This is a genomic window from Fischerella muscicola PCC 7414 (genome assembly GCF_000317205.1).
Classification (GTDB): Bacteria; Cyanobacteriota; Cyanobacteriia; order Cyanobacteriales; family Nostocaceae; genus Fischerella; species Fischerella muscicola.
Genome location: NZ_AJLK01000058.1, coordinates 1 through 57,671, shown reverse-complemented (window position 1 = coordinate 57,671; position 57,671 = coordinate 1). Strand labels below are relative to the sequence as shown.

Annotated in this window: 45 protein-coding genes, 2 pseudogenes and 1 CRISPR repeat array (1 of these 48 running past the window's edge); of the genes and pseudogenes, 20 read left to right on the top strand and 27 right to left on the bottom strand. The window is 40.9% G+C overall.

The genetic code is table 11. The annotated features are described in order from the left end of the window. Positions 1-566 carry the 5' portion of an SAM hydrolase/SAM-dependent halogenase family protein gene (locus UYI_RS0108295; RefSeq protein ID WP_016866213.1) on the bottom strand. 226 nt of this gene lie to the left of the window's left edge, so 566 of the gene's 792 nt are visible here — the first part of the coding sequence; its start codon is at positions 564-566; the stop codon falls past the left edge of the window. Between the two features lie 321 nt (positions 567-887). Between UYI_RS0108295 and UYI_RS0108290 the strand changes: the two genes are divergently transcribed. Then, positions 888-1,595, top strand: a complete 708-nt coding sequence (locus UYI_RS0108290) for a serine/threonine-protein kinase (RefSeq protein WP_016866212.1) — start codon at positions 888-890, stop codon at positions 1,593-1,595. 302 nt (positions 1,596-1,897) lie between these two features. Here UYI_RS0108290 and UYI_RS0108285 read toward each other — a convergent pair whose 3' ends face one another. Both UYI_RS0108285 and UYI_RS0108280 read right to left on the bottom strand, forming a co-directional pair. Further along, positions 1,898-2,503, bottom strand: coding sequence for a class I SAM-dependent methyltransferase (locus tag UYI_RS0108285; protein WP_016866211.1), 606 nt, complete (start codon positions 2,501-2,503; stop codon positions 1,898-1,900). 41 nt (positions 2,504-2,544) lie between these two features. Continuing rightward, entirely contained in the window at positions 2,545-2,892 is a 348-nt protein-coding gene (locus UYI_RS0108280; protein WP_016866210.1) for a hypothetical protein, read from the bottom strand. Between the two features lie 218 nt (positions 2,893-3,110). Here UYI_RS0108280 and UYI_RS0108275 point away from each other — a divergent pair, with 218 nt between their 5' ends. The 5 genes and pseudogenes from UYI_RS0108275 (at position 3,111) to UYI_RS0108260 (ending at position 5,893) form a co-directional block, all read left to right on the top strand. Beyond that, positions 3,111-4,619: a UbiD family decarboxylase gene (locus tag UYI_RS0108275; protein ID WP_016866209.1), complete on the top strand. Its 1,509-nt coding sequence runs from the start codon at positions 3,111-3,113 to the stop codon at positions 4,617-4,619. Between the two features lie 4 nt (positions 4,620-4,623). Continuing rightward, positions 4,624-5,196, top strand: a complete 573-nt coding sequence (locus tag UYI_RS0108270; protein ID WP_016866208.1) for an SH3 domain-containing protein — start codon at positions 4,624-4,626, stop codon at positions 5,194-5,196. Positions 5,197-5,260: 64 nt separating this feature from the next. Further along, a complete protein-coding gene (locus UYI_RS40165) occupies positions 5,261-5,329 on the top strand; it encodes a DUF4058 family protein (RefSeq protein WP_146007629.1) in 69 nt (22 codons plus the stop codon). Then, a pseudogene (locus UYI_RS0108265) lies at positions 5,322-5,603 on the top strand (DUF4058 family protein); the annotation flags it as partial. The gene UYI_RS40165 and the pseudogene UYI_RS0108265, both read left to right, overlap by 8 nt. Continuing rightward, positions 5,603-5,893, top strand: a complete 291-nt coding sequence (locus UYI_RS0108260) for a hypothetical protein (RefSeq protein WP_016866206.1) — start codon at positions 5,603-5,605, stop codon at positions 5,891-5,893. The pseudogene UYI_RS0108265 and the gene UYI_RS0108260, both read left to right, overlap by 1 nt. Positions 5,894-6,192: 299 nt before the next feature. Here UYI_RS0108260 and UYI_RS0108255 read toward each other — a convergent pair whose 3' ends face one another. The 3 genes from UYI_RS0108255 to UYI_RS0108240 form a co-directional block, all read right to left on the bottom strand. Continuing rightward, entirely contained in the window at positions 6,193-7,695 is a 1,503-nt protein-coding gene (locus UYI_RS0108255) for a CIA30 family protein (protein WP_016866205.1), read from the bottom strand. Positions 7,696-7,705: 10 nt separating this feature from the next. After that, a complete protein-coding gene (locus UYI_RS0108250) occupies positions 7,706-7,975 on the bottom strand; it encodes a Ycf66 family protein (protein WP_016866204.1) in 270 nt (89 codons plus the stop codon). Positions 7,976-8,172: 197 nt separating this feature from the next. Continuing rightward, positions 8,173-9,480, bottom strand: a complete 1,308-nt coding sequence (locus UYI_RS0108240; RefSeq protein WP_016866202.1) for a protein kinase domain-containing protein — start codon at positions 9,478-9,480, stop codon at positions 8,173-8,175. A 183-nt stretch (positions 9,481-9,663) separates the two neighbouring features. On the opposite strand from UYI_RS0108240, the gene UYI_RS0108230 reads away from it, so the two are divergent. After that, positions 9,664-10,548, top strand: a complete 885-nt coding sequence (locus tag UYI_RS0108230; RefSeq protein ID WP_016866200.1) for an alpha/beta fold hydrolase — start codon at positions 9,664-9,666, stop codon at positions 10,546-10,548. A 228-nt stretch (positions 10,549-10,776) separates the two neighbouring features. Here the strand turns inward: UYI_RS0108230 and UYI_RS0108225 are convergent, their stop codons facing one another. The 5 genes from UYI_RS0108225 to UYI_RS38800 all read right to left on the bottom strand — a co-directional run bounded on the left by UYI_RS0108225 (position 10,777) and on the right by UYI_RS38800 (position 15,585). Then, positions 10,777-11,541 (bottom strand): Uma2 family endonuclease, encoded by a 765-nt coding sequence (locus UYI_RS0108225; RefSeq protein ID WP_016866199.1) that lies wholly within the window; start codon positions 11,539-11,541, stop codon positions 10,777-10,779. An 81-nt stretch (positions 11,542-11,622) separates the two neighbouring features. Beyond that, positions 11,623-11,988, bottom strand: a complete 366-nt coding sequence (gene psb28, locus UYI_RS0108220; protein WP_016866198.1) for a photosystem II reaction center protein Psb28 — start codon at positions 11,986-11,988, stop codon at positions 11,623-11,625. Positions 11,989-11,994: 6 nt separating this feature from the next. Beyond that, positions 11,995-13,587 carry a class A beta-lactamase gene (locus UYI_RS0108215; protein WP_016866197.1) on the bottom strand — a complete coding sequence of 531 codons (1,593 nt, stop codon included), beginning with the start codon at positions 13,585-13,587 and terminating at the stop codon, positions 11,995-11,997. 666 nt (positions 13,588-14,253) lie between these two features. After that, positions 14,254-15,042 (bottom strand): RNA methyltransferase, encoded by a 789-nt coding sequence (locus tag UYI_RS0108210; protein ID WP_016866196.1) that lies wholly within the window; start codon positions 15,040-15,042, stop codon positions 14,254-14,256. Positions 15,043-15,273: 231 nt separating this feature from the next. Then, complete coding sequence (locus tag UYI_RS38800) at positions 15,274-15,585, bottom strand: hypothetical protein (RefSeq protein WP_016866195.1); 312 nt, start codon at positions 15,583-15,585, stop codon at positions 15,274-15,276. Between the two features lie 323 nt (positions 15,586-15,908). On the opposite strand from UYI_RS38800, the gene UYI_RS36650 reads away from it, so the two are divergent. Further along, on the top strand, positions 15,909-16,307 hold the full coding sequence (locus UYI_RS36650) for a hypothetical protein (RefSeq protein WP_146007628.1): 399 nt from the start codon (positions 15,909-15,911) through the stop codon (positions 16,305-16,307). 128 nt (positions 16,308-16,435) lie between these two features. Here UYI_RS36650 and UYI_RS0108200 read toward each other — a convergent pair whose 3' ends face one another. After that, on the bottom strand, positions 16,436-17,146 hold the full coding sequence (locus UYI_RS0108200) for a diacylglycerol/polyprenol kinase family protein (RefSeq protein ID WP_026085823.1): 711 nt from the start codon (positions 17,144-17,146) through the stop codon (positions 16,436-16,438). A 56-nt stretch (positions 17,147-17,202) separates the two neighbouring features. Between UYI_RS0108200 and yidD the strand changes: the two genes are divergently transcribed. Both yidD and UYI_RS0108190 read left to right on the top strand, forming a co-directional pair. Next, entirely contained in the window at positions 17,203-17,424 is a 222-nt protein-coding gene (gene yidD, locus UYI_RS0108195) for a membrane protein insertion efficiency factor YidD (RefSeq protein WP_026085822.1), read from the top strand. A 1,075-nt stretch (positions 17,425-18,499) separates the two neighbouring features. Next, positions 18,500-20,692 carry a lytic transglycosylase domain-containing protein gene (locus tag UYI_RS0108190; protein WP_016866192.1) on the top strand — a complete coding sequence of 731 codons (2,193 nt, stop codon included), beginning with the start codon at positions 18,500-18,502 and terminating at the stop codon, positions 20,690-20,692. 75 nt (positions 20,693-20,767) lie between these two features. Here UYI_RS0108190 and UYI_RS0108185 read toward each other — a convergent pair whose 3' ends face one another. From UYI_RS0108185 to UYI_RS32215, 9 genes and pseudogenes are all read right to left on the bottom strand, one after another. Then, positions 20,768-22,546 (bottom strand): glycosyltransferase family 2 protein, encoded by a 1,779-nt coding sequence (locus UYI_RS0108185; protein ID WP_016866191.1) that lies wholly within the window; start codon positions 22,544-22,546, stop codon positions 20,768-20,770. Between the two features lie 33 nt (positions 22,547-22,579). After that, positions 22,580-23,875, bottom strand: coding sequence for a glycosyltransferase (locus tag UYI_RS0108180; protein ID WP_016866190.1), 1,296 nt, complete (start codon positions 23,873-23,875; stop codon positions 22,580-22,582). Between the two features lie 264 nt (positions 23,876-24,139). After that, positions 24,140-25,105: a GDP-mannose 4,6-dehydratase gene (locus UYI_RS0108175; protein ID WP_016866189.1), complete on the bottom strand. Its 966-nt coding sequence runs from the start codon at positions 25,103-25,105 to the stop codon at positions 24,140-24,142. A 265-nt stretch (positions 25,106-25,370) separates the two neighbouring features. Beyond that, the gene (locus UYI_RS34110; RefSeq protein WP_016866188.1) at positions 25,371-26,564 is read right to left on the bottom strand and encodes a glycosyltransferase family 4 protein; all 1,194 of its coding nucleotides are present in this window, start codon (positions 26,562-26,564) and stop codon (positions 25,371-25,373) included. Further along, on the bottom strand, positions 26,561-27,652 hold the full coding sequence (locus UYI_RS0108165; protein WP_016866187.1) for a glycosyltransferase family 4 protein: 1,092 nt from the start codon (positions 27,650-27,652) through the stop codon (positions 26,561-26,563). Before UYI_RS0108165 ends, UYI_RS34110 begins: the two co-directional genes overlap by 4 nt. Positions 27,653-27,684: 32 nt before the next feature. Next, the gene (locus UYI_RS0108160; RefSeq protein ID WP_016866186.1) at positions 27,685-29,064 is read right to left on the bottom strand and encodes a methyltransferase domain-containing protein; all 1,380 of its coding nucleotides are present in this window, start codon (positions 29,062-29,064) and stop codon (positions 27,685-27,687) included. Between the two features lie 6 nt (positions 29,065-29,070). Next, the gene (locus UYI_RS32220) at positions 29,071-30,393 is read right to left on the bottom strand and encodes an ABC transporter ATP-binding protein (RefSeq protein ID WP_016866185.1); all 1,323 of its coding nucleotides are present in this window, start codon (positions 30,391-30,393) and stop codon (positions 29,071-29,073) included. A 99-nt stretch (positions 30,394-30,492) separates the two neighbouring features. Continuing rightward, positions 30,493-31,338, bottom strand: a complete 846-nt coding sequence (locus tag UYI_RS0108150) for an ABC transporter permease (protein WP_016866184.1) — start codon at positions 31,336-31,338, stop codon at positions 30,493-30,495. 180 nt (positions 31,339-31,518) lie between these two features. Next, positions 31,519-32,288, bottom strand: a pseudogene (locus UYI_RS32215) (Uma2 family endonuclease). Positions 32,289-32,415: 127 nt separating this feature from the next. Between UYI_RS32215 and UYI_RS36645 the strand changes: the two are divergent. The 5 genes from UYI_RS36645 to UYI_RS0108125 all read left to right on the top strand — a co-directional run bounded on the left by UYI_RS36645 (position 32,416) and on the right by UYI_RS0108125 (position 35,572). Then, entirely contained in the window at positions 32,416-32,580 is a 165-nt protein-coding gene (locus UYI_RS36645) for a hypothetical protein (protein WP_157226315.1), read from the top strand. Between the two features lie 28 nt (positions 32,581-32,608). Next, positions 32,609-32,803 carry a cytochrome b6f subunit PetP gene (gene petP, locus UYI_RS0108140; RefSeq protein WP_016866183.1) on the top strand — a complete coding sequence of 65 codons (195 nt, stop codon included), beginning with the start codon at positions 32,609-32,611 and terminating at the stop codon, positions 32,801-32,803. Between the two features lie 112 nt (positions 32,804-32,915). After that, positions 32,916-34,016, top strand: a complete 1,101-nt coding sequence (locus UYI_RS0108135) for a Get3/ArsA fold putative tail anchor-mediating ATPase NosAFP (RefSeq protein WP_016866182.1) — start codon at positions 32,916-32,918, stop codon at positions 34,014-34,016. A 99-nt stretch (positions 34,017-34,115) separates the two neighbouring features. Continuing rightward, positions 34,116-35,132 (top strand): chlorophyll synthase ChlG, encoded by a 1,017-nt coding sequence (gene chlG / locus UYI_RS0108130; protein WP_026085821.1) that lies wholly within the window; start codon positions 34,116-34,118, stop codon positions 35,130-35,132. A 152-nt stretch (positions 35,133-35,284) separates the two neighbouring features. After that, entirely contained in the window at positions 35,285-35,572 is a 288-nt protein-coding gene (locus UYI_RS0108125) for a hypothetical protein (RefSeq protein WP_016866180.1), read from the top strand. 433 nt (positions 35,573-36,005) lie between these two features. Here the strand turns inward: UYI_RS0108125 and UYI_RS0108115 are convergent, their stop codons facing one another. Beyond that, positions 36,006-36,965, bottom strand: a complete 960-nt coding sequence (locus UYI_RS0108115; RefSeq protein ID WP_016866178.1) for an MDR/zinc-dependent alcohol dehydrogenase-like family protein — start codon at positions 36,963-36,965, stop codon at positions 36,006-36,008. Positions 36,966-37,002: 37 nt separating this feature from the next. Between UYI_RS0108115 and UYI_RS0108110 the strand changes: the two genes are divergently transcribed. Continuing rightward, positions 37,003-38,025 carry a ChaN family lipoprotein gene (locus UYI_RS0108110; RefSeq protein ID WP_016866177.1) on the top strand — a complete coding sequence of 341 codons (1,023 nt, stop codon included), beginning with the start codon at positions 37,003-37,005 and terminating at the stop codon, positions 38,023-38,025. Between the two features lie 729 nt (positions 38,026-38,754). Further along, positions 38,755-43,898: direct repeats of the CRISPR family, unit length 37 nt; unit sequence GTTTCAATCCCTGATAGGGATTTTAGTTGATTTCAAC. A gap of 287 nt (positions 43,899-44,185) precedes the next feature. Here the strand turns inward: UYI_RS0108110 and UYI_RS0108105 are convergent. The 3 genes from UYI_RS0108105 to tnpB form a co-directional block, all read right to left on the bottom strand. Continuing rightward, positions 44,186-44,992, bottom strand: coding sequence for an inositol monophosphatase family protein (locus UYI_RS0108105; RefSeq protein ID WP_016866176.1), 807 nt, complete (start codon positions 44,990-44,992; stop codon positions 44,186-44,188). 161 nt (positions 44,993-45,153) lie between these two features. Then, complete coding sequence (locus UYI_RS0108095) at positions 45,154-46,590, bottom strand: BCD family MFS transporter (protein WP_016866174.1); 1,437 nt, start codon at positions 46,588-46,590, stop codon at positions 45,154-45,156. Positions 46,591-46,655: 65 nt separating this feature from the next. Further along, positions 46,656-47,834, bottom strand: coding sequence for an IS200/IS605 family element RNA-guided endonuclease TnpB (gene tnpB, locus UYI_RS0108090; protein WP_016866173.1), 1,179 nt, complete (start codon positions 47,832-47,834; stop codon positions 46,656-46,658). A 218-nt stretch (positions 47,835-48,052) separates the two neighbouring features. Between tnpB and UYI_RS0108085 the strand changes: the two genes are divergently transcribed. Further along, entirely contained in the window at positions 48,053-49,003 is a 951-nt protein-coding gene (locus UYI_RS0108085; RefSeq protein WP_016866172.1) for an aldo/keto reductase, read from the top strand. A gap of 112 nt (positions 49,004-49,115) precedes the next feature. Here UYI_RS0108085 and UYI_RS0108080 read toward each other — a convergent pair whose 3' ends face one another. Both UYI_RS0108080 and rimO read right to left on the bottom strand, forming a co-directional pair. Further along, the gene (locus tag UYI_RS0108080; protein WP_026085820.1) at positions 49,116-50,666 is read right to left on the bottom strand and encodes a DEAD/DEAH box helicase; all 1,551 of its coding nucleotides are present in this window, start codon (positions 50,664-50,666) and stop codon (positions 49,116-49,118) included. A 173-nt stretch (positions 50,667-50,839) separates the two neighbouring features. Continuing rightward, positions 50,840-52,159, bottom strand: coding sequence for a 30S ribosomal protein S12 methylthiotransferase RimO (gene rimO, locus UYI_RS0108075; protein ID WP_016866170.1), 1,320 nt, complete (start codon positions 52,157-52,159; stop codon positions 50,840-50,842). A 979-nt stretch (positions 52,160-53,138) separates the two neighbouring features. On the opposite strand from rimO, the gene btpA reads away from it, so the two are divergent. The 3 genes from btpA to UYI_RS0108060 all read left to right on the top strand — a co-directional run bounded on the left by btpA (position 53,139) and on the right by UYI_RS0108060 (position 57,471). Beyond that, on the top strand, positions 53,139-53,987 hold the full coding sequence (gene btpA / locus UYI_RS0108070; protein WP_026085819.1) for a photosystem I biogenesis protein BtpA: 849 nt from the start codon (positions 53,139-53,141) through the stop codon (positions 53,985-53,987). A gap of 119 nt (positions 53,988-54,106) precedes the next feature. Then, positions 54,107-55,096 carry a vitamin K epoxide reductase family protein gene (locus tag UYI_RS0108065; RefSeq protein WP_016866168.1) on the top strand — a complete coding sequence of 330 codons (990 nt, stop codon included), beginning with the start codon at positions 54,107-54,109 and terminating at the stop codon, positions 55,094-55,096. Positions 55,097-55,269: 173 nt separating this feature from the next. Then, entirely contained in the window at positions 55,270-57,471 is a 2,202-nt protein-coding gene (locus UYI_RS0108060; protein ID WP_026085818.1) for a CHASE2 domain-containing protein, read from the top strand. Positions 57,472-57,671 lie beyond the last annotated feature (200 nt).

Here is a 57,671-nt window from a genome sequence, read left to right as displayed (position 1 = left end):
CTTTCAGGCTCCAAATCCACTGTATGCGCTGCAATAGTAGTTTTGATATTGCCGTAACCATCAATCCAGGCAATGCGATCGCTTGGTACATCCGGAATTTGCTCAGGCTGTAGGCTGTCTCCTAAAATACTAAAATCTTCACTCGCGATCGCCGCCGCCGCAGGCGGAAACACATCCCGTGAGCGAAATTGTGAGCCACCACGAGAAACATTGACCGTTCGCAAGACCTTACTATGATGTTTGATAAATGACAAAGTATAGCCCGCATTTACACCCACTACTTTGACACCATTAGATAATAAAGCATAGGTTAATCCCTCACCCTCATTGTCCCGGCGGGCTTCTGGATCATCTTGGCGAGGAGCGCAGTTGTGATAAATCAGGCGATCGCTCTGCCCAGGGTTCAGCCCTAGTTGAGCTATCCAAAAACCTGTTGCCAGGGTACTGAAGGGGGGAACCGAAAGCAAATGAATCTGGGCTTGAGGAAAAGCCATCAAGAGCCGTTGGCTGACTTCAGCAAATGCCGGATCTCCTGTACCGTAGTCTGCAATGACGCAGATAAACATTTTGCTCCTCCAGGCTAGGAATTTATAATTAGCGATTCCATACTCTGCTCACCAGCAGTCTAGATGCAAGAATACTACCAAAGCGACAGGGATGCTACATCCCTCGTGGGTGTAGAGGAAAGTCGCTCTGTCGGGATAATGGGTGATCGGTAATGAGAAAACCAATTACCTATTACCAAATTCCTCGCCCACAAGGGGACGAGGAATTTTAAACAACATTGTGTGTGAATCCTGGGAATTCGGCTAGGCTAATAATGACACTAGATCATCTAGCAGTGATGTATAATCCCGAACAGCTTCACTACTCTCAGGGGACTCAGTATGGATGGATCGCTCATAGATCAACTGATAGAAACTGTTCACCAAGAATTAATTCCCAAGTTACAGATTGAGAGCATAGATCCCCATGACCCTGTGAAAATCAGCTATCTTCCCCATCCTTGGCAACAACTAGGAGCAGGAAATTACGCTGCGGTCGTCTACCACCCTGATTATCCAAACTGGGTAGTCAAGATTTACGCACCCGGACGCCCAGGCTTTGAGGAAGAGGTAGAAGTTTACCGCCGTCTCGGTTATCACCCTGCCTTCTCTGAGTGTCTGTATGCTGCCGAGGGCTTTTTAATTTTGAAGCGGCTACATGGAGTCACTCTCTACGACTGCATCCATCGTGGTCTACGTATTCCCAAGCAGGTAATAAAAGATATCGACGAGGCCCTAGACTATGCGCGTAAGCGGGGGCTATATCCCCATGATGTCCACGGGCGTAATGTCATGATGTATCACGGAAGGGGATTAGTTGTAGATATTTCAGACTTTCTCCAAGAAGAAAAATGTTCAAAATGGAACAACCTTAAAAGAGCATATTATTGGCTATACCGCCCCATCTTTTCGCCATTGCGAATTAGGCTTCCCTACTTTGTCCTAGATATTGTTCGCAAAAGTTACCGCTTCTTTGGTAAGTTGAAGAATTCTTGCGATCGCATATTCTATAAAATTTACGCCAGACAAAATAAAAAGACACATTCTTAAATGAACAATAATGTGATGTGCGATTTATTCTAAGCTCGACTTTATCCATTTTTCCTTGATTGTAATCCTCTGTAGGTATCGCGAGACTGTGCGATCGCTAGCTACAAGGGCGCGGATTCTTTCAACCCACAATGATGACATAAAGCTTTCCTGGGTAGAGGTATATGCTTTATTCTGGTTGCTCAAGTAATGAGAAATCTGTATTCAATTGAGATTTTGCTCTCTTTGGTTTAGCTTCAAGGATACTGCCCTACCAAGTAAATAAAAACGGAATTTTCCTTGTACAGTAAGCATAGAGAGATTTAAAATCTTTGCAAAATACTAAATAACGCTTTGGGCAATGGGTCAAGAGTACCTTGATAAACCGTTTCATGAATTGATATTACATGGAAGCGATCGCCAAAAATTTTCTTGATTTCTTCTGGTGTAAATCGATAGGGGCCTCCTTCCCTTGTTTCCAAATGGCTAAAGCATTTCAGAAACAAATAACCTTTGGGCTTAATCAAACTATGTACAATCCGAACATAATCCTGTCTGAAATCAGGATGAAATACATGAAAACAGCCCCGGTCAAACACAAAATCAAACTCTTGATGCAAACGACTCTTAAAAATATCATCCTGTATAAATCTAACATCTAAACCTTCTTCCTTAGTCTTACTATCAGCCTGAGTGATAGCAGCTTCAGAAATATCAGTCCCAGTCACCCGAAAACCTTTTTTCGCTAATGCGATCGCTTGTGTACCTGGTCCAGTTCCTAAATCCAGTGCTGTGCCAGAATTAATCTTTAACTCACCTAAAGCTTGCTCTAGATCAGCATCCAAATCTGGATTGTACCAAGGCATAGTTTCCACTTGACGTTCTTGATACAAATTATTCCAATCAGGAAACTCGCGTTGTTGAGCCATTATTCTGTATTTATCTGTGTGTGTCTGTGGTCGATAAAAAATTATTTTTTAATATTATCAACACGCTGATTTAACTCTCGAACTTGCCGATTTAACTCTATTTGCCGTTTAATTAAAACATCAAAATCTGATTTAGTCGCCAAATTAGCCCGATTGGGAATAACTTCCTCCACCTGATTTAAACAAGCATTCATCCTAGCAGCAAACTCGTAACGAGTGACTGGTTGGGAACCACGATACGTACCATCAGCATATCTAGACAAACAACCTGTTGGAGGCGTTGTGTTACGCCCACCCTTTAGAGTTTGTGATAGCGTTGTGGATGGGTAGAAAGTAATTGTTGCTAGTGCTAATGTCGTCGCTAAGGCCGCTGGAGTAATCTTAGACATTACTTATGCCTCCAAGCCATTGACTATAATATCTTAATTTTATAGCAGGGTTAGAAGCTAGAACCCCATGCGCGATTATGCCCACAACGAGGGCACGAAAATTTGACTCTTCCTACACCCCCACACCCTTACACCCATACACCCTTTTTCAAGCTAGGCAAGAGAAATAACAGATAATATAAAAAGCGCTTCATAGTTCTTAAAATTTTTCTAACACAATGGCAAGAGATTTACGGGAATTTATCAAACTTCTGGAACAAAAAGGACAACTACAGCGAATTACAGCGCCAGTAGATCCAGATTTAGAAATTGCGGAAATTTCCAACCGCATGTTGCAAAAGGGTGGCCCGGCGTTATTGTTTGAAAACGTTAAAGGTTCGTCTGTGCCAGTGGCAATCAACCTGATGGGGACAGTGGAAAGGATATGCTGGGCGATGAATATGCAGCATCCACAGGAGTTAGAAGAATTGGGTAAAAAGTTGGCGATGCTGCAACAACCCAAGCCGCCCAAAAAGATTTCCCAAGCGATTGATTTTGGTAAAGTGCTGTTTGATGTACTCAAGGCGAAACCAGGAAGAGATTTTTTCCCCGCTTGTCAGCAAGTGGTGATACAAGGGGAAGATTTGGATTTGAATAAGTTACCTTTGATACGTCCTTATCCAGGTGACGCTGGTAAGATTATCACCCTGGGATTGGTGATTACAAAGGATTGCGAGACAGGAACACCCAATGTTGGTGTGTATCGCTTACAACTACAATCTCACAACACAATGACAGTGCATTGGTTATCGGTGCGGGGTGGGGCGAGACATTTACGTAAAGCAGCTGAACGTGGGAAGAAACTAGAAATTGCGATCGCACTCGGCGTTGATCCTCTAATTATCATGGCAGCAGCCACACCAATTCCGGTGGATTTATCTGAATGGTTATTTGCTGGACTTTACGGTGGTTCTGGTGTGCAGTTGGCAAAGTGTAAAACTGTAGATTTGGAAGTTCCCGCTGATTCTGAAATTGTTTTAGAAGGGACGATTACACCAGGGGAAGTTTTACCAGACGGGCCTTTTGGCGATCACATGGGTTATTACGGCGGTGTAGAAGATTCACCCTTGATTCGTTTCCAGTGTATGACACACCGCAAAGACCCAATGTATTTAACCACATTTAGTGGACGTCCACCTAAAGAAGAAGCGATGATGGCGATCGCTCTTAATCGCATTTATACTCCGATACTACGGCAACAAGTTTCGGAAATAGTCGATTTCTTCTTGCCAATGGAAGCTTTGAGTTACAAAGCGGCAATTATATCTATAGATAAAGCCTATCCTGGGCAAGCGCGACGGGCAGCATTGGCGTTTTGGAGTGCGTTACCACAGTTTACTTACACCAAATTCGTGATTGTGGTTGATAAAGACATCAATATCAGAGATCCGCGTCAAGTCGTGTGGGCGATTAGTTCAAAAGTAGATCCCACACGGGATGTGTTTATTCTGCCCAATACACCCTTTGACAGCTTAGATTTTGCTAGTGAAAAGATTGGTTTGGGCGGACGCATGGGAATTGATGCTACCACAAAGATACCACCAGAAACCGAACACGAATGGGGCGCACCCTTAGAATCAGATCCAGAAATAGCGGCGATGGTGGAAAGGCGCTGGGCGGAATACGGTTTGGCAGATTTGCAACTGGGAGAGGTTGATCCGAATTTATTTGGTTACGATTTGAGGTAAAAATATGACACCAGCAATATTGCTGGTGTCCAAAAATCGGAGAACAAGCGTGAACAATCAAGCAGCCAAGTTAGCGATCGTATTGTCATTCAGTTGTATTAGCGTACTTGTTAATACTGGTATAGCCAATCATCATGTCTTAGCCCAATCACCCCAGCAACAAAAGTGTGATATTTTTGCCTACGTCGTCAGCAAAGATCCACAAGGTTTAAATGTGCGGAGTGGTGCAAGTCCAACTCACAAAATTTTGGGGCAAATAGCTGCTAATGAGACAGTAAAAATTACCGCCGCTTCCGGGAAATGGGTGCAAGTCACTGATGTGACTGGTGATTTCAAAGGAACTGGCTGGGTGTATTTGCCAATGTTAGGTATATCATCGCGGGGTTATGGCACTAACGGCGTGAATCTTTACACCAATGCTGATCAGCAAAGTCAAAAAGTAGGACGAATTCCCCCCAGCACGAGTGTTAAATTATTAGGCTGTCAGGGAGAATGGGCGCAGGTAGAATATCAAGGAATCAAAGGTTGGTTGGCAAGTGAAGATCAATGTGGTGCAGCGTTGACTAGTTGTTCCTAAATTCTCACTCTAACTCCTCCCCGCAAGCGAGGAGGGACAAAAATTAGTTTTGAGGTGTAGAAACATGTCTTCTCCATTTCCAGGCATGAATCCCTATTTAGAACATCCTGAGTTATTTCCAGGACAAAGGTGAACCAATGCCTTTTATTGACAGCAATATTGAAAGTCACTATCGAATTTTGGTTGCTCGTCGTGATAAGCGTCCTTATGCTGATTTATATGCTTTTAATTTGCAAGATGTAATTCCGACTTTTTCCTTACCTTTGCGTTCAGGAGATACTGAACCAGTTATTGATTTACAGGCTTTGTTAAATGAAGTATATGATGTATCTGGATATGATTTAGTCATAAATTACACTATCAGCGCGAAGATATCATCAACTTGTTTAAATTTATCGACTGGGTGATGAGATTACCTGAAGAATTAGAAAACAGTTTTTGGCAGGAAGTGATTCAATATGAGGAGGAAAAGAAAATGCCTTATATTACTAGCGTAGAGAGAAGGGGGATTCAAAAAGGTATAAGGGAAGGGTTGCTTGAAGCCATTGAAATGGGATTGGAGTTAAAATTTGGCAGCGAGGGGTTAACAATGTTACCAGAAATCTCTCAGATACAGGATGTGGAGATATTAAGGGCGATTCTCACCAGTATCAAAACCGTGAATACTCTAGAAGAACTCCGGCGAATTTATCAATAATTTACTACTGATACCCTACTCTCAAAAGCAGCAATATTCGGCGACAAGCTACTCCCTCTTAGTACGCACTCTTTCCTCAATGCGATCGCATCCTACTTCTCAATACAGTTCAGTGAAGGGTAATAACTGTATTAAGAGATATACCTGAAGGGGTGACTAAGAAGCTATAAAGCAGACTGCAAAGGAAGTTCAGTTTTATTAGGGATTTGAGGCTTACTGAGATTGGTGCAAAATTCTGAGAGAACCCCAACTTTTCTAAAAAGTCGGGGAGCTTGTTTTTCACAACTGATTTAGAATTGCTATGGCTGTCTTTGACTTGCTGAATCAGGTTGTAGTTGGGCAAATAATTTTTGCCACTCTATAGAACTAGCGCGATCTTCCCCCTCTTTGACTTCAAAAGTGAGGTTACACGCCTGGGGTTGTCGTAGCGCTTGTAAACAAATTTCTGCCACATCTTCGCGACTAATTTTTCCCCTAATATTGTCGCCTTGTTCAAATATCAGTGATTTGCCGCCCGCTTCTTCTGTCAATGCACAAGGTCTAATAATTGTATAGGGAATTCCACTTGCTCGTAAACTGTCTTCGCCCTTTAATTTCCAAGTCAGAATACCTCCCAATTGGTCGTTTAATCTGACTGCTGGTGGTTCTTCCTCTAAATTAATTCCTGGACGTCCTGGACGAGTCACCCCTGCGGAACTAACAAGAATAAATTGTGGTAAAGTTTCCCCTCCATAGGCTTTGATTGATTCTACCTGCAAGGCAAAACCACCAGGAGAAAATTGCGGATTTAATTCACCATCATATTCAAACTTACTCAACATTAACTGGAATGAGGAAATTTGATTGGTGTCAATTGGTGGACAATCTTGCAAAGTTTTAGCCCTGAAGACAGGAATCAAATCTGCAAATGGAATGCGAACATCTATCCAAGTATTTGCTATTGTGTCGAAGGAATAACTATAACCAATACCATCCCATTTTGTGTCTGTACGCAGAAAAAATTTATAACGCTTGCCATCACCTCTCACGCGTAATTTTATACCTTCGTAGCCAGATAAATTAAAAGCAGGAGAGAAATTTTTCGTTCTGACAGAAGCAAAACCACCAGAGTTAGCAGTGGAAACATTACCGGCAAATAAAGCTGTACCTTCTACTAATTGAATATTACTTTCACTGACTCCACCCATAACTACATCATCTACTGCACCCCAAATATTTTTCATTTCTGTGGATGGGTTGGTGAAATCAAATAATATTTTTTCTCCTGAAGCAGGCAAATATTTCGCAGCTGCTTCTACTAAATTTTTTACGCCTCGATACTCCACATTTTCTGGAGTGTCGCCGACTATTTCTGGCTGATAAAATTTCACACCTTGATAGTATTTTTCTCGTTCTGGTGTATCTCCTTCTTTTGGCTGTACACGCACTGCTGTACAACAAATGATTGCTTGGATGTTAGCCATTACTAGGGATGTTAATGTTTCTGAATTAGTAATATCTGCAACTACTAACTCAGTACTATCACCAAGAATTGAGCGCGCTCTCTCAATATCACGCACAAGCGATCGCACTCGATAACCTTGTTCAACTAGTCGCCGTACCACTCGCTTCCCAACACCACCCGTCGCACCTGCTACTAGTATTACACCCACTTGCTTTGCTCCATTTGGTTGGTTTTGATTATCCTTGGTACGACCTTGGAAGAAATCTTGTATCCAGTTAATCAAAGGTACAACTTCAAAATAAGTAAGGGTTTCGATAAATCTTCCTAAGTCCCATTGAGAGCGATTTTTATCAGTCATAATCGTATCCTTACTGTTGTGGATTTTTACTTCGCAATCGGATACTTTCAAAAGTGTAAAAAATAGCAGATATGGTCAGAAGGATTAAATTAAACTGGATTAATTCTTTGCCATACCATCTGTCTGTAAAAAACAGAATAAAACCAGCAATAAAATACACTATTATTAATACTATATCTTGACGACGGAATAGCTTAGGACGCAAAAAAGGCATAACAGATAGAGCAATAGCTGCAATAATTAAAATTGTGCCAATTAGATTAAGTGGATTATTAAACATTTATCTAGAAGTTAATGGTAATTGGTTAGTGGTTAGTCAGAGCGCAAAGCTTTGCACCCATACAATAGTTAACATTGAGTAAATTTTTGGCTCAAACAACAAACAACAAACAACAAACAACAAACAACAAACAACAAACAACAAACAACAAACAACAAACAACAAACAACAAACAACAAACAACAAACAACAATTTATTATTTATTCATGCCACGTAAACGAATACACTCCGCAGCAGAATATATACCTGCTCCTGCTAGTAAAAACTGGGTGATTGGTATTTCTTGATTGCCATAGGATTGATATTCTTGAAATAGCAGCAGTACACCACATAAACAGAAAACTACAGCAAAAACTGCGTCGTAATCTTTTGCTAATCTTGGATATGAAGAACGCAGGAAGAATAAACCGACTCCAAAAGTTGCTAAACCAATACCTAACAAGATAATCCAGGTGGGTGCTTTAAATAAAAATAATCCTGCCGCACCGACAAAAGGTAAGAATCTAGCTACAGAAAGAGTTTTGTTGATCCAAGCGGGTGGCGGTGCAACTTGTGAAGAGGGTGTGGAGTAATCTGTGACACCAGAAGGGGGTACTGATGTTTGCGGGTACATATTCATCAGCTGCGGCATAGTTGATTGGGCGTTGGCAGATGAAATTTGGGGTTGTGTCGGTGGAAACGGATTTTGTAATTGCTGAAGATCCCGCAAGACTTCTGTTGCAGATTGATAGCGATCGCGGTAGTGGTAGCGCACCATTTTCTGTAAAATGGCTATGAGTCTGGGGGAGGCTTGGGCTTGGTTGGGCCAGATAATTTCCCCAGTTTCAGGATTTTCCTGCAACTGAGTTGGCAAAATTCCCGTTAGTGCTTGGATGGCGATGATCCCAACAGCATAAATATCACTATTTGGGCGTGGTCTGCCTTGGGCCTGTTCTGCTGGCATATAACCAGGAGTACCAATCGCAACAGTCGCAGCCATTTGACTAGGAGAAACTGCGAGTTGCGATCGCATTTGTTTCACAGCCCCAAAGTCAATTAAAACTAATTTACCATCCAAGTCACGTCTAATTAAATTATCAGGCTTGATATCACGATGAATCACATTGTATCCGTGAACAAATTCCAACACTCCCAAAACATCCTGTAACATCTGAATAACTTGGCTTTCAGTCCAAGGTTGACCACTTCGCATTTCTGCACTGAGTGGGTGTCCAACAATCAACTCTTGCACTAAGCAAAATTCTTCGCTCTCTTCAAAATAAGCCAACAGACGAGGAATTTGGTCATGATTTCCCAGTTGTTCTAGTATCTCAGCCTCACTATTAAATAAGCGCCTGGCAGTTTGCAAATAATAGGGTTCGGAACTTGCAGGCTTCAGCAACTTAAGAACGCATTTAGGGTTGCCTGGTCGGCGGGTATCTTCAGCAATATAAGTTTCACCAAATCCTCCGGCACTCAGGACTTGGATTACTCTGTAACGACCGTCTAGTAGCTTTCCTAACATGGTGGGCTGATGGAGTGTTTTTATTCATCTTGCCACACGATGACAAAATGTTTACTAGCGCAAATAATAAGGGAAAAGGGAGAATGAAAAAGATAAAGGGTAATAAAAAGGAATGGTTAATTGTAAAGAATAGCATTGAGCAATCACCAATGACCAATGACCAATGACTAATAACTGATGAATATGCTTCAGTTCCAACCTCCAGGCTTCGGGCATAAAACAATTAACACCTCTTTAGGGTCAATGGTTTACTACACCCAAACTGCTGCACCTTGGTGTTATGCCGAGACTGAAGATTTACCACCACTAATATTTCTTCACTGTTTTGGTGGTGGGTCTTCTGCTTATGAATGGTCAAAAGTTTATCCTGCTTTTGCTACTTCTCACCGCATACTCGCACCAGACTTAATTGGTTGGGGAGATTCTACTCACCCAGTCCGGGATTATCAAATTAATGATTATTTAACAACTATCACAGAATTTATCAGACACACTTGTTGCCCGCCTGTAAAGGTGGTGGCGTCTTCCTTAACTGCTGCTTTGATGATTCGACTGGCGATTGCTCAACCTTTTTTATTTCAGGAGTTGTATTTAGTTTGCCCTTCTGGTTTTGATGACTTTGGACAAGGTGCAGGACGCAGACTGCCGCTTCAGGTGATTAACACTCCACTACTAGATAATTTAATTTACACTTTGGGTGCTGAGAATGAAATAGCAGTAAATAACTTTTTGCGAAGTTTTTTGTTTGCCAAACCAGAACGAGTTTCGCCCGAAATAGTAGAGGCATATTTATTTTCTGCTCAACAGCCGAATGCCAAATTTGCAGCTTTGGCATTTTTGCGGGGCGACCTTTATTTTGATTTAAGTTTGTATATTGAACAACTAAATATTCCCACAGTAATTTTTTGGGGGAAAGAGGCACAATTTACAAGTGTGAAATTAGGACAACGATTAGCAAAGTTGAATTCCAGATCAATTCGAGATTTTCATGTCATTCCAAATACGGGAGTGCTACCACATCTAGAACAGCCAGAGGTAGTGATTGGGTTATTACAGCGATATTTGTAGATAAGTAGGAATTAGAAATTCTGAGTTATAAATTAAGTAGACTTGATCTGCGAAAACTCATAGTAAAATTCCTGTAGCCATACTCTGCGTCCCTTTGCGATCCTTTGCGTTTAAAAACACTACGAATTAATGCAAAGTTGTACTTATTTAATTGAGTTAAGCGTTTGCTCCTACCTAATGACAAATGACAAATGACTATCCTAGCTAGTTAATTTTATTTGTGCTGACCTACTTAGTTAGCTGTTCTATTTGAGATGTAGACAGACCTGTTAAATTTGCCACTTGTTCTGCTGTCATTCCTGTTTGCAGAAGATTGCGTGCTGTTTGTAATAACCTAGACTCTGCTTGTTCTGCTCTTTGTCTTTCCTGTTGTGCAATTTCCTCTGATGTTGGTAGCAGTTCTCCTTCTAATGTTGCCCAGCGTAGCCAAGTTGTTTCAACACCTTTATAATTTCCATGCCAAAGTTGCAGTCCTAAATTCAATGACTTACTGACTAATTGATCGCGTTCATTGGCAACTAAGGGTTGGTAGACTCCACTACTTAAAAAGAAACCAGCCCAATCATCAGGATTAAAGGGGTCAAACCAAAAATATTCTGGCACGCGGATCTGATTTTGATAAATTAACTTTTTCTGATTTTTATCAACTGCGGCGGTACTATCAGACAATAACTCAATGATTACATCCGGTGCTTTTTCTTCTTCCCAAATTACCCAACTGCGACGTTCTCCTTTTGGCACTCCCAATACAGCAAAAAAGTCTGGCCCTTTAAAATCTTTATTCCGTATTTGGGCCATGCTGTAGTAGACGAACATATTACCGCCTACATAACCATCCTCTCGCTGTTCCAACCAAGGCGTTAAGGCGTCAATTAACAAATCCATTTGCAATTTGTGGCGCTGACTCTCCATCGGCTCACCATCATCATAGGGGAGTTCTGCTTGGGTTGGTGGCAGGGTTACATAGGGTGCTGTGAGGGCTGTTTCGGACATGGCTTTTCACCTTTGCAGAGCCATTGCGGACTCTTTTTATGTTAGCTGATGGGAAATATCCGTATCCAATCACTATCAAAATTAAGATTCACCATAGACCATACCATTGGCCTCAGCGTAGCGATGCATAAATCTTATAAATCTTTCCCAATGGTTGTCTTGTTCAATTTCCAATTTGCACTCTACCCTCTGTAACTCATCGCCTTCTGCGCCCCCAAAAATAAATTGCACAGACGAAGGTGTGATGCTGATTTCGCCTTCTTCGTCGCTTAACAGCATGGTATTTAAGGATTGTTTTGTGAAGCTATTGAATCCTTCTAAGGCTTGCAACTTGTTAAATGTCATTAAGATAATACGTTTTCCCAAACGACCACGTCGCAAGCTGACGTTACCTAGTTCTTCATGAATACCACTAAAAAATTGAATAGTGGGTGTTGTAGATGTCATGATCAATTACCTGGGATAGGTGTTGTAATAAGGATAATACTGTGGCTGATTGGTTAGTGGTGGTTGGTATTGATAGCCACCAGTTGCGGGTAGAGGATTGCTGATGCTGTTCGGCAGAGGTGGACTCATCAGGGGATACTGCTGATAATTGATTGTGGGTTGAGTATTTGTTGGTAAGGGTGCAGGAGTCATCACCTGCGGCTGATAGCTGGTTGTTGGAGTTGGGTTTGGAGTAATACTTGGTGCAGGAGTCGGTGCAGGAGTTTGTACAGTGCGGGTAGTTTGGGTAAATTGTTGGTATGCTGCCCGAGAGATGGAACCAATGAGTTTTTCAGCACGGGGGTCGTTATTGGGGCGTTGTACCATGACTGCGACTATGTAACGCTTGCCAGTGGGGAGGTCTACTAGACCTGCATCTGCTAGCATGGTGCCAATATCACCAGTTTTATGGGCAATGGTTGCACCCTGTCCCAACCCAGTTGGTAATAGATGGTTTCTGACAGTATTACGCATAATATCCAGGATGCGATCGCGCGATGTCATGTTCAACAAATTGCCTTGACTAACCATCGCCATCAAGTTCCCCAATTCTTTGGGACTGGTTGTGTTTGTACCTTGCAAATCAGGCAGTTGATTGCGTATAGCTGTAGTATTTAAACCCCAACTCCGGAAACGCTGATTTAAAGCTTCAATCCCACCCATCCGGGCTATGAGCATATTTGTTGCTGTATTATCACTGACAGTCATCATCTTAGTAGCAACTTCCAGCGCCTTAAATTGAGTGCCAGCGGGTTTATACTGCATATCTCCAGAACCGCCTACTATCATTTCTTTTTGCATGGTCAGCATCTCATCCAGGCGGATTTTACCTGCATCGACATCCTGGAAAAAAGCTACTAGGATGGGGATTTTAATGGTGCTGGCTGCGGGGAAACTGGCAGAAGCATTGATATCTACATAACTACCATTTTCCAAATCCACCACGAAAACTCCTGGTGTGAGATTCGGGTTAGCAGATGTTAAGCTTTGTAAATTAGTTTTTAAGGAAGTAATTTCCTGTGATAGGGATAAAATAGCAGCAGGTGTGGGAGTGGGGATAGCCTGGATTTGTCCTTGTCCTGATTTGGCATTCTGAGGTGATGTCTGTGTTGTCGTCATTTGATTGGCAGGGTCTAGTACCGACAATACTGTTCCCACAATCGCCCCAATACCAATTCCTACTATTAATAACCGCAAGGCATAGAGCATGGTTCTAGCCATAGGCTTTAACCTTGTTTTTCGGGATGTTCTGACTTTTTTAGGCAGTGCCTGCTTTCGGGATTTTACAGTTTTGACTTTGGCATTGCTTGGCTTAAAGGGTGGAATTTGCCCCGGTTTCGCAGGCAGAGGTTTGATAGCTGCTGGTACTACTATACTAGGTCGTTTTTTCGCCACAGTTGCAGTGGTAGGAGTAGAACTAGCTTTGACACGTGTTAGTTTTGTCCCAGCTTGAGAGGGACGTTGTTGCTGGCTCGACTTCTGCACTTTCCGGAGGGGCTTTTGGCGTGCATTCACAGGTTGAGGTTGCGAGAAACCGGGTATATGTGTTCTGGTTTCCATAAAATTTTATGATGATAGGAAGTGTATAATCTGGCAATTAGCAATGAAAGTTTAACTAGGTGGAGCAAAATATTTCTTTATTCCCTGTCTTGAAAATAGGGGAAGGTGGGGTTCCTCTGGGGATAAGGTGAAAGGGGAAGGGGAAGAACTATATTTCATGCATGTCCTCGTTGTGTGATTTATCACATGACTGTCCAGCTTGAAAATAGGGAATAGAGAACTCGGAACGGGAATTAACTTAGCGGCAAACTTGGGAGCCATCTGTGTGAATCGCCTTGCACGGTGTACACTACACCGAAGCCCTGCTCTTACAAGAAGCCTATGAACGCGTCTACGTTCAATTTTCATCTCCTAGTTGTGGGCAATTGCCTGTAGGAATACAGGAACCCGGGGACGCGGAGAATTAGATGTAAATGCCCTCGTTGTGTGATTTATCACATGTTTGCCTACCAAAGATTGACAGATTTACAAGTTATTCAAGTTGTTTTGCCGATTCCAAGCCAAAATTTACTCCCAATATTTACTGTTAAATAAGTATATACTGACACTTATGTACCAGAAAATACTAAACTTATTGTGTCCTCCTCTATTTTGAGACATGTTTTTGTGTTTAGTTTAAGCCATAATTAGTAATTGTGGGGTAATTGCGTATATAGTACTTAAAAATCACAAGTTTTCATGATTTTTCTGCCTTGAGAGCGCCCATTCTACTTGTCGCAAAATGCCTCGTAACATGGCAACTTCATGCTTTTGTAATTGAGCGCGGTTATAAAGTTGCCGAAATTTTTCCATGCGACTAGCTGCTGTATGGGGATAAAGATAGCCAATCTTTAATAGTAGGGATTCTAATTGCTGGTAGTATCCTTCCATAAGCTCTATAGATGCAATTTCCGAATCAGGCGTTTTTGCAGAAGACCCGGGATAAGACCCATTCCCCTTTGTCCCTTCCCCTTTACCCTTCTGTTCTATGTCCTGAATTTGTGACAATTCATAACAACAAATTGCCACAGCTGTAGCTAAATTCAATGATGAATAATTAGGACTAGTAGAAATACGAACAAAGCGGTGGGCATAGTTTAATTCTTGATTAGTTAACCCCCGGTCTTCTCTGCCAAAAATTAGCGCTGCGGGTTGTCCAATTTCTTCTAATAACCAAGGTAGTGCTGTCCGAGGGCTTTCGAGAAGTGCATCCCAATCATGAATAATACCAGTTGTAGCGATCGCTCTTTTACATCCCTGTAAGGCTGCGGGCAATGTCTCCACTAATATAGCTGCATCTAAAATATCTTGAGCATGAACCGCCATCTGTCTTGCTTGTGTTCCCCAAGGGTCACATTGGGGATTTACTAACACTAGTTGATTGAGACCGAAATTTTTCATCACCCGTGCTACAGACCCCACGTTCAAGGGGCCAGCTGGTTCTACCAGTATGATTTTTACTCCAGCCAATGTCATTCGATTTTGGATTTTAGAATTTGGATTTTAGATTGGTGACAAAAAGTATATGTTTTAGAAAGTAAAAAAGTACGCGATCGCACACCCCAAGCTGTCAATAAGTAACCAAGAGCGCTTATTGTTAACCACAAAGGACACAGGTTTATTAAAACTGTACTCCAGCCAGAGAAAATTCCCAGATCAGTTCAGAGTAACACCTCCACTCATTAAGATTACCCAACCATGTAACAGCTAGCGCAACTTTTCTACACTTACCCAAAACCATGTCAAAATTATCATGCTCACACTACCGATGAGAGTGAGAACTGACCATAAAATAGCTTGTATATACCAGCTAACAGGTAAAAATTGTGCTGTGATAAAAATACCTGCACAAATCAAACCCCAAAGGATAAATACTTGATCTATTCGGGTATAAAAACCTGACCAAAGATTAAATTTACCTAATTTCCAATCAAGGCGTAATAAACCTTGTAAATCTTGAATATCTAAATCTTCTTGTTTGTCACGTAGTAGCGTTTGAGATAAAGGCAAAAAAGTCATCCAAAATTTTCAATGTCATTTTTCAGTAGTTATTACTCAGTTTATATGTATTTTTGTCAAGTTTTCACAAATAGCGAAATTATTTTGAGATGTCAGTTCACCAAGAACTATTTTCACAACAACATTTAGTGATAATCATTTCCTGGATCAAAAACTTGATCTTGAGAACAGGACGGAATCTCAAACAAGCCATTAGTTGGCAGTAAACAAGAACTGCGTGAACCACCAAACATAAACAATAAACCTTCCAACCTGATAGGTGAGGAGTAAATCAAGGATTGAGAAAGGTTTAGTAAAAAACAAACTATTAGGAGTGTAAAATAATGTTTTGGAAGTTCGTAGTCAGTACTTTAGTATTGCCTATTAGCTTGGGATTTGAAGTTGCCGCAGCACACACCTTGTCATCTACCCAAGCACCCATCATTTCACAGCAAGAAATCGAGGCAACAGAACTAGAACAAACGAGACACAACCAAGATTACAAAATTAGCCAACGACACAGACACTATCGCTACAGAAGAACGCGCCACTACAGACAAAATCCTCATCATAGACGCCGTTATAATAATAGGCATCGTTACTACAGACGGTATCACTATAGACCTCATTATCAAAGAGTTTATAACTACCATCCAAGAGTACGCTACCGTAGAATCTATCGTCACGGCGTCAATTTTCCGCAACAAAACTATTACTACCGTAGATATTACTATCATAGGTAATTGGTAATGGGTAATTGGTAATTGCTTACCAGACAACAATCAACAACCAACCCTTCGGGTTCGCCAGTCCCCCATCGTGACGGGAACCGCCTTTTTGGGGGGCTGGACTCACCACCAACCACTAGCAATCAACCACTGATAAACTTAGTTAACACAAAAGCCAGGGCAGCACTACCTAAGGGAACTGTCAAATTGTCAATACCAACAAAAGAAATAGTTTCTAACCCAGTTGCCACTAAAGCTACCACCACAGATATAACCCAAACTTGCCAAGAGTTGCCTTGTACACTCATCAAAATCAAGCTGCAAATCAGAAAACTGACAATAGCCATGGTCAAAGAACCTTCCCAGCTTTTTTGTCCTCCAAAAAGGTGATATTTATGTTTACCAAATCTTTGTCCTACTAGGGCAGCTAGTCCATCTCCCCAAGCCATGATTAAAATTCCTAGTGCTGCATAATGGGGTTGTTGCAGATACCAAAACCAAGCAATCAAAACACCAATACTCATAGAATAGAAGAAAGTCCCAAAGCTCAGTCTTCCCACACTGTTGATACCAGGAAGAATAGGAAAACGGTAGGACAATAGGGTAACAGCACTCGCTAAAATTGAGGCTGTAATACCTGCGATCGCTGGAATGTGCAGCCACCAAGCTAGCAAAATCACATTACCAGTTCCTATATGTACTATCTTCCGCACAATTTCTGAGTCTGCTTGAGCAAAACGACTAACCCCCCACGCGGTTAACATCACGAGGGATAACCAAGCTGCAACGCTAGCGAGTTGCAGTCCGAAAGGAGGAATTAACTCTAAACCGGAAAACAAACTTAACAACAGCAAAGATTTAAATAAAATTTTGACCTTTGTTACCAATTTATTAGAAAAATGTGATCCTGATGAAACTATTATTAATCTGGCTGATTCGGTTCTACCGAATGTTTATTTCACCGTTATTTCTTCCTACCTGTCGCTTTCAGCCTACCTGTTCTATGTATGCCATCCAAGCCATAGAAAGATTTGGGGCTTTACGTGGTTCTTGGTTAGCAGTTCGACGCATTCTACGTTGTCATCCATTTCATCCCGGGGGTTATGATCCTGTTCCAGAAGTGGAAGAGTAGGAGGTGGGGAGGTGGGGTGATGGGGAGATGGGGAGGTGGGGAGAAAACAATTCAAAATTCACGCAATAGGAAGAGACTAGGGGGGTGTAAGGAGTGTGAGGAGTGTGTAGACGCGTAGCGGCTTAAGGTAAGGGTGGAGTGTGAGGAGCGTGAGGAGTAGTAAGCAATCAACAATCAACTATTAACAACTAACAACTAACTACTAACAACTAACTACTAACTACTAACAACTAACTACTAACTACTAACAACTAACTACTAACTACTAACTACTAACTATTAACCCTTGAAAATTGACCAATTACCAAATGTATTAATTTTTTTGTCGATAACTATACAATTTTGCTGATATTTGGTATCACACATTAACACCCTCACTTAGGAGTCGCCTGTGAGTATCTCAAAGTAACTCACAGGATTTCTCATATAGGAGTTCGGTTTAACTGATGAACTAAATCATGAAGAGAGGGAAACGGCAAACATTAAGTATACTGAGTTTTTTTCAAAATATAGAATGTTAGTCCTGCATATAGTCTTTTAGTATTAAGGAAAAAATTTAATTTTAGTTTTTACAAAAAATATTAGTTAGATATAGCATTCCTAAATCATTCTTCAGTGACAAGATCCCCGACTTTTTAGAAAAGTCGGGGATCTGAGCTTTGCGATTCTCACAAATTAGGTAGAAAAGTTCTGTCGGGGCTACTGAAAACGCGATCGCTTCTGGTTAAAGTCAGCTTGTAGCCAGTACTATGGAAAAACCATAAAGTTTCACCTACTAGGGTGATTCATTTGGATGAAGACGAGTAGCAAGTATTAATTCCAATATAAATTATGTAGTCATGTTTACTTCTACTGCAAATATACCTCTGTTGGAACATGAAAATATACCTATTGAATGATGCTAAATATAAAATCTGTTGCTAATTTTTTCTTAACAAAAGTATAAATGTAGCAATAGCTATTAACTGCCAAATTTTTTGTCATCAATCAAAAATTGAAAAGCAAAAATGGTTCTCTACAGCATTAGTAATGCTAAAGTGGCAAGGAATTCATGTCAAATTTTCAGCGGGTCTCAATGCTGAAGAAGCTACAGAAAAAACAAATATCTATCATTGTGGGTGCAGGAATATGTGCCTTTCTGGCTGGGGCAATGGTTTCAGCCCCTCAGATGGGGAAATATCTGGGGCAATGGCTCAAACAATTTAACAATCAGCCAGAACAACTGACAGAAGCCAATAAAGCTGAATCAGCTGTTTTCTCTTTGGTAGTGCAATCTCCTGCCGAAAGAGCAGCAAAACTTGAAGAATTAGCCAAAGGGTTTCCATCACAAGATCAAAACCGCGCTCGTTATTTGCTGGCGAGTGATTTGATTGAACGCAAGGAAGCCAAAGAGGCGTTAAGTCTGCTGGAAGGGCTGGAGAAGGACTATCTGCGACTAGCGCCCTACATTTTGCTGAAAAAGGCCCAAGCATATGACATCTTGGGAGAAGCGGGCAAAGCCTCAGATAATAGACAGACAGTGGTAAAAAATTACCCTGAACACCCAGCCAGTGTTAAAGCCCTCTATTTAATAGCACTGCCTGATTATCAAGAAAAAGCGATCGCTTCTTTTCCTTCTCATCCCCTGACGTGGGATATCATTCGTAAGCGCTTGGCAGAAAATCCTAATCAGCCACGATTACAATTAATTTTGGCAAAACACGCCTATGACCAACCAGGAATTATTCCCGTCCTAGATGCTTTAAGTAAAAATACTAATTTAAAGCCACAAGAGTGGGAAATTGTTGCTAACGCCTACTGGGAAAATAATCAATTTGCTAAAGCAGCAAGTGCCTACGCGAAATCAAACAAGACGCCTCGTACCCTCTATCGGATAGCGCGGGGATTGCAGATAGATGGTAAACAAGATCAAGCGATCGCCACTTATAAACAACTACTCAGTACTTTCCCAGAAGCCCAAGAAACAGGTACTGCCTTACTGCGTTTGGCAGAAATGAGTAAACCACGTCAAAATGCTCTGCCTTATCTTGACCAAGCCATCAGTAAATTTCCTGATCTTGCAGGAGAAGCACTGTTAGCCAAAGTTAAAGTTTTGCAAGCTCAAAATAACACCAACGGAGCAAATGCGGCACTGCAATTACTGATTAGCAAGTATGGAAATACCGAAGAAGCAGCAGAATACCGTTGGAAAATGGCATTAGAAAAAGCTAAAGCCAAAGATTACCAAGCTGCATGGCAATGGGCAGAACCTATTCCTACCACTAACCCTAACAGTATTTTGGCTCCGAGAGCAGGTTTTTGGGTCGGGAGATGGGCAACAAATTTAGGGAAAATGCAGGAGGCGAAACAGGCTTACGAGTATGTACTTAGTAACTTTCCCCAATCTTACTATGCATGGCGCTCAGCAGTAACTTTGGGGCTGAATGTCGGCAACTTCAACAACGTCCGTCAGTTGACACCAGAAATAGTTCCCCTTGTACGTCCTGTACCTACAGCCGGTTCTGAAACCTTCAAAGAATTATATCTGCTCGGTCAAGACCGTGATGCTTGGTTGCAGTGGCAAGCTGAATTTCACAACAAAGCCCAACCTACAGTAGCAGAACAATTTACCGAGGGTTTGATCCTGCTCACCCAAGGAGAAAATTTACTGGGAATTGACAAAATCTCTAAATTGGAAGACAGAGAAAAACCAGAAGAAAAAGCTGAGTATGAAGCTTTAAGTAAACAAATTATCTACTGGCAAGCTCGTTATCCCTTTCCTTATCTTAAAGAAATAGAATATTGGTCACGGCAACGTCAGCTAAATCCTTTACTGGTAACAGCATTGATTCGTCAAGAGTCACGGTTTCAGCCAAAAATTAAATCTGTTGCTAATGCAACTGGCTTAATGCAAGTATTGCCAGATACAGCTAAATGGATTGCTCCCCAAATTAAAGAGGATAGTAAAAAAATTAACCTCGAAGACCCCAACGATAATATCATGTTGGGTACTTGGTATTTAGATCACACCCATCAGCAATATGGTAATAACTCGTTGCTAGCGATCGCTAGTTACAATGCTGGGCCCGGTAACGTTGCTAAGTGGTTGCAAACTATACCAACACAAGATCCAGATGAATTTGTCGAAGTCATACCCTTTGACGAGACCAAAAATTATGTGCGTCAAGTCTTTGGCAACTACTGGAATTATTTACGACTTTATAACCCCGAAATTTCCCGGTTAGTAAGACAATACTCAGCCAAGCATCCACAACTTCCACAGCAGTGAGGCGATGGGGAGTGTGGGGAGTGGAGATGTTCTCCATGTCTCCCCTGTCTTGCTTGTCTGGTTTGTCCATCCTCTTCAAAACAATTCAAAATTAGGAGCTTTTAAAGACAGATTGGGATTGTAGTAAGGATCTGTACCTAACTTCTCAAAATAATCTTTCCACTTATGATTTAATTGATTCCATTCACCCGGTTTTAAACCTTTTTGCCTACTAGCAGATTCATAATGAATCAGTTGAGCATAGGGTGTAACTACATTCCGATATCCAGCCTGATGCGCTTTTAAACATAAATCCACATCGTTGTAGTTGAGGGGAAAAGCTTCATCAAGCCCACCTAATAATTGAAAAACCTCTTGACGCATCATTAAACAAGCAGCAGTCACAGCGAGGTAGTTTCTATTAACAATATTTGAACAATAATAGCCAGATTGTTCATTATCAAACCCGTAGAAAGCATGACAGGGATTACCCTCAAGAATCATTACCCCTACATGCTGTAATCTCCCATCAGGAAATAAAAGTTTTGCTCCCACTGCACCAATTTCCGTTTGTTGTGCAAGTTCCAACATTGATTCAAGCCATTCAGGGGTAATGACTTCTGTATCATCATTCAGTAACAATAGAAATTGCCCTTTTGCTTCAGCCGCACCTCGATTAATTCGCATTGAGAAATTAAAAGGTTCAGCACAACGCACTAATTTCACATCCATAGCAAGTATTTTCTCTAAAGTTGCATCTGGAATGTCATACCCATCGACGACAATAATTTCAAAGTTGCGATAGGTACTCATCTGTTGAACACTACGAATGCAATTTTCTAAAAGACACAATGAACCAGAAGCATTATTAACAGTTGTACCTGCGCTGGGAATAATAATACTAACTAAAGGATTGCCAATAATATCGCGTCTAACTCTATAAATCCCTGGATTCGGTGTTTCTTCGACATGTCCTGGATATATGCTACGCTCTAGCATTGATTCTAAAGCTTTTCTACCAGCAGTATATGCCCACGGCTTTGCTTGTGAGCCAGAAGCAGCAGAAGCAGATATACTGCGCCAATGATAGAGAATTTTAGGAATATGAAAGATATTTTTTGTTTTTTCTATGAATCTTAATACCAAATCATAATCTTGTGAGCCATTATATTCACTACGAAAACCACCAATTTCACGCACAATACTAGTACGATAAACACCTAAATGACAGGTGTACATGCAAGAATAAAAATATTCTGGCGACCAGTCAGGCTTAAAGCAGGGGGAAAATCGTTTTCCTTTGCTATCTATTTTATCTTCATCACTATAAATAAAATCTGCTTCTGGATATCGGTTAATTAACTGAGCATTTTCAAATAAAGCGTTAATTGCTAATTCATCATCATGATCTAAAAGGGCAATATAGTCTCCTGTAGCTAGTTCTAAAGCGGAATTACTAGCTGCTGAAATATGTCCATTTTCTGTACGGAATACAACTTTAATTCGTGAATCAAGTTGACTATAATGAGTCAATATAGAATAAATATGAGATTCGGTAGAAGCATCATCGGCAATACAAAGTTCCCAATGAGGATAGATTTGCTTGCGAACTGATTCAATGGCTCTTTTTAACCATTTTTCCTCTACATTGTAAACAGGCATAATGATAGAGAATTTAGGTTGTATTTGCCATTGAGAAATTTGCTGACGAGCAGATGTAATGTCTTCTTGTTTAAACGTATTTTTTTCGATCCATTGTTGATATGCTCTTTTATTCTTGATTTGAGAAGCAGCATTTTGATATAAAAAATGTAATACTCCCAGTATTCCCCGTCTTTGCCAGATTCGCTGTATTTTCTGGATTTTCTGAGACATCATATTTTTGATAAGATTAAAAATTATATTAATTCATAAAAATATTTTATTTTTTAATTTCAACCATTGATTCCGCAACTGCCAAAACTTACTACTTTCCATAGTATGAACTAAGGTTTGCAAGCGTTTAATTTCTGCATTTTGGTATTGTAATTTTGTATAAAGCTGATCAAGATTTGAGGAAATATTTTGCCTTTTCATTATATGCACTAATCTATTTTTTATCTTTTCTCCAATAACTTTTGGACTTAACACAGACTTAATATGCTCAGATGCCTTTTTGCCGACCTGCTTAGCATCTGCGTAATTATTAAATACATGCTGCATTAAGTACGCTGCATGATCAATATCTGGTTCTGCCCAGAAATTTCCTTTTTTGTAAGGGCCATAGTCTTCGGTGAGAGTTACTAAAGAGTATTTGACCAGAAAGCTATTATTAATATTCATAAACTCAAGATTGGCTGAATAAGCAGTTGCTATCACTGGTTTGCCATAATACATAGCCTCTGCCATAGTCAAACCAAAACCTTCAGAGCGATGTAAAGATACATAGCAATCACAATGGTAAATTAGAGCATTAAGTTCATCTTTGAGTAAATAGTCGTCAATAATTTTAATATTTTTAAAATCTTCTACTAAAGTTTTGAGTTGTTTAAGTTGATTTGGGAAATATTTACTATTAGAGAACTTAATTACTAGTTGTACATTTTGATTAACTTTGCCAAATGCTTGTTGAAATGCTTGAATCACTGCTAGAGGATTTTTACGTTCAAAAACACTACAAAAATCAAATATAAATAAAAAAATAAGTTTATTATCTGCTAAACCTAATGATTGTTTAGTGATTGCGGGTTGAGGAAGCGAGATGCTATGCATAACCTTTAATACTGGGATAGGAGATACAGGTGCGATCGCATCAACACAATAAGCGCTAGGAGTCCATATTTCATCAAAAAGATTAAACGCCGACAACCATTCTTTAGGAAATTCTGGTAATTCCCATGCCCAAAAGCCAACGTTATACTTGTTCTTGAAATATTCAGGACTAGCGGAACTGATAAAAGTATTAATCATATCCACATTTACCTGAATAATATTTATGGGATAAGGATTTTTATCAGAAAAATCTGTGTAGGAAGAATCCATCTTCCTATGCATGGTGTTAAAAGTACAATTATTAATAACAAAAGGAATTCCTACTGCCTCAATAGCTCTTATCGTTCCTCTGACTCCTTCACCTAGTCCAAATTCACTGTTAACATAACCTGAAATATTCACACCAAAATTATTGCTAGAGGTATTGTTGCTAATTTCAGGTGTGAAGTTCATATTTTTCTCCTAAAATATCGGATTACGGCAGTTAGGTGTACACAATTGTATATTCCTACTAGTTTTAAATAGTTAAGCTAATGAGCATTTAAGTTGCATCAAACCAGGGCTGAAGCCCTTACTACAAGCAAATCAGTCTGGAAAAATCAATGACGATTAGCTTATCCACAGATACACCCAGATAAATACATAGCATAGATGATAAAGCAGCAAACTGATACATTAAAACAGTAGCTGCAAGACAAAATTAAATTTATAAAACTATTACCTGTTACTTAATTCTTTCAAATCATGATCAACCATTAGCTGTACCATTTGTTCAAAGGAATACTGTGGCTTCCAACCTAATTCTGCTTTAATTTTATAAACACAACCGACTAGTTCTATAGGCTCATCAGGACGGTAGAATGCAGGATCAACAGATACATAATCTTCCCAGTTCAAATCTAAATAGTTAAAGGCACATTCTACCAGTTCTCGCACCGAATGAGTTTCACCACTAGCAATAATGTAGTCATCTGCTCTACTTTGCTGTAACATCAACCACATTGCATGTACTGCATCTTTGGCGTAGCACCAGTCACGGCGTGCATCTAAATTACCAAGTTTTAACTCTTGGGCTAAACCCAGTTTAATCATAGCCGCAGTATGAGTAACCTTGCGAAATACAAACTCTGTACCGCGACGGGGAGATTCATGGGTATAGGTGATACCACAGCAACCAAAAAGATTGTACTTTTGACGATAGTTCACCGTCATCCAATGCGCATAAGCCTTAGCAACACCATAAGGATTGCGTGGACGAAAAGCAGTACGTTCGGTTTGGGGTGATTCATCCGGTTGTCCAAAAACTTCGCTACTGGAAGCTTGGTAAAATTTAGCATCAGGTTTACAGCGCCGAATCGCTTCTAGCAGGCGCGACACCCCCAAAGCAGTGTATTCCGCAGTCAGTGCTGGTTGTGTCCAAGACAAGGGAACATAACTTTGGGATGCAAGGTTATATATCTCATCTGGTTGACACTCACTCACCACATCCATCAACGAAGACTGATCTAACAAGTCACCAGATACAATTTGGATCTGGTTAGACAAATGACTAATGCGTTCTAGGTTACTCGTGCTAGAACGGCGGACTAAGCCGAATACTTGGTAGCCTTTTTCTAAAAGGAGTTCGGCGAGATAAGAACCGTCTTGTCCAGTTAATCCGGTGATTAGGGCTTTTTTGGTCACAGCTGTAACTTATTTTATTTTTGCCAGACTACTAATATGACCCCGATTATAATAAAGCTCAAGCCTGGGAGACGCATTAGGGGTATTGTTTCCTTAACTAGCAATAAATAACCTCTACAGAAATTTTTAGAGGGCTTGCGTTTTTATCATTAAATCAAGCTAGTAGTCTTTTTCTAAAAGGAGTTCGGCGAGATAAGAACCATTTTTTCTAGTTAATCCAGCTATTAGGGCTATTTTGGTCACGGTCATAACTTGATTATTTTTGCTAGATTACACTATATTTCTCAATCATTTCCAGAAGATTCTTTTTGACACTGCTAAAAGCAAAATTTGCGACTACGTATTGCCTAGCAATTTCACCCATTTGTGCTAACTTATCCTGATTGGCTATCATCTCTTGTATTGCTTTAGAAAAGCTTTCGTAATCTCGATAAATTTTTCCACCACCACTACGAGTAACGTGTTCAACCAAAACTTCACAAGCACCATTCACTAATACTGGTGTGCGTTGAGCCATTGCTTCTAAAGTGACTATGCTAAAACTTTCATAAGGTGAAGGCATAACAAAAATAGAAGCTCCAGCCATTAATTGAAATTTTTCTTCTGGTGTAACAAATCCTCGAAAATCAATATCTGGATGAGAGGGAATTTCCATCTCATTCTTTCCAGTCAATATTAAACGCAAGTTAGATGGATGGCTGTTCTTGAACTGAATAAAAAAATTGACCAGATCATTACATCCCTTGTTGTGATCAATACGACCGCAGTACAGTAAATATGGATATTCAGCTTGAAAAGGACTACGAAGTAATGTGTCAACACCCATAGAAACAACTTTACCTGGTAGTTCTCCCCATAATTTTTCTCCCAAAGCTTTTTCAGCGTTGGTTAACCAGATAAAATAAGGAACTCTTTTATACATGTACTTATAAGCTGTTAAGTAAGCTGGAGGTTCATCATGGAGTGTCGGCGCTAGCAAAACTTTAGAAAAGGGAATTTCAGCTATTCCAAAGTACGATGTTGGATAAAGATAAGTCGCAAATATAATACATTGATATTCGTTATAATGCGCTCTTAAAAAAGCAATTAAGGGTTCTGAGTATGGGCCTTGAAAACGAATGAATTCTTCTTGAAGTGCAATACTCCAAGATATGCGTTTACTATTTTCTGTATCAAGATATTTCGGGTAGTGAAACTCTCGTAAAAGTCGTGTATGTAAATTATGCCAATATTCACTACGACCGATAGTAACTGGAAAACGATGAATGTTTATGCCTTGCTTTGTTTCACAACCAGGAGTTAAGACGTTTGCCCAAGTCGTATATTCTAATGCAGTTGTAGTAAGTATATCTACTTGAAAATTATCGCTCAGTAAATTAGCATACTGCCATGCTAAAGCCTCTGATCCTCCCACAATGCTTTCATGGCATCGCTGAACAACAATTGCAACTTGGTTCATTTTAGACTCTTGATTACCTCTATAAATTTAGTCTCAATTTGTTCATTCGTAAAAATTTCTTTGTAGCGCCGCCATCCCATCTCACCAAGACTAGCACTAACGAATTCATCTCTAGCTATACAGTCTACTGAACCAGCTAGTAAATATGGATCTAGCTTGTCCCATACTAAGCCTGCTTTTCCTACAGTATAAGGAATAGCAGTTGAACCATAAGCTACAATTGGTATCTTCATTGCCATTGCTTCAACCAGTGGCACACAAAAGCCTTCATGTTCGCTTGTAGTCATAAAAATATGAGAGACAAGATAGTAGGCTTTGAGAGCTTCAGCAGAAACTCCACCAGTAAATACTACTGATTCTTGCAAGCTTAAATCTTGAACTTTTTGATGGATAAAATCGTTATAAATTTGTAGGCGTTCATCTTCTTTACCAACAATTAAAAGGCGACTGTCTCTGTTGTAATTAGTGTGGTAAATATAAAAAGCATCTATCAGCGCCGCATGTCCTTTATTCGGAGCAATGCGACCAACCATTAAAATATTAATAATCTTATCTGTGTATTTATCTAAAGTAGTGATATCTGCATTAATATACTGCAAATCGTCAATATGATAAAATGGAGGAATTACCAAGCTTTTTTCTTTTTGTACCCCTAGTGAATGTAATTCATTTGCATTATATTCAGAAGCAGACAAATAAAGATTTACATCATGTAAAGCCGCTACAGACTGTAGTTGTTCTCTTCCTGATCTGCAAACAGATGTGTAATCTTGATTGATATCTTCATAAAACTCTGGTGGTGTAACGTTATGATATTTAATTATTTTTTTACAATTTAGCTCTCTCAGTAGATTAAGACCTACATCCCAACCCACTGAAAAATGATAAATTAATATGTCATGCTTTTTTCTGAGGAAAGATTTTACATCTTTTAAATGGTGTACTGATGGTGATGCAATACTCCATGCTTCTGCAAATAACTTGACATTGTAACCTTTTTTTGCAAGAACATTATGCATCCCTATGACATCATTGCTGACAGCATCACCATTGATAATGCAAGGGGTTAAAATACCAATATTAATCACAATTTTTATCCTAACAATCCAACTATAGTGCTTTACAGTTTTTTGTATCCTACTACAGCATAATCTTGATAATTCATTCTTTGTTCTGGAAAAATTCGCGCTGATTCTGGTATCAAAGAAGAATAAATAATTTTTACTGCTTTAAATCCATGCCACTCTAATAAAAACTTCAACATTTCTGGAGGTAGAGGCTTAACATGAGTAGAGTCTTGGTAAAAGTTTGATAAGGCATATAAGCTGTGAGGATTGACTGTCTCAATGATAATTACCCCATCAGTTACGAGTTTTTCAAATGCAAGAATTAAAAATCGATGAATGTCTTCAATGCTCAAGTGTTCGGCTACTTGCAGCGCAGATATTCCACAATATCTTTCGCTTGTATTTTCAAGAAAATTTAGTATTTCTGCGTTATGTACATTGAATCCGCATTTTTTGAGTGTCTCTATTTCTAATTGATTCAAATCAATTCCTACGCATTTTATATTACTCTCAGTGAGATTTTGCAGAAACTCTCCTCTACCACATCCCGCATCCAAGAAAGGATAACTAACACTAAGATCTTTATTAATAAAACTTAGATAAAATTTTTGTTTTTCTTTGACAATCTCCGATTGATAAAAGACATTTTCAAAAAGATAGTAGAATAAGTCTTTTTTGTCGTGTTTGTAATGTTCTTCAGTTGGGATTTTTGACAACGCAATTGCCAAATTTATGTAGGATTCTTCAGTAACTTCCAAAAATTCTGGTAAGTTATGTACTTTTTTTGTACTTAATAACTCATCTACGGCGTCTACACGCTCGTCTATCCCTTTCACTCGATTATCTACAGTATCCAATCGCTCTTGAATAAGAGTTAACCGATTACTGATGCAAGTATCAATGTTATTAAAGGTAAAATCAATTCCTTGGATACTACTATCTACAGTACCAAATCGTTCACACAGTTCTTGAATGCGAGTATCTATTGCAGCTAAATGGTGAGATTCTTGATCGAGTTGCGATCGCAAAGTTTCTACTTGTCTAATTAATTGTCGATTCAGTGCTACAGACTCTTTTAAAGCGTTAATGACATTGAAGTTTACTTCTCTTTGGTCTTTAAATATAAAATTTAGTATTTTCAGTGCTAATTTTTGTATTCCTTTGCTGAAATTAAAGGGAAATCGATTTAAATTATCAGGCCATTTTGTACGGGAAACTGCTCTAGACTCTGCATTTTTGAGCAAACCCTCCATATAGTTAAGATTGGCATTCATTGCAGATGTATAATTATTCGTCTTTATGCTTAAGGAGGAAAATAGCTTAGGAGTTGAAACTAACTGGATCTTAGAGTCCTTCTTCAGCTTTGCTACTTCCTCTCGGATCTTCTGCATCAATTTATCAACATCAATTTCAGGATTATTTGCTTCAGACATAATTATTTAATTAAATTCTTGATTTTTTTCTTCGGATTGAGCGATCGCATAGTATTTTTCTCCACCAATTTTGATGGTGGAATTTAAATCTACTACACCATCGCAGAAAATACTATTAGTAACCTCAAAAACAACTAATTCATCAATCCAGTCATAACTAATACCTTCTTCTGAATGCACTCCTACTGTAAATGTATAAACGCCTTTATTCAAGTAGCATGGAATTTGAAAACACACTTGTAAATGCTCACCAGCCTTGAGTTTTGGTAAATTACAGCCCTTGAGGAAAGTATTGGTTCCATACATTACCAACCCCATCAGGTTTCTCAAGGATATGCCTACAACTAAATCTGAAAGTTCTGCTTTGGCTTCTAAAGAAATGAGAACTTGAAAAGTTGAACCACTTTCTACCTTACTTATCTCTTTTTTATCTAAATCAGTTAGTTTAATACTATTGATAGTAGCTAGTTTGTTTCCATGCCTGTGCAAAGCTTTTTTTTGATGATTTCCTACTACAAAATCATTACTCTCAATTGATTGAATTTCCTCGCTCAAGCTTTCATTTTCTGGTCTTGCTCTATTATCTTCTGGTTGATCGCTACTTAATAAAGCAATATAATGATTAACTACTTCTTTGGGTTTACCTATTTCTACAACTCTGCCATAATTCATTAACACAGCAGTTTTACACAACATCTTGACACTGGAAGAGTCGTGAGAAACAAACAGGATAGTTACTCCCTGTTCTTTCATTTCTCGAATTCGCTTCATACAACGAGCTTGAAATCTCGCATCGCCTACAGCTAAAGCTTCATCAACTATTAAAATACTCGGTTCTGTATTGGCAATCACTGCAAATGCCAATCTCACCACCATCCCACTAGAATAGGTTTTAACTGGATGTTCTATAAAATCACCTATTTCAGCGAAAGCAGCAATATCATCAAACTTAGCTTCTATTTGCTCTTTACTCAGACCTAAAATTTGCCCGTTAAAAAAAACATTTTGTCGTCCTGTAAACTCTGGATTAAAACCACTACCCAGTTCTAATAACGCTGAAACTCGCCCATTTACCCACACCTCACCTGTAGTAGGTGTTAGTGTTCCAGCAATAATTTGTAGTAGCGTACTTTTACCAGAACCGTTTTGACCAATAATTCCTACAGTTTCACCTTTGGGAATTTCCAAGTTGATATCCTGTAAAGCCCAGAACTCTTGAGCATGATTCTGACCACGTAATAAGATTTCTTTGAGCTTATCCACAGGACGAGCATAGCGCTTGTAGCACTTAGAGATATTTTTTAGTGAAATTGCAATCTCCTCACCCATATCACTACACACGCTTTCAAAAGTAACTGTGCTAAATTCTACACATTAATGTCATCAAACAGTAAAAGGTTTCTGTTTGAGTTAATTGTACGCAGCTATTTACAAAACATCGGCAAACGCTGGGCGCAGCCGCTTATAGACTGAAAAACCTATAAAAAATACAATTGCAGATATTACAGTAGTTACTCCCCACTCACCCCAGTGCTTTACTTCTCCTACTAAAACTAAATCACGATAAACTTCAGCAATAGCTGTCATGGGATTTAACCAAAACACCCAAATTCTCCACGTTTCTGGAATTGCTGTTGCTGGATAAAGAATTGGTGTTAAATACAACCAAATGTTGAGAATTACTCCTAAAGTTTGGGGTATATCTCGCAAAAACACAGTTAACCCTGCCATGAGATAACCTAATCCCGCTGTCAACAATAATTGTGTTATCCAGATTAACGGCAACAGCGCTAAAGTTGAATGTAGAGTGTGGGTAGATACAGCTACAAAAAAAATCAACGCCATCAATCCAAAGGAACTTTCAATGAACGTTGATAAAGTTGGTACTAGGGGTAATAAAGCCAGAGGAAACACTACTTTTTTCACTAAATTAGGTTGTGCTACTACTGAATTTGCAGCCTGAATTAATCCACTGCTAAAAGCAATCCAAGGTAGTAAACCAGCAAATAACCACAAACCAAAGGTAAAATTGTTTTCTGGAACGCCTTTAAGACTGAGTTTTACCTTTAAAACTATCGAAAATACATAAGTGTAAATCAGTAACTGCGATAGCTGATTCAACAGAGGCCACAAATTACCCAAGATGGAACCTTTGTAGCGAGCTTCTAAATCACGCCGTACCAGCGCTTTTAATAAATCAAATTTCGCCCACCACAATTCATTGATTGGTAGCCATTTTTTCAGCTTTCCTGCTTTTCGGACAACTCCTCGCATGGTTTGCAACAATTTTTGCTTCCTCGCTCACTTCCTACACACATAATTGCTTTTTTTGAAGCCGATTCGTTATGAAAGTTCCTTTGTTATTTTATTGAAAATAGTTGCTACTCCCAAATACCAGCAAAAATATTTAGGTGATTTTACCACAAATGGTTATTGGATTTGCTCTGTTAATTTCTAGTCTTGGGTTTTGTCAGGCTCAGTTAATTTATCTGGTTCAATTCCCAAAGAACGCAACTGCTCAGCTAAACGTTGCGATCGCTCTCTTTCCTGTTGTAAAAGTAATTCTGCATCATTTGCCCTAGCTGTTGCTTGTTGTGCTTGTTGCTGAGCTTGTTGTGCTTGTTGCTGAGCTATAAAAGCAGCTTCTTCTGGTGTGGGAACTAAATCACCGCCCGCAGTAAAATAGCGTAATTTGTTTTCGTGTATACCTAAATACAAATTCAGTACTTGACTCCAACGCCATCCTTGGGAATTGGGGACAATTTCTTGATACTGATTGCCCACTAATTCAAAACCAACAAATTCCAGAGTTTCTGGTGAAAACCAAAAATATTCTGGTGTATGAAAGCGACTTTGATAAAGATTTTTCTTCAAAGTCCGGTCAACATTAGCCGTGCTATCACAAAGTAATTCTATAATCAAATCTGGGTAGCGTCCATCTTCTTCCCAAACTACCCAAGAATTACGCGATCGCTTTTCTGTATCCTTGACTAAAAAAAGTCTGGGCCTCGAAAATCACGATTTCGCAATTGCTGCCGACTAAAATAAATTGTCAGATTCGCACCAATAAAAAAATCATTTTGCTCTCGCCACAGCCACTCTAAAGATGTTACCAATAACAACAACTGAAGATAATGCAAAGAACTTTCCATTTCCGGTTCATCACTTAACAACCGAGTAGCATCAGGCATTTGTTGTTCCAACTGTTGCGCTGCGTTTAACATCTATCTATATCTACTCACTAGTTGATTTAATTTTAGTCATTGGTCATTTGTCATTTGTCATTGGTTAGTAGTTAGTGGTTGTAGAGACGTGCCATGGCACGTCTGTACAGTAGTTAGTAGTTAGTAGTTGGTTATTCCTCACACTCCCCACACTCCTCACACTCCCCACACTCCCCACCTCCCCACTGCCCCTAATCCCCACTCCCTTGGGGGAGTGGGGGCCCCGAGTTCCCCACCTCCCCACCACCCCATCTCCCCACCTCCCACTGGACGCCGGATTCCGGTACACTGAGTCTTGGTTTATTGCATTGTGAGTTGGCATGGAAATCGGACAAAAAGTAAAGGTTCTTCGTTTGCGCGATCGCGTACCTGCTCCTATTGTTAAGAGACTAGGACAAATCGGTACTATCGAAGGTTACAAAATGACCGATGGTAGCGGTGTTGGCATCGTGGTCAAATTTGATGATAATTTTTCCACTTGGTTTTTTGAAGATGAACTCAAACTAGTACAGTAAGTGATCGGCGGGGGTGTCCTCTGAGTGCTGAACTTGAGAAGGAAGCTACTCAAATCAGCCGAGTGCTAAGTTGGAGTTGAAAAAATCGGCGGTAAAAAATAGGAATCAAGTAATGGCCCTGATATTGACATTTTTGGGCAAAAGCGGCAGTGCTAGGACAAAAGTAGCGATCGCCGCAGCCAAAAAATTAGTAAGCCAAGGAAAGCGCGTACTTTTAGCTGGGAGTGCAGAACCAGCATTGCAAATCTTGTTGGGTGTTCCTATTGGTTCTGACCCCCAAGAAATTGCTGCTAATTTGCACGTTGTTCAGTTTCAGACTTCTGTACTACTAGAACGTAATTGGGAGGACGTGAAAAAACTGGAAGCGCAATATCTCAAAACGCCCATCCTCAAAGAGGTTTATGGTCAAGAACTATCGGTATTACCGGGGATGGACAGCGCCCTTGTCCTCAACGCCATCCGCGAGTACTACGAAAGCGGCAAATATGACGCGATCATCTACGATGGTAATGGTGACACCTCAACTTTGCGAATGTTCGGGATGCCAGAATTTCTCAGTTGGTACGTGCGGCGATTCCGACAATTGTTTGTCAACTCCGATCTCGGGAAAGCAATTTCTGAATCGCCCTTGATTCAACCGCTAATTAGCACCTTTTTCAATATCAACTGGACATCGGATAACTTCGCCCAACCTACTAACCAAGTTAACAACTTTTTAGACAAGGGTAGAGCCGCCCTCGCTGATCCCAGGCAAGTTGCTGCTTTCTTGGTGACAAGCAATGATCCTGTGGAAATTGCTTCTGTGCGCTATCTTTGGGGTAGCGCTCAACAAGTTGGTTTAACCGTGGGTGGCATTATCCTTGTATCTAATAATACAGATATCCATATTTCCGAGCAATTTACTCCCCTTCATGTGAGCGTGGTTCCAGATGTCAAAACAGAAGATTGGCAAGCCCTTGTCGATGTCCTACCCAACTTTGTAGAACAAGCGGTACAGGCTCCCAAACCGATTGAAATTAACATCCAAGAACACAAGGTAAGCTTATTTTTGCCTGGATTTGATAAAAAACAGGTCAAACTTACTCAATACGGCCCAGAAGTAACTATTGAAGCTGGAGACCAAAGGCGGAATATTTTCCTACCTCCCGCCTTGAGTGGTAGACCTGTTACTGGTGCTAAGTTCCAAAATAATTATTTGATAATCTCGTTTTAGGCAAGAGGTGATGGGTAATCGGTAATGGGTAATGGGAAAACCACCAAATTACCAATTACCAATTACCAATTACCAATTACCAATTTACAAGTACAGCCTATGTCTGATTCAACTCCCATTACCCCTGATTCCAATACATCCACAGACCAAGCAAATGGTACTGTTGACCGCAGTGCTAAGACCAGGCAACTTTTGGGTATGAAAGGTGCAGCGCCTGGAGAAAGTTCGATTTGGAAAATCCGCCTGCAACTGATGAAGCCAATTACCTGGATTCCTTTAATGTGGGGTGTAATCTGCGGTGCGGCTTCTTCTGGTGAATTCACTTGGACGCTAGAAAATGTCTTGAAGGCGGCAGTTTGTATGGTGCTATCAGGACCATTGATGGCAGGTTACGTGCAAATCATGAACGATTATTATGATCGCGAAATTGATGCCATCAACGAACCCTACCGCCCAATTCCCTCTGGAGCAATTTCCATACCCCAGGTAATTACGCAAATATGGGTATTACTTATTGCTGGTATAGCAGTTGCCTTTGCCCTTGATAAATGGGCTGGTAATGAATTTCCCACAATTACAACAATTGCGATCATCGGTTCATTTGTCGGCTACATCTATTCTGCCCCGCCCTTGAAGTTGAAGCAAAACGGTTGGTTGGGTAGCTATGCTTTGGGTGCAAGTTATATTACTTTCCCCTGGTGTACTGGTCACGCTTTATTCGGAGAACTCAACTGGAAAATAGTTGTCCTTACCCTAATTTACAGTTTGGCTGGGTTGGGTATTGGTATCATCAATGACTTCAAGAGTGTCGAAGGCGATCGCAAACTCGGATTAAAATCACTGCCTGTAATGTTTGGTGTGACGACAGCTGCTTGGATTTGTGTGATCATGATCGATGTCTTTCAAGCTGCGATCGCTGGTTATTTAGTTTACATCCACGAAAACTTGTACGCCGCTATTTTGGCATTACTGATCATCCCGCAAATCACCTTCCAAGATATGTATTTTCTGCGTGACCCTCTAACTAATGATGTCAAATATCAAGCCAGCGCTCAACCTTTCCTAGTTTTGGGGATGCTTGTGGTTGGTTTAGCAATTGGTCATGCTGGCATCTAGTGAAAAGTGATCAGTGATCAGTTCTCAGTTAACAAAAACTGAATCACTGATATCTCTTTAGTCAGAAGTCATGAGTGAGGAATGAGGAGTTAATATAACTATAACTTCTCATTTCTCACTCACATTTTTTGTAGCTTTTCGCAATTCTTGCCGTGTCGCAAATAATACATTTTCTATTTTTTACAATTCAAAAGCTTCTTGTACCGATTTGTTTTGTCAGTGCCTGGGTATTGGTTACTATAGTTGTTTGGAGTCTGTGGGCTGCAACTCGTGATGGTGTCAAAACAGCCAAAAAAATGCACCAAATTCCCTGCGCTGGTTGTCAGTATTTCACCGATGATCATCGTCTCAAATGCACAGTCCATCCTTCCATTGCTAATACAGAAGAAGCGATACAATGCATAGATTACCAACCAAAAACGAATTCAATGTTTTATTAGTTGTTTGTTGGTGGTTGGTGGTTGGTGGTTAGTAGTTAGTGGTTTACTCCTCACACTCCACCCTGCACCGAAGCCCTCCGGGTAGTTCCCTCCGGGACGCTACGCGAACGCAGTCGCTCATGGGGGACTCACCGATCCCCACGACCGACAGGGAGTGGGGATTGGGGGCTAGGGGTTCCCTTTGGGGTTGGGGGAGGGAACCCCCTTCTGCGCGCTGTCTCACCGCTACCGCGTCTACACACTCCCCACTGCCCCTAATCCCCACCAGGGGCCGGTGAGTTCCCCATTGCCCCCCCAACCCCACAAAGTGGGGACCCCTAGCCCCCCATCACCCCATCTCCCCATCTCCCCATCTCCCCATTGCCCCTAATCCCCACTCCCTGTCGGTCGCGGGGGCCCCGAGTTCCCCATCACCCCATCTCCCCATCTCCCACTACCAATTCTCCATTTCCAATAGCACCTTCAACACACCTTTTGTTTCGGCGTGTCCAAAAGCTGCTATTGCTTCTGCAAGTGGGTAACAGGCTTGAATGAGGGGTTGTACGTCCACTTTCTCTTGTGCAAGTAGTTCTAGTGCAGGTGCAAACGGTCCGCAACGTGAACCAATCAGAGTAATTTCATCCACTACCAAAGCAGAAGCATCTAGACTGAGATTGCCAGCATAGGTGCTTTTTAGTACCAGTGTACCACGGGGACGTAGAGCACGACGAGCGATCGCAAATCCTTCAGCATTGCCTGTACACTCTACGGAAATATCAAAAGTCCTGTCTGTAACCGCATCCGCGAAGCCTGTTTTAATGCCCCGTGCTTCTAAATTAGCCAGTTTCTCACGATGTCGTCCCACTACCAAGAGATCACAACCAGTCAAAGCCAGAGTTTGGGCTACCAATTGTCCTAGCTTACCATCCCCAACTACTAACACTTTGTCATCTGGACGCAATGCTACCTGCTGCTGAATTTCCAATGCCGCAGCTACAGGTTCAGTGAATGTGGCGACTGCTGTAGGAACACTCTCTGGTACAAGATGAAGATTTTCTACAGGTAAACACAGATAGTCAGCAAAAGCACCATTGCGGTTAACAATACCAAGCACAGTCCGGTTTTCGCAATGAGTCGAGTTGCCGCTACGACAAAAGCGACATTTACCGCATACAGCGTTAATTTCACCGACAACACGGCGATTTATTAAGTTTTCTGGGCCTTGTTCTACAACACCCACAAATTCATGACCTAAAATGCCAGTGTAAGGGTAATAGCCTCTGGTTAGTTCTAAATCAGTGTTACAAATACCAGCACATAAAACCCGTACCAATGCTTCCCCTGGTGGCGGTTGGGGAATGGGAATATCGGTACGTAATTGGAGTTGCTTGTTTTCCAGCCACAGTCCTTTCATATTAATAGCTGAACCTATCGGGCGTTGTGTAAAGAAAATGACACTATTTACTCAAAGCAAGTTACTGGCATACGCAAGAATCCTAGCAAATGAACAGCAAAGCTTCCCAAGCAAAAAACTATTTTTTTACCTTTTAACTTTTACTTTTTACTTTTTACTCTCGACTTTACCTGCCTGCGCTGAAACTGTCAAAAGTTCCTGTCCTCCTAAGTTAGTTATGGTTGCGCCACCTAGCAATATAGATACAATCTTTCCAGATTGGGATAAAAGTTGTGGCAAACCAGAGAATTTTATTTACAGTCGTCAACAGATGTTGACGGAACTAGCAAAAGCAGATGTGGTGTATTTGGGGGAAACTCACGATAGTTCTGTGGATCATCAAAATCAACTGCAAATTATTCAGGAACTCCAGCGGAGTCATCCTAAAATTGCTATTGCGATGGAGATGTTTCAGCGCCCCTATCAAGGCGTTGTTGATCAATATTTAGCGGGTAAACTGACTGAACAAGAACTAGTAGAGAAAAGCGAGTACGAAAAACGCTGGGGTTTCCCTTGGGAAGATTACGCCCCAATTCTCCGCTTTGCCAAAGAGAAACAACTACCCGTTTTAGCTTTAAACACCCCGACAGAAATTACACGCAAAGTTGCACGTCAAGGTTTAGAAAGTCTTACAGTATCCGAAAGGAAATTCATTCCGCCTTTTTCAGAAATTCGTACTGATAACGAAAAGTATAAACAATTATCACAACAAGCTTTTCAACAACATCAAAATGATGGACACGGTAATAGTTCTGGTGCTGAACGCTTTTTTTTGGCGCAAGTATTATGGGATGAAACAATGGCAGAAGGAATTGCTGAGTTTGTCAAAGCCAATCCAGATTATCGAGTGGTGGTGTTGGCTGGACAAGGACATATTGTTTACGGTTACGGAATTCCTAGCCGGGTTGCACGTCGTCTTGAGGGTAAGAAGTTGATGCAGCTATCTGTTCTTTTGAGTCCTCCCCAAGAAACTATAACAGGTAAGGATGAGGTGGCGATCGCTGATTTTATTTTTAAATAATAGATTTAAGTAAGGTTTTGCGTATAAGTTTGGTTTTTTTAAACGCAGAGGCGCGCGGAGGGTACGCAGAGGTACGCAGAGTTTTCTAATAATTTGTGATGGTTCCTTCTGCCATCTGCCTTCTTCAATAGCAAGTAGTGATTTCAGTGTTATCTCTGATGTGAAGAAGGCTGAGTGTGGATGAGATTAATAGTATCCAAAAACCACATCAGGTTACGAAAACCTATCTGGGTGGCAGCAATTGACACGATCACGACTAAGACTATAGTCCAGGGATTTTTTTGCGACATCATTTTTTCTTAAGGTTGTTGTCCAAAAAATGTTTGTGTTTCGTCCGGAATGCTGAACTTCGACTTTGTAGCTTACAATAACACCACTCGATGGTGATTATGAATTAAATCTCCTAACTTTAAAGTGCTATACGTAAATCTCACCACATTGCTACAACAGTGTGGTTTTATATTGCAAGGTTAGGTTAATTTCATTCGCTTTCAATCTAACCGAATGACAGACTTGTTAAGCGCTGAAATAAATTTTGCGCTCAAAGGTAAAGTTAGCTTATAGCTAACTTAAGATAAGAATGTTAACCCCTTTTAACTAACATCTTTCAGCAATCTAAGGAAGAATCACCCACAGTTAATTTTCATCTTCTTCTGATGTATCTATTTCAGGGAATTTTAAGTCATTTCCACTCGGAACTCAGCCCAAAGCATCAGCAAAATTAGCTGGGTTTCAATCCCTGATAGGGATTTTAGTTGATTTCAACGATATATTCCCTATATCTTCCGTGTTGTTCTTGAAGTTTCAATCCCTGATAGGGATTTTAGTTGATTTCAACTCTAGACAACTAGATATCCTGTAGGGCCTAAGGGAGTTTCAATCCCTGATAGGGATTTTAGTTGATTTCAACTCGGAGAGCCAGCTAACCCCGTGTCGATCCTGGAACAAGGAGTTTCAATCCCTGATAGGGATTTTAGTTGATTTCAACCAACTCTTCAAAGAGGTAATAATTCTGCATTAAGCGTTTCAATCCCTGATAGGGATTTTAGTTGATTTCAACCACGGCAAAGGTAAAGTCAAGAGAAAGAAATCCGTAAGTTTCAATCCCTGATAGGGATTTTAGTTGATTTCAACCGTACTGATAAGTTTTTCCTCTCCAAGAATAGGGTGTAGTGTTTCAATCCCTGATAGGGATTTTAGTTGATTTCAACATAGATTTAGAAAGCGATGGGATTTGCACGATCGCGTTTCAATCCCTGATAGGGATTTTAGTTGATTTCAACCACGGCATTCTGTTTTGTTTCCACCAATTGAAGGCGTTTCAATCCCTGATAGGGATTTTAGTTGATTTCAACCTGCTGCTGGAGTAGTCGGTATTGCGATCGCACAAGTTTCAATCCCTGATAGGGATTTTAGTTGATTTCAACGCTAGCTTTTATGGGGTGGATGGACTTGCTTGCGTTTCAATCCCTGATAGGGATTTTAGTTGATTTCAACTTTGCGCAAGCTCCCCTGTATTTTACCCTCCCATGCGTCAATGTTTCAATCCCTGATAGGGATTTTAGTTGATTTCAACCTACACCTGATTTGGTGTTGGCATCGCCTGCAAGTGTTTCAATCCCTGATAGGGATTTTAGTTGATTTCAACGCCAAGAATGCTAGGAAGCTGCTGCCACCAAGACCGGTTTCAATCCCTGATAGGGATTTTAGTTGATTTCAACTTAAATGTTTTGTCTGCAAGTCTGGAAGCGATCTCCAGTTTCAATCCCTGATAGGGATTTTAGTTGATTTCAACCAAGATCGAGCAAGAAGAAGCCTCCAAATACGATGTTTCAATCCCTGATAGGGATTTTAGTTGATTTCAACGTACATCCTTTTGGCGATTTTCTGGATCTTCTTGGTTTCAATCCCTGATAGGGATTTTAGTTGATTTCAACCATAGCAGGTGGAAAAACGCTAAACGCAATAAGCGCTGCTCGTTTCAATCCCTGATAGGGATTTTAGTTGATTTCAACCGCCTGCAATATGAGTCTGCAACAACCGTTGTTTATAATGTTTCAATCCCTGATAGGGATTTTAGTTGATTTCAACGGACGTATTTGACCTCTTTGGCACTCCTAACAATCTGTTTCAATCCCTGATAGGGATTTTAGTTGATTTCAACCCTAAAGGCCTGGAAGAGCATCTGGCAAGCATTTGTTTCAATCCCTGATAGGGATTTTAGTTGATTTCAACCCTAAAGGCCTGGAAGAGCATCTGGCAAGCATTTGTTTCAATCCCTGATAGGGATTTTAGTTGATTTCAACTACTTAACCTTAGTCTCGAGTAAGGAGTATGGGTTTCAATCCCTGATAGGGATTTTAGTTGATTTCAACCCTCTTGGAGAGTAAGGGGGGGAAACCAAGGGGAGCGTTTCAATCCCTGATAGGGATTTTAGTTGATTTCAACATTATTTTCACGACAAAAAGCGCCCACACAGAATTGTTTCAATCCCTGATAGGGATTTTAGTTGATTTCAACCGTCCAAAGGCAGGCGGGAAAGTCTGCTGGAGAAAGTTTCAATCCCTGATAGGGATTTTAGTTGATTTCAACTTTGCAAAGAATTAGGTATTGCTAAGACTGCCTTTTATGTTTCAATCCCTGATAGGGATTTTAGTTGATTTCAACTGTATAGATTCTGCACAGTCCGCACGATCCTGGTTTCAATCCCTGATAGGGATTTTAGTTGATTTCAACTCCAAAGGGATGAGTTCAAGAAACCTATCAAGGTCGTTTCAATCCCTGATAGGGATTTTAGTTGATTTCAACTCATGTCCGATCCCGTACTCGCGGCTTCTACCGCTACGGTTTCAATCCCTGATAGGGATTTTAGTTGATTTCAACAGAGATGAGACCCAAACCGAACCCGTGGGGGTCGAGTTTCAATCCCTGATAGGGATTTTAGTTGATTTCAACGTTCCAATCAAATGCGATCGCACCGATTAAGTAGTTTCAATCCCTGATAGGGATTTTAGTTGATTTCAACAACAAAGGAGACCAAATAAATGAAACTAGCGCTTTTAGTTTCAATCCCTGATAGGGATTTTAGTTGATTTCAACGCTGAAATCAGTAGCACACTAGAGGATTATTTGCAAGTTTCAATCCCTGATAGGGATTTTAGTTGATTTCAACCAAACAGTTCTGGTCTTGCAAGCGGCTGTAACTCGTTTCAATCCCTGATAGGGATTTTAGTTGATTTCAACAATCCGTGTAATAACTTTGTAATAACTTTGTAATGTTTCAATCCCTGATAGGGATTTTAGTTGATTTCAACGGGTCTTCCTGGATCTGGTAAAGGGATGCTTTTGGTTTCAATCCCTGATAGGGATTTTAGTTGATTTCAACTGAAGGATTGTTCAAATTTGACCGCATTATCAGGGTTTCAATCCCTGATAGGGATTTTAGTTGATTTCAACTAAAGTTTTCTGGGTTTGATGTGGACTACGATTTAGATGTTTCAATCCCTGATAGGGATTTTAGTTGATTTCAACTTGATATTAAGCAGCTAATTCGCGCCAAATAGCGTTTCAATCCCTGATAGGGATTTTAGTTGATTTCAACCCTGGACAGGAATAAAAGCAAATTGGAAAAAATGGGTTTCAATCCCTGATAGGGATTTTAGTTGATTTCAACTATCGTAGAAAGTGTAGGTCATGTAACCTCCCTAGTTTGTTTCAATCCCTGATAGGGATTTTAGTTGATTTCAACTCCGCACCCTTTTGGAGGAGGCTCGGGATGCTAGGGTTTCAATCCCTGATAGGGATTTTAGTTGATTTCAACACTCCAGAAGAACCCCCAATTCATCGATGCCCTTAAGCAACGTTTCAATCCCTGATAGGGATTTTAGTTGATTTCAACCCGTCGGATCTCCATTAGCGCCGCCTCTATGTGGGTTTCAATCCCTGATAGGGATTTTAGTTGATTTCAACTTATCAAGAGTCGGAGGTTGAAACATTTGTGCCAGATGTTTCAATCCCTGATAGGGATTTTAGTTGATTTCAACTTTTGGCTATGCCAACTGGTAGTGGGAAAAGCCTGTTTCAATCCCTGATAGGGATTTTAGTTGATTTCAACTGATAATTGCGCTATAGAAGGGTGGAGGATCATCCAGTTTCAATCCCTGATAGGGATTTTAGTTGATTTCAACATTACCGAGGCCAAGGGATCGGTTCTCGGCTGGTGAAGTTTCAATCCCTGATAGGGATTTTAGTTGATTTCAACCTCGAATGCCTAAGGAGTTGGCCAGCTTCAAACCCAATTGGTTTCAATCCCTGATAGGGATTTTAGTTGATTTCAACAAGCTTGAATTTCGTCATCAACAAGATAATAAGGCGTTTCAATCCCTGATAGGGATTTTAGTTGATTTCAACAGTTTGGGATTATTGCGATCGCCACGGCTTGAAGCGTTTCAATCCCTGATAGGGATTTTAGTTGATTTCAACATTTCACGCCTGGGAATTTGGACTCTTACACAATCGTTTCAATCCCTGATAGGGATTTTAGTTGATTTCAACATCCAGCAGCACTACACCGCGCACAACACTTCCGCGTTTCAATCCCTGATAGGGATTTTAGTTGATTTCAACACGCTGTAGGGGAAGTATTTGGAGCGGATCCGCAAGTTTCAATCCCTGATAGGGATTTTAGTTGATTTCAACTCTCCAACCTGTTGCGCCATGGAATCCAGGACAGCCGTTTCAATCCCTGATAGGGATTTTAGTTGATTTCAACTCCGTATCTAGAGCCTTATCGGAGATCTCGTACCGGTTTCAATCCCTGATAGGGATTTTAGTTGATTTCAACTTAGCTTTTCTAGGATCTGTTAATAAGCGTTTAGAAAAAGGTTTCAATCCCTGATAGGGATTTTAGTTGATTTCAACGTAAATATAGGGGATATTCCAATTTAAATCTTATCAGTTTCAATCCCTGATAGGGATTTTAGTTGATTTCAACTCAAATCATGGAGCGAGTATATCACGGTTGATCAAACGTTTCAATCCCTGATAGGGATTTTAGTTGATTTCAACTATTCCATTAGAAGGGACAATGGACACCAAGACTGTTTCAATCCCTGATAGGGATTTTAGTTGATTTCAACTTCAGCTGAAATTCCAGAATCTTTTATTGAATCTCTAGAAGAGTTTCAATCCCTGATAGGGATTTTAGTTGATTTCAACACTGCTCACATGGGAAGCGCGATCGCGGTTTATGATGATTGGTTTCAATCCCTGATAGGGATTTTAGTTGATTTCAACTTTAAAAGCTTGATTTTAGCTGTATAAGCTAATTGTTTCAATCCCTGATAGGGATTTTAGTTGATTTCAACTTTTTTGAATCAACTGCCCCTCCGTTCATAAAAAATTGTTTCAATCCCTGATAGGGATTTTAGTTGATTTCAACAGAATTTTAAAGCTAAAATAGCTTATAAGTCCTTGTTTCAATCCCTGATAGGGATTTTAGTTGATTTCAACGCAATCGGCAAATTACTTGAATTATTCCAGATTTTGTACGTTTCAATCCCTGATAGGGATTTTAGTTGATTTCAACTTGCAAACTTGATTTGTGAGTTCTACAGGGCTGCCGTTTCAATCCCTGATAGGGATTTTAGTTGATTTCAACTTTAGGCACCACGATTCCTTCAGTGGCTTACGCAGTTTCAATCCCTGATAGGGATTTTAGTTGATTTCAACTGTGTCCTCCCCTTATTCCCCACTCGCGCATTTGCTGTTTCAATCCCTGATAGGGATTTTAGTTGATTTCAACTCCCGACGCTTCTCACCTTATCCGAAACTGCCAGTTTCAATCCCTGATAGGGATTTTAGTTGATTTCAACTGCTATGGACTCAAACCCTTACAGTATTTAGTTTTCAAGGTACAGTGGTGCAAACCTGTCATCATAATATCATTTCAGCTATTAGGTAACAAGAAAGTCTCTCAAAATTTAAGCCTGAAAGCTTTGTATAGTAAGCTTTTTACTACTGGTGCAGACCTATCTTCGGTACTTAATCGATGAAACTATTGCTGTCAAACGGATTAAGGTACTTTTTATAGACTAGCTGATTTTTACACCTACCCATCTGCACCATAAAGTCAATCGAGCAACTTGGAGAGTGCCAAAGTTCAAATCTTCAACTCTTCCAAACATGGCTTAAATGTAGACACCAATTCTGGACGACTGACAACCAAAGTGGGGAAAGAGCGATCGCTATAATCAACGCCAGCAGACAAAGGAAAAGGTTCTGATTTGAGTGAGATCCAACTTCCTCCCGCAGCTTTGACTATTACCCAAGCGGCGGCTATATCCCAAACTTTTGGTGTCGCTTCCACACCACCTAATACTGCTCCTGTGGCAACTGTCAGGAAGTTATAGCTAGCAACACCCAGCATCCTAATTTTACAAGGAAAATCTTGTTTGATTACCGAGGTACTACGGGAACAGAGGTTAAAAAAGTGATGCTGACTGGGATCTTCTTCACTAGTATGAATCGGGTGATAATTGCGAAAAGCCCCCGTGGAAGCTCCTAGACCCGATGAACCCTCCCAGAAGCCGTGAAATGATTCTCTGAGTGGTGGCACGTAAACATATCCAAAAACAGGTGTGCCTTTATACAGTAACCCTAGCGAAATTGACCAAATGGGAATACCACGCGTAAAGTTAGTAGTGCCATCCAACGGATCAACTACCCAACACCATTCTGTACCAGGAAAAACCTTGTCACCCTCTTCAGTCAAAATTCCATAATCAGGAAATGTAGAGGCGATCGCATTTCGCAATTCTTGATCAGCCCATTTATCAGCACGGGTGACTAAAGAACCATCAGCTTTATGGGAAGCTTGTACTTGCCCAAAATCTTCCATTAACTGCTTACCTACCCTGGCGGTAGTAATTTGGGCAAACTCTAAAACTGTAGTCCAAAGTTCGGTCATTTGATAAATAGTTTATTGTTGGTTGTTTGTTGTTGGTTGTTTGTTGTTTGTTGTTTGGTGTTTGATGTTTGGTCTTTGTTGTTTGGGTGTTGTAACAATCAACTATCAACCACCAACTATCAACTACCAACAATCAACCACCAACAACCAACAAATTAAAATTAATCTAATTCGCTTTCCAATATAGATGCGATCGCTTGTTTAGCATTGCGCTGAAATTCTGTGACATTCACCCAATTCAATAATCCTAGCGCCAACAACATGATTACGGCTTGTATGGCAAACACCAACCCATAGGCAAATAATGGCGTTGTCAGTAAAGATTTACCCAAGTTTAGCACTGCGCCACCAGAAACCGTAGCTAGGGCCCTTGCCATTGCCTGCGCTAACCCCCAAGCACCAATGAATGTACCAGCGGTTTCCGCAGCAGTCAGATCCAGCATTAAGCTGAGTGCCCCAGTAGTAGTGACACCAGAAGCAAAACCAAACAAGATTAAACTCCATTGCAGGAATTTGGCATTAGCAGTAGTCCCTGCTAGGACAATTATTATCAAGCAAACTGCCACAGCCACGCATCCGAGCTTGGTTGTATTTTTCTTACCCAAACGCGGGGCAATCAAAAAGCCAGTCAAACTCAAGCCAATTAGCGTCCCTGTACCAAAGAAAGCATTGAGTTTTGTGGTTTCGGCAATAGTCATTTTAAAGACTTCACCGCCGTAGGGTTCCAACACCGCATCCTGCATAAACAAGCTGAGTGTCATCAACAGCAAAAATGTGAAAAATATTGCTGTTTGGCGGCTAGCAGTTAACACCTGCATTGCCATACCAAGAGTAATCTTATCTTCACGGTTAGTCGCTGTGGAACGCATGGTAAAGCGAGAATATTTCTTTTCCACACCGACTGTTGATAGCAGACAAAGTGCGAAAGCAATGCCTGGGACGATCAAAAACAGGCGGTTGACTTGAATTTGGATTACCTCTAGGGGTGCATCTAAGGTAATTTGTCTGAGTAAACCACTGCTAATAATTGCCCCAATAATAATACCCACCATCAGCATTGACCACACAACCCCCACCAATTTTGAGCGGTTGTCTTCATCGGAAACATCGACTAACAACGCTGCAAAAGGTGTGGAACTAGCACTAATGGCAACTCCGTAGAGGGCAAAGATCAAAGCTAAAAGTGCAGCCCAACCAGAGGTTTGAGTTGTCCAACCTGACTGCAAACTGAAGCCCAGTTGCCAAACTACTTGCACAGCGAAAAATGAGACGATCGCAAATAAAGCTGCACCAACCCAAACATAACCACTGCGGTGATAGCCAAGCAAAGGCTTGGTGTCTGACATTTGCCCAAACCACACTCTGATCGGAGCCACAAATTGATGCATTGCGATCGCCCCAGCTACAATTAGTGCTGGCACTCGCAATTCCTCAATCATGACTCGATTTAGCACTCCCAAAGTCAGAATCGACATGATGCCCAATGCCATCTGAAACAGGCCCAGTCGAAACATTGTCCATAGTTTCACTTTGGGAATGGATGTGGATTTTTCTGACTCGCTTGATTCAGAATTGGGTGACACATTACTAGTTGCCATAACCACTCCCAATCAAAACAGCAAAATTATTCCATAATAACCAAGGTGAAGTACCCTAAGTTTTGCTAGGCTTTACTTAGAGCTTCCTGCCCTGAACCAGTATCCCGGTTCATACCTAGTCTTACAACTAGCTGGTCAGGCGTAAATTTCCCTTCTTCCAAGGGTATTTTAACTTGCGAAAACAACATTAAATTGATTGCTGCGTTGACATCTGTGTCCCAAATGATTTGACATTCAGGACACTGCCACTCACGAATAGAAAGTGTTAAATCTTCTTTGATGTAACCACAATTAGAGCATCTTTTAGAACTAGGGAAAAATCTATCTACGTAGTGAATCTCACAACCATAGATATCACCCTTGTACTCTAACATCGTCAGGAAATTACCCCAAGCAACATCACTAATTTGTTTAGCTAACTTACGGTTTTTTACCATGCCCTTGATATTCAGACTTTCCACTGATATTGCTTGGTTTTTGCAAGTCAGTTTGAGACTGATTTTATGCTGGTAGTCTTGTCGTTGGTTAGCCACTTTTTCGTGAATTTTGGCAACGGTTAATAAGGCTTTGTTACGATTATTAGAACCTTTTTGTTTCCTGCTTAACCTCTTTTGTCTAATTTTGAGTCGGCGCAATGACCTCTGAAAATATCTGGGATTTTCAAACTTTTCTCCAGTTGATGTAATCACAAATTCTTTTACCCCCAAATCTAGTCCAATCTTGTCCCCGTTCAATGGTGCATGGGGGATATCTTGTTCGGTCACAATTGAAGCGTAATATTTACCAGAGGGAGTTTTAGAGATGGTTACATTTTTCGGTGTTCCCAATATTTTCCGATGAATCACCATCTTAATCGGTGTCATCTTTGGTAGTCTTAAAAAACCGTTCTCATCTATTGAAAAATACTGTGGTACTCGAAACGATTGCCGATGACTTCTCTTTTTAAAGTTTGGGAATCCCCCTAACTTTTTAAAAAAACGTGTAAATGCAGATTCTAAGTCTTTAAGTGTTTGTTGTAGTGATTGGGAATTAACTTCTTTAAGCCATTCAAATTCAGATTTCAAATTCACTAAAAGCTTTGCCCACTCTTTGTAGCGCAGAGATTTTTTAGACTCAGCGTAAATATCTGTGGTGACTCTCAAAAAATAATTGTAGACAAATCTTGAGCAGCCAAAACATTTTGCCAAAAAAGCTGACTGTTCATTATTTGGATAGATTCTGAATTTGTAAGCTTTGCTTCCCATAAGGGACACTATACAAGACTTATCTAATTAGAGTCAATTAGTTAAGTACCCTAAATACAGCCCTAACTCTCATTCCAAGATTTCGTAAGCAACACAAGGGGTCTTCCCACCAGGATCGATAAACCGTAATCAGTTATTAGTTCTTGAGCAAACAGATGAGACGATAATTGTAAAGTTAAACTAAATAAAGTAAATAAATGTAAATAGGTTTGATCAAAATGGAAACCATCACGTTGGGGCAAAGCGGCCCTGTCGTCACACCCTTGTGTATCGGTACTTGGGCTTGGGGCGATCGCTTATTTTGGAATTATGGCAAAGAATACGGGCCACAGGAATTACAAGCAGCCTTTGATGCTTCCCTAGAAGCTGGTATCACCTTTTTTGATACAGCAGAAATTTACGGATTCGGGCTTTCAGAGGAGTTGCTTGCCCAATTCCTCCAAAAAACCACACAAAAAGTCCAAATTGCCACTAAATATGGCCCTTTTCCTTGGCGATTCACAGCCCAGTCTGTTGCTGATGCTCTCACAGAAAGTCTCAAACGCCTACAAGTTCAAAAAGTAGCCCTCTACCAAGTCCATTGGCCTTTTACTTTTTTGATGAGTCAAGAAACCTTAATAAATGCCCTCGCAGATGAAGTGGAACGGGGCAGAATAGAAGCAGTAGGCGTGAGTAATTACTCAGCCCAACAAATGCGAGAAGCACACCAAATACTAGCTCGAAGGGGCATACCTCTAGCTGTGAATCAAGTGCGCTACTCTTTGCTAACTCGCCAAATTGAAAGCAATGGAATTCTCAACACCGCTCGTGAATTGGGTGTAACAATTTTAGCCTATAGTCCTTTGGCTCAGGGGCTACTAACTGGCAAGTACACTCTTGCTGGAGGCTCAGCCCCCAGTGGTGCGAGAAAATTAGACTCACGCTTTAGCAAAGAAGGCTTGCAAAAAATTGAGCCAGTAATCTCTTTGCTACGCCAATATGGGGAAAAATATGGTCGCACTCCTGCCCAAGTCGCCCTGAATTGGTTAATTGCTCAAGGCAACGTTATTCCGATTGCTGGGGTGAAAACAGCCCAACAAGTACGAGATAACGCAGGCGCTTTGGGCTGGAGATTAAGTGAGGATGAAATCGCCCACTTAGAAGAAGTTAGTCGCCCTTGGCTAAATTAAGTTAAGAGTCATTTGTCATTTGTTGTTTGTCATTTGTTATTTGTCATTTGACCAATAACCCTTGACCCACTAATCACCTCTTTGCCAATGACCAATGACCAATGACTAATGACTACGAAGCAGACTCTCTAGCCTGATGAGAACTTACCTTTTTCGGCACCGGAGTATCCCGTCGTCCTGTCCGCAGTTTGGGCTTGGAGGAACCGCGTTTGTCTCCTTCTGCACCTACTTCTGATGACACCCAAGAGGAACGGCGACGGTGTTCACCACTAGACTCGCGATTAGAGTCGCGGCGACCGCCACCCCGTAGTTTGGGTTTGGGAGTGGGTCGGAGGTCTTCTTCGGGATAGTCGGCTTCTGATAGCAACCAAGCAGGACGGGTTTGGTCGTAGGCGATTTGTAATGCAGCTGCGGCGATCGCATGAGCATCATATTGTTCGCTCAGCTGGCTAACGATGGACAAAAATGAAGCCATACGTTCACCCACCAAAGCTTCTTGCACCTGGGTTTGTAATTTTTCCAGTTGTCTAGCTTCAATTTGTGCCCGTGTGGGAATCGAAAGTAATTGCCAACTTTGACGCACATGGCGCTCAAACAACTGCTGCTTGCGTCGTTCAAAGGGCTGCACCAAGGTGATGGCTGTACCTTCTTTACCAGCGCGACCAGTACGGCCGATGCGGTGGACATAGGTTTCCACACTGTCTGGTAAATCAAAGTTGATCACGTGGGATAGTTGGTCAACATCTAAACCCCGCGCTGCAATATCAGTAGCTACTACCCAGCGCACCTGACGATTACGGAATCGAGTCAACAAACGTTCCCGTGCTTGTTGGGATAAATCACCGTGGTATTCATCAACACTGTGACCAGCAGCTTGCAATTGATTGGTGAGTTCAGCAGCCGTGCGTCTAGTGCGAACAAAGATCAAAGCCGATTCTGGATCTTCCATTTCCAGGATGGGCTGTAAAGCTTTGACTTTTGACCAATGGCGCGGTACTAGATAAGCTACCTGATTAATTTTGTTGGGAGCAGCTTTTGGTTGTTCAACGGCGACTGTTACTGGATCATTCAGGAACTTATTCACCAGCTGGCGGATCGATGGCGGCATTGTGGCAGAGAATAAAGCTGTCTGCCGTTCTTGGGGTGCTTGGGAAAGAATCTTTTCCACATCATCGATAAAGCCCATGCTGAGCATTTCGTCGGCTTCATCCAAAACAAACCATTTCACATGATCCAACTTCAAGCTACCCCGTTCTAGCAAGTCTATGACTCGCCCTGGTGTACCCACGACCATGTGAACGCCGCGCTTGAGTTGTAAAATTTGGCGATCTATAGATTGACCGCCGTAAATTGCCATTACACGCAAGCCTTCGTTGCCCAGAAACTCACTGATAGCATCTTGAACTTGAATTGCTAACTCTCGAGTTGGGGTCAAAACCAGTGCTTGCACTGCTTTTTGACTTACATCCAGCCGCTCTAGAATTGGCAGAGAGAAAGCAGCGGTTTTACCTGTACCTGTTTGAGATTGACCAACGACATCGCGACCCGCTAAAAGTTGGGGAATCGCTTGGGCTTGAATATTGGTTGGTGTGGTAAAACCAATTTTTTCAATTTGCTCAATCCGTTCTGGTGAGATACCTAGTTCTTGAAAAGAAAGTGTCATTAACTCTCCTAATTTGTATTTAGTTATTTGTTGGTTGTTGTTTGTTGTTTGTTGGTGGTGAGTCAGCGCGCCCCAAGGGGGGTCTTCCCCCATGAGCGACTGACGAACCCGTAGACACGAAGTGGCTTCCCGTAAGGGTAGGGTTGTTTGTTGGTTGTTGTTCCAATCAACGATTAACTACCACCAACTACTCCGTACAAGTCGTACGTATCAGCTTCTTTGATGGCTACTGGTACGATAGTTCCCAATCTTGCTTGCCCACGAACGTAAACTTGACCATCTACTTCCGGAGCAAATCTAGCCGAACGACCGATTAATTCTCCTGTTGAGGGATTTTCTTGTTCAATCAAAACATCAACGACTCTGCCAATTTCTTGCTGATTTTTACGTAGAGAAATCGGCTGTTGCAGTTCCATCAATATGTCCCGTCGCTCATCTTTGATTGCTTGCGGTAACTGATTGGGTAGGTTGTAGGCTGGTGTTCCTTGCTCTGGAGAGAAGGTGAAAACACCTACATGATCAAATTCATGGCGTTGGATGAATTGAAATAAATGCTGAAAATGTTCATCACCTTCGCCAGGAAACCCAACAATAAATGTTGTCCGCAGTATCGCCTGTGGTAGTGCTTCCTTGATGCGTTCGATAATTGCATCGTTGACTTGTCCTTGCCAAGGACGGTTCATGGCGCGGAGAATTTCCGGATGGGAATGCTGCAAAGGCAAATCCAGATAAGGTAAGACATTGGGTGTTTCACGAATTGCCGCGATCACATCTGGAGTCAGTCCCGTCGGATAAGCGTAGTGCATCCGAATCCACGGCACGTCTACTTTCCCCAAAGCACGAAGCAATTCTGCTAATTTAGGTTTCCCGTAGATATCTATACCGTAATTTGTGGTGATTTGGGAAATCAAAATGATTTCCTGTACCCCTTGACTTGCTAACTGTTCAGCTTCCGCGACTATTGATTCTATAGTACGCGATCGCTGGTTTCCCCGCAGATGCGGAATGATACAAAACGCACAGCGATAGTCGCATCCTTCCGCAATTCTTACATATGCCACACCTTCGGTTGTAGTGCGATAGCGGGGTGTGGTTTCATCGGCGATGTAAGTTGGTTCGGCGCTAACTTCTTTGACGCGATCGCCCTGTTCTACTCGTTCAATCACGCCAACGATTTTGTGATAATCGCCTGTACCTACTACTGCCACTGCTTCGGGCAACTCTTCCAACAATTGCTCTTGGAAATGCTGCGCCATACAACCTGTAATGACGATTTTTTTATTTGCCTCTGCCAGTTCTACCAAAGTTCTGACAGATTCTTCCCGAGCTGCTTCGATAAAACTACAAGTATTAACAATAACGTAATCTGCTAACTCTTCATTAGAATCTACGCCATAGCCTGCTTCTACCAGCAGTCCTAACATATGTTCTGTATCAATTCGATTTTTTTCACAACCCAGGTGAGATATTGCAATGGTTGGTTTTTCACCCATACTAGAAAAATAAAGTTTTCAGTTTTTTTGCACTCCAAAAGTTAAATATTAACTAAGGATTTTCAGACACTTGCTCAAGAGCCAAGCCCTTTTACATCATGCCTGCATGACAAAATCCAAACGCACCCAAAGGAACTTATGATCCCGATGAATTGCACAGAGATCATGCTATGATTTTCTTACTATTCTGTGTTTCCAAGGGAAAAACAAATAGTCGTTGGGTAAAATAGACACTCGTAATTCTTGGTGCAAATTGCTTTTGGTATTTTACATTACCGCAGCGCGTGCGTTGTGAATCTACTCTACCCTATAGGGAGCCACTTTCCCCTATGGGATGTGTGGTGAGAAGTCGCTACCATCTAGGAAAACACGCACTAAAATTAACGCCTTGACAGCGGTAATGCTACCAATCAGTTCAGGTTTTACCCGCAACTGTAACAGACTCTTTAGCTGTTCGAGGAAGAACAGCTACCTTACGGAAAGCCGCTTGGCGTCTTGTGCGTCTTGTGAGTTGCAAACTCCTCTTGTAAACAGTTTTTATCTTAACATATCTTATGGAAGGTTTTACGTTAATTTCCATCTTAAGGGGGAGGCGGAAAACCGACCAACTTAAAAAAAGTTGGAAAAGTTAGTCAAAAGTCAACAGTCTAAAGTCCTAAGTCAACAGTCCAGAATTCTCAGTCTACAGGATATTGACTGCCAATTTTGGATTATGGATTGTAAATTTTGGATTAAATTTTTTTAGTATACGTTCCAACAGCAAGTCAGATGGGACGAAACAAAAATTAACAATCCAGAATCTGTAAGCCCTTGAGTGGGATAAATCCACAATCGCCAGATTATTTCGGTTTATGCTCAGCCCCTTGTGGGCGGAACAAATCCAAAATCTAAAATCCAAAATCCAAAATCGATTGACCATTGACTATTGACCATTGACTATTGACTATTGACTCTGGACTGTGTGTTACGGATTAAAGACGTGGACTTATATCAGCTATTTAAAACCCGCACACCGATTATTGGTGTAGTTCATTTACTACCATTACCTACCTCGCCCCGTTGGGGAGGTAGCCTAAAAACAGTAATTGACCGTGCTGAACAAGAAGCAACAGCCCTAGCCAGTGGCGGAGTTAACGGTATCATTGTAGAAAATTTTTTTGATGCACCGTTTACTAAAAACCAGGTTGACCCCGCAGTTGTCAGCGCGATGACTGTGGTAGTGCAGCGGATACAGAATATGGTGACGCTGCCCATTGGCATCAACGTTTTACGGAATGATGCCAAAAGTGCAATGGCGATCGCTAGCTGTGTGAGGGCGCAATTTATCCGTGTGAACGTCCTCACTGGAGTTATGGCAACCGATCAAGGTTTAATTGAGGGAGAAGCCCATCAATTACTGCGCTATCGGCGCGAATTGGGTTGTGATGTCAAAATCTTTGCTGATGTCTTAGTTAAGCACGCTCGTCCATTAAGTTCACCAAATCTGACTGTAGCAGTGCAAGATACAATCGAACGGGGTTTGGCAGACGCCGTGATTTTGTCTGGTTGGGCTACAGGCAGTCCACCTAACCAAGAAGATTTGGAATTAGCTGCACAAGCAGCAGCAGGCACACCAGTATTTGTTGGTAGCGGCGCATCTTGGGAAAATGTTGCGACATTGTTACAAGCAGCAGATGGAGTGATTGTCTCTAGTTCCTTAAAACGTCACGGTCGTCGCGAACAAACAATTGACCCAATTCGTGTTAGTCAATTTGTAGAGGCCGCACACCGTAGCTGGAACAACAGGGGCGATCGCAAATCAATTTCTTCTGTGAGCCTAAAATCTTAAATTGGGGATTGGGGGTAAGGGATCGGGGATCGGGAATTGAACAATTGGTGTTTATTCTCCCTTTGTCTTCCTTGTCCCCCTTGTCCCCTATCCTCTATCCCAATTACCAATACCTGCTTATGAAACGCCGCCTTTCTTCTACCCCTTGGATTCATCGTCGATCGCGTTTGCTAATTGGTGCGATCGCTATTTTAGGTGCATTAACCACTGCTTACCTGACCATAGTTAAATTTAGCCAAAGCTCAGCTGCTTGTCCTACTAAAAGTTGCGATATTGTACTACAGAGCGATTATGCGACGGTTTTCGGACTGCCTCTGGCTTTGTTCGGTTTTTTAGCTTATGTGAGTATGGCAGTTTTTGCCTTAACCCCGTTGGCTGTCGACCCAGTTAAAAAGAAAGATTCTCGAAAAAAGCTGGAAAATTTAACTTGGTTGCTGCTGTTGATCGGAGCGATCGCTATGTCGGTGTTCAGTGGTTTCTTGATGTACCTGCTGGTATTCAAGATTAAAGCATTATGTATCTACTGTGTTGCCTCAGCAATTTTTTCCTTAAGTATGTTAGTCCTAACTATTGTGGGTCGTGCTTGGGAAGAAATCGGGCAAATCTTTTTTACTGCCATTGTTGTCGGCATGGTGACGTTAGTTGGGACTTTAGCTATTTATGCTCCTCCACCAAATAATAATAGTGGAGTCACTATTGTAGAAAATCCCGGTCAACCAGCAATCATCAGTTTCAGACCACTGCAAGAACCCAAACCAGGTGTTGGTTGGGAAGTTACCACTGCCTCCGGTGAAGCAGAAATTGCCCTTGCACGTCACTTAAAGCAAATAGGTGCTAAAGAATACATTGCTTGGTGGTGTCCTCACTGCCATGAACAGAAATTACTTTTTGGTAAAGAAGCTTACAGCGAAATTGAGCATATAGATTGCGCTCCTATTGATAACCCAAATGGTCTAAAAGATGAGTGCAGAGCAGCTAAAATTCAAAGCTATCCGACTTGGATTATTAATGGTAAAACCTATGCAGGAGTGCAAACTTTAGAGCAGCTAGCAAACATTAGTAATTACGCAGGCCCACGTAGTTTTAAGTATGTTTTAAAACAAGCATAAAAATGGCTGTTCTCAATATATTTGACTCTAGCAATCCTATTTGAGTTGTAAACAGTTACATTGCCTAGATCCCCGACTTTTTTAGAAAAGTCGGGGATCTTGTTTTTCACAAATGATTTAGGATTGCTATAGTTAATTGTCTACAAGACTTAGGCAAAAATTGACAAAAACCCATCAATCAGCAGCAAGGCAAACGCTTCGTGAGGTTAATATTCCTGTTGAAAAAATTTTTGTGTCGAGGAAACAGAGAATTTGTCACTGCCTCTAGCGTTGCCCTCTGCATTTTACTACTGCGTTTTTTTGGATTATTGCAATCTTTAGAATGGGCAGCTTTGGATCAATTTTTTCAATTACGGCCCATCGAAACACCAGAAGAATCAATTACTATTGTTGCAATTGATGAGGCTTCTTTACGCGAGGTTGGTTCTTGGCCAATTCCCGATGGTGTAATTGCTGAAGTTTTACAAAAATTACATCTCCAACAACCACGTGCTATTGGTTTAGACATTTTTCGAGATTTAAAGGTAGAACCTGGTCATAAAAATTTGTTAAATACTTACAAATCAATACCAAACTTGATTGGGATTGAATTGCTTTCCAATAAGCAAAATAATAGTGTTGCACCACCACCGGAATTAAGTAAACTTAAACGAGTGGGTTTTAACAACATACTACTAGATGCTGATGGCAAAGTACGTCGTAGCTTATTGTACTGGCATGTTGAAGACCAAGCACACGAAAGTTTTGCTTTAAAGTTGGCAAAGCTTTATCTCCAGGCAGAAGGTATTAGAGCTAAAAAAGCCGTGCAAAATCCCAAGAATTTACAGTTGGGCAAGGCAGTATTTCATCGTTTTCAACCCCATGATGGTGGCTATGTAGGGGTTGATAATAAAGGCTATCAAATATTGTCAAATTTTCCGAAATTAGCTTGTAGAAATTCATTCCCCGATATTTGTGCCTTCCGTAGGGTTTCCATGCGAGATGTGCTAACTGACCAAGTACCTCGCCAGTGGATTCACAATCGCATTGTCTTAATTGGTTCGACTGCACCTAGTCTTCAAGATATCGTGCTAATTCCCTACTCTAGTCGGTTGATGGGTACAGCAAAGCCTGTAGCAGGTGTGGAACTGCAAGCCTATTTTATCAGTGAATTCATCCGTGCTGCCCAACAAGGAAGACCTTTACTCAAAGTCTGGGCTGACTTAGTTGAAGGGTTATGGATTTGTGTTTGGGCTTATGTGGGTGCAGCCACGAGGTGGCGAGTACGGCGGTTGAACAGAAGTATCTTGAGTATCCTGTTGTTTTGCTTGGTGTTGCTTGGTAGTTGTTATGTTGCTTTCTTGTTTGGTTGGTGGATACCAATGATGCCTGCTTTACTTAGTTTTGGTGTCTCAGCAATTGTGATGACGTCGCAAATCGCGCACATGCAGGAAGAGTTAAAACGATCTAAGGAGTTCTTACATCAAGTTATTAATACAATTCCTGATCCAATTTTTGTGAAAAATGAAAAACATCAATGGATTGTTTTAAATGAAGCTTATTGTCAATTAATTGGTTATCCTAAGAGTTTATTACTAGAAAAGTCAGAGTATGACTTTTTCTCTAAAAAAGAAGCTGATTTGTTTCGTCAGCAAGATGAATTAGTGTTTCGATCGCAGCAACCCCAAGAACACGAAGAAGAATTTACTGATGCTAAGGGTAAAACTCACTTTATTTCCACTAAGCGATCGCTTCACAAAGATGGCGCAGGTAATTTCTTTTTGGTTGGGATAATTCGTGATATCACTAAACGTAAACTTTTAGAAGATGAACTCAAGCGCACTGCTGCTGAGTTATTCCGTTCTAACAGTGAATTAAAACTTCAAGAAGATCATTTACGTTATTTGGCATATCACGATCCTCTGACTGGTTTACCTAATCGGAAATTATTTGCTGAACAACTACAGGAATCTGTGGAATGGGCGCGCAATAATCAATTGTTACTAGGACTGCTGTTTATTGATTTGGATGGCTTCAAGCAAGTCAATGATAGCCTTGGACATGAAATAGGCGATCGCCTGCTGATCACTGTTGCGCAACGCCTCAGCAATTGTTTACGGGGTAGTGATACTGTTTCTCGCTTGGGTGGCGATGAATTTACCGCAATTTTACGAGCAATCCCCAAACTAGAAGTAGCTGCTATAGTAGCTGAAAAAATTTTAGCAACTATCACTGAGCCAATTGTCTTGGATGGACACACCATAAAAATATCCGCCAGTATTGGCATTAGTGTTTATCCTCTCAATAGTCACGACTATGAAACTTTGATTAAACAGGCAGATGCTGCAATGTACCATGCTAAGCGTCTGGGAAAAAACCGTTATGAATTTAGTTAGTACTTTGCATTCATTCGTAGTGTTTTTAAACGCAGAGGATCGCAAAGGCGAACGCAAAGGGACGCAGAGTTTGGTTGCAGGAATTTCGCCATGAATTTGGGGCTGCTTCACAAAGAGACGGTATAACTACCAATCGCTAACAACCTTTGTAGAAAAATAACATTATTCTCAAGCAGAGCGTCATTGAAGCTATATATAAG

Bases quoted from the DNA above. Each gene is read 5' to 3' on its own strand.
- UYI_RS0108290 (WP_016866212.1), top strand. From the start codon at position 888: ATGGATGGATCGCTCATAGATCAACTGATAGAAACTGTTCACCAAGAA.
- UYI_RS0108285 (WP_016866211.1), bottom strand. From the start codon at position 2,503: ATGGCTCAACAACGCGAGTTTCCTGATTGGAATAATTTGTATCAAGAA.
- UYI_RS0108280 (WP_016866210.1), bottom strand. From the start codon at position 2,892: ATGTCTAAGATTACTCCAGCGGCCTTAGCGACGACATTAGCACTAGCA.
- UYI_RS0108275 (WP_016866209.1), top strand. From the start codon at position 3,111: ATGGCAAGAGATTTACGGGAATTTATCAAACTTCTGGAACAAAAAGGA.
- UYI_RS0108270 (WP_016866208.1), top strand. From the start codon at position 4,624: ATGACACCAGCAATATTGCTGGTGTCCAAAAATCGGAGAACAAGCGTG.
- UYI_RS0108260 (WP_016866206.1), top strand. From the start codon at position 5,603: ATGAGATTACCTGAAGAATTAGAAAACAGTTTTTGGCAGGAAGTGATT.
- UYI_RS0108255 (WP_016866205.1), bottom strand. From the start codon at position 7,695: ATGACTGATAAAAATCGCTCTCAATGGGACTTAGGAAGATTTATCGAA.
- UYI_RS0108250 (WP_016866204.1), bottom strand. From the start codon at position 7,975: ATGTTTAATAATCCACTTAATCTAATTGGCACAATTTTAATTATTGCA.
- UYI_RS0108240 (WP_016866202.1), bottom strand. From the start codon at position 9,480: ATGTTAGGAAAGCTACTAGACGGTCGTTACAGAGTAATCCAAGTCCTG.
- UYI_RS0108230 (WP_016866200.1), top strand. From the start codon at position 9,664: ATGCTTCAGTTCCAACCTCCAGGCTTCGGGCATAAAACAATTAACACC.
- UYI_RS0108225 (WP_016866199.1), bottom strand. From the start codon at position 11,541: ATGTCCGAAACAGCCCTCACAGCACCCTATGTAACCCTGCCACCAACC.
- psb28 (WP_016866198.1), bottom strand. From the start codon at position 11,988: ATGACATCTACAACACCCACTATTCAATTTTTTAGTGGTATTCATGAA.
- UYI_RS0108215 (WP_016866197.1), bottom strand. From the start codon at position 13,587: ATGGAAACCAGAACACATATACCCGGTTTCTCGCAACCTCAACCTGTG.
- UYI_RS0108210 (WP_016866196.1), bottom strand. From the start codon at position 15,042: ATGACATTGGCTGGAGTAAAAATCATACTGGTAGAACCAGCTGGCCCC.
- UYI_RS38800 (WP_016866195.1), bottom strand. From the start codon at position 15,585: ATGACTTTTTTGCCTTTATCTCAAACGCTACTACGTGACAAACAAGAA.
- UYI_RS36650 (WP_146007628.1), top strand. From the start codon at position 15,909: ATGTTTTGGAAGTTCGTAGTCAGTACTTTAGTATTGCCTATTAGCTTG.
- yidD (WP_026085822.1), top strand. From the start codon at position 17,203: ATGAAACTATTATTAATCTGGCTGATTCGGTTCTACCGAATGTTTATT.
- UYI_RS0108190 (WP_016866192.1), top strand. From the start codon at position 18,500: ATGCTGAAGAAGCTACAGAAAAAACAAATATCTATCATTGTGGGTGCA.
- UYI_RS0108185 (WP_016866191.1), bottom strand. From the start codon at position 22,546: ATGTCTCAGAAAATCCAGAAAATACAGCGAATCTGGCAAAGACGGGGA.
- UYI_RS0108180 (WP_016866190.1), bottom strand. From the start codon at position 23,875: ATGAACTTCACACCTGAAATTAGCAACAATACCTCTAGCAATAATTTT.
- UYI_RS34110 (WP_016866188.1), bottom strand. From the start codon at position 26,564: ATGAACCAAGTTGCAATTGTTGTTCAGCGATGCCATGAAAGCATTGTG.
- UYI_RS0108160 (WP_016866186.1), bottom strand. From the start codon at position 29,064: ATGTCTGAAGCAAATAATCCTGAAATTGATGTTGATAAATTGATGCAG.
- UYI_RS32220 (WP_016866185.1), bottom strand. From the start codon at position 30,393: ATGGGTGAGGAGATTGCAATTTCACTAAAAAATATCTCTAAGTGCTAC.
- UYI_RS0108150 (WP_016866184.1), bottom strand. From the start codon at position 31,338: ATGCGAGGAGTTGTCCGAAAAGCAGGAAAGCTGAAAAAATGGCTACCA.
- petP (WP_016866183.1), top strand. From the start codon at position 32,609: ATGGAAATCGGACAAAAAGTAAAGGTTCTTCGTTTGCGCGATCGCGTA.
- UYI_RS0108135 (WP_016866182.1), top strand. From the start codon at position 32,916: ATGGCCCTGATATTGACATTTTTGGGCAAAAGCGGCAGTGCTAGGACA.
- chlG (WP_026085821.1), top strand. From the start codon at position 34,116: ATGTCTGATTCAACTCCCATTACCCCTGATTCCAATACATCCACAGAC.
- UYI_RS0108115 (WP_016866178.1), bottom strand. From the start codon at position 36,965: ATGAAAGGACTGTGGCTGGAAAACAAGCAACTCCAATTACGTACCGAT.
- UYI_RS0108110 (WP_016866177.1), top strand. From the start codon at position 37,003: ATGACACTATTTACTCAAAGCAAGTTACTGGCATACGCAAGAATCCTA.
- UYI_RS0108105 (WP_016866176.1), bottom strand. From the start codon at position 44,992: ATGACCGAACTTTGGACTACAGTTTTAGAGTTTGCCCAAATTACTACC.
- UYI_RS0108095 (WP_016866174.1), bottom strand. From the start codon at position 46,590: ATGGCAACTAGTAATGTGTCACCCAATTCTGAATCAAGCGAGTCAGAA.
- tnpB (WP_016866173.1), bottom strand. From the start codon at position 47,834: ATGGGAAGCAAAGCTTACAAATTCAGAATCTATCCAAATAATGAACAG.
- UYI_RS0108085 (WP_016866172.1), top strand. From the start codon at position 48,053: ATGGAAACCATCACGTTGGGGCAAAGCGGCCCTGTCGTCACACCCTTG.
- UYI_RS0108080 (WP_026085820.1), bottom strand. From the start codon at position 50,666: ATGACACTTTCTTTTCAAGAACTAGGTATCTCACCAGAACGGATTGAG.
- rimO (WP_016866170.1), bottom strand. From the start codon at position 52,159: ATGGGTGAAAAACCAACCATTGCAATATCTCACCTGGGTTGTGAAAAA.
- UYI_RS0108065 (WP_016866168.1), top strand. From the start codon at position 54,107: ATGAAACGCCGCCTTTCTTCTACCCCTTGGATTCATCGTCGATCGCGT.